Source organism: Candidatus Villigracilis vicinus (genome assembly GCF_016702885.1).
Taxonomy (GTDB): domain Bacteria; phylum Chloroflexota; class Anaerolineae; order Anaerolineales; family Villigracilaceae; genus Villigracilis; species Villigracilis vicinus.
This window is the reverse complement of the sequence record NZ_JADJDD010000008.1, coordinates 1-54,773: the sequence shown is the minus strand read 5'-3', so window position 1 is coordinate 54,773 and position 54,773 is coordinate 1. Positions and strand designations below refer to the sequence as shown.

The 54,773-nt window shown below is 51.5% G+C and carries 65 protein-coding genes and 4 tRNA genes; 34 read left to right on the top strand and 35 right to left on the bottom strand.

What is annotated here, in order from left to right; translation table 11 throughout:
- Nucleotides 1-98: 98 nt before the first annotated feature.
- The 7 genes from IPG80_RS08545 to IPG80_RS08515 all read left to right on the top strand — a co-directional run bounded on the left by IPG80_RS08545 (nt 99) and on the right by IPG80_RS08515 (nt 5,147).
- Nucleotides 99-443, top strand: coding sequence for a DUF1579 family protein (locus IPG80_RS08545; RefSeq protein ID WP_345105204.1), 345 nt, complete (start codon nt 99-101; stop codon nt 441-443).
- Nucleotides 385-585 (top strand): DUF1579 family protein, encoded by a 201-nt coding sequence (locus IPG80_RS08540; RefSeq protein ID WP_345105201.1) that lies wholly within the window; start codon nt 385-387, stop codon nt 583-585. The genes IPG80_RS08545 and IPG80_RS08540 overlap by 59 nt, the downstream gene beginning before the upstream one ends.
- Entirely contained in the window at nt 582-1,568 is a 987-nt protein-coding gene (locus IPG80_RS08535; RefSeq protein WP_345105198.1) for an SDR family oxidoreductase, read from the top strand. Before IPG80_RS08540 ends, IPG80_RS08535 begins: the two co-directional genes overlap by 4 nt.
- Complete coding sequence (accC, locus tag IPG80_RS08530) at nt 1,558-3,045, top strand: acetyl-CoA carboxylase biotin carboxylase subunit (protein ID WP_345105195.1); 1,488 nt, start codon at nt 1,558-1,560, stop codon at nt 3,043-3,045. Before IPG80_RS08535 ends, accC begins: the two co-directional genes overlap by 11 nt.
- Before the next feature lie 143 nt (nt 3,046-3,188).
- Nucleotides 3,189-3,656 (top strand): biotin/lipoyl-containing protein, encoded by a 468-nt coding sequence (locus tag IPG80_RS08525; RefSeq protein ID WP_345105192.1) that lies wholly within the window; start codon nt 3,189-3,191, stop codon nt 3,654-3,656.
- A 58-nt stretch (nt 3,657-3,714) separates the two neighbouring features.
- On the top strand, nt 3,715-4,164 hold the full coding sequence (locus IPG80_RS08520) for a MaoC family dehydratase (RefSeq protein WP_345105189.1): 450 nt from the start codon (nt 3,715-3,717) through the stop codon (nt 4,162-4,164).
- Nucleotides 4,165-4,280: 116 nt separating this feature from the next.
- Nucleotides 4,281-5,147, top strand: a complete 867-nt coding sequence (locus IPG80_RS08515; RefSeq protein ID WP_345105186.1) for a CoA ester lyase — start codon at nt 4,281-4,283, stop codon at nt 5,145-5,147.
- Nucleotides 5,148-5,184: 37 nt separating this feature from the next.
- On the opposite strand, the gene IPG80_RS08510 is transcribed toward IPG80_RS08515, so the two are convergent.
- The 4 genes from IPG80_RS08510 to IPG80_RS08495 form a co-directional block, all read right to left on the bottom strand.
- Nucleotides 5,185-5,712 (bottom strand): metallophosphoesterase family protein, encoded by a 528-nt coding sequence (locus IPG80_RS08510; RefSeq protein ID WP_345105183.1) that lies wholly within the window; start codon nt 5,710-5,712, stop codon nt 5,185-5,187.
- Nucleotides 5,709-6,092 (bottom strand): DUF1801 domain-containing protein, encoded by a 384-nt coding sequence (locus IPG80_RS08505; RefSeq protein ID WP_345105180.1) that lies wholly within the window; start codon nt 6,090-6,092, stop codon nt 5,709-5,711. The genes IPG80_RS08510 and IPG80_RS08505 overlap by 4 nt, the downstream gene beginning before the upstream one ends.
- A gap of 122 nt (nt 6,093-6,214) precedes the next feature.
- Entirely contained in the window at nt 6,215-6,688 is a 474-nt protein-coding gene (locus IPG80_RS08500; protein WP_345105177.1) for a sporulation protein, read from the bottom strand.
- 152 nt (nt 6,689-6,840) lie between these two features.
- On the bottom strand, nt 6,841-7,854 hold the full coding sequence (locus IPG80_RS08495; protein WP_345105175.1) for an NAD-dependent epimerase/dehydratase family protein: 1,014 nt from the start codon (nt 7,852-7,854) through the stop codon (nt 6,841-6,843).
- Between the two features lie 30 nt (nt 7,855-7,884).
- Between IPG80_RS08495 and IPG80_RS08490 the strand changes: the two genes are divergently transcribed.
- From IPG80_RS08490 to IPG80_RS08450, 9 genes are all read left to right on the top strand, one after another.
- A complete protein-coding gene (locus IPG80_RS08490; RefSeq protein WP_345105172.1) occupies nt 7,885-8,838 on the top strand; it encodes a hypothetical protein in 954 nt (317 codons plus the stop codon).
- A gap of 111 nt (nt 8,839-8,949) precedes the next feature.
- The gene (locus IPG80_RS08485; RefSeq protein WP_345105170.1) at nt 8,950-9,921 is read left to right on the top strand and encodes a hypothetical protein; all 972 of its coding nucleotides are present in this window, start codon (nt 8,950-8,952) and stop codon (nt 9,919-9,921) included.
- A gap of 65 nt (nt 9,922-9,986) precedes the next feature.
- Nucleotides 9,987-10,808 carry an N-acetylmuramoyl-L-alanine amidase gene (locus IPG80_RS08480; protein WP_345105168.1) on the top strand — a complete coding sequence of 274 codons (822 nt, stop codon included), beginning with the start codon at nt 9,987-9,989 and terminating at the stop codon, nt 10,806-10,808.
- Nucleotides 10,805-11,485, top strand: coding sequence for a L,D-transpeptidase (locus tag IPG80_RS08475; protein WP_345105165.1), 681 nt, complete (start codon nt 10,805-10,807; stop codon nt 11,483-11,485). The genes IPG80_RS08480 and IPG80_RS08475 overlap by 4 nt, the downstream gene beginning before the upstream one ends.
- An 82-nt stretch (nt 11,486-11,567) precedes the next feature.
- Nucleotides 11,568-12,476 carry a L,D-transpeptidase family protein gene (locus tag IPG80_RS08470; RefSeq protein ID WP_345105163.1) on the top strand — a complete coding sequence of 303 codons (909 nt, stop codon included), beginning with the start codon at nt 11,568-11,570 and terminating at the stop codon, nt 12,474-12,476.
- Nucleotides 12,477-12,534: 58 nt separating this feature from the next.
- Nucleotides 12,535-13,560, top strand: coding sequence for a L,D-transpeptidase (locus tag IPG80_RS08465; protein WP_345105161.1), 1,026 nt, complete (start codon nt 12,535-12,537; stop codon nt 13,558-13,560).
- Nucleotides 13,561-13,618: 58 nt separating this feature from the next.
- Nucleotides 13,619-14,641 carry a L,D-transpeptidase family protein gene (locus IPG80_RS08460; RefSeq protein ID WP_345105159.1) on the top strand — a complete coding sequence of 341 codons (1,023 nt, stop codon included), beginning with the start codon at nt 13,619-13,621 and terminating at the stop codon, nt 14,639-14,641.
- 52 nt (nt 14,642-14,693) lie between these two features.
- Complete coding sequence (locus tag IPG80_RS08455) at nt 14,694-15,269, top strand: hypothetical protein (RefSeq protein ID WP_345105155.1); 576 nt, start codon at nt 14,694-14,696, stop codon at nt 15,267-15,269.
- A 46-nt stretch (nt 15,270-15,315) separates the two neighbouring features.
- Nucleotides 15,316-15,741 carry a hypothetical protein gene (locus tag IPG80_RS08450; RefSeq protein WP_345105152.1) on the top strand — a complete coding sequence of 142 codons (426 nt, stop codon included), beginning with the start codon at nt 15,316-15,318 and terminating at the stop codon, nt 15,739-15,741.
- 37 nt (nt 15,742-15,778) lie between these two features.
- On the opposite strand, the gene IPG80_RS08445 is transcribed toward IPG80_RS08450, so the two are convergent.
- Nucleotides 15,779-16,513, bottom strand: coding sequence for a class I SAM-dependent methyltransferase (locus IPG80_RS08445; RefSeq protein ID WP_345105150.1), 735 nt, complete (start codon nt 16,511-16,513; stop codon nt 15,779-15,781).
- Nucleotides 16,514-16,746: 233 nt separating this feature from the next.
- Between IPG80_RS08445 and nusA the strand changes: the two genes are divergently transcribed.
- The 9 genes from nusA to IPG80_RS08400 all read left to right on the top strand — a co-directional run bounded on the left by nusA (nt 16,747) and on the right by IPG80_RS08400 (nt 26,463).
- Nucleotides 16,747-18,618, top strand: coding sequence for a transcription termination factor NusA (nusA, locus tag IPG80_RS08440; protein WP_345105148.1), 1,872 nt, complete (start codon nt 16,747-16,749; stop codon nt 18,616-18,618).
- Nucleotides 18,619-18,655: 37 nt separating this feature from the next.
- Nucleotides 18,656-18,964, top strand: coding sequence for a YlxR family protein (locus IPG80_RS08435; protein ID WP_345105145.1), 309 nt, complete (start codon nt 18,656-18,658; stop codon nt 18,962-18,964).
- 89 nt (nt 18,965-19,053) lie between these two features.
- On the top strand, nt 19,054-20,823 hold the full coding sequence (infB, locus tag IPG80_RS08430) for a translation initiation factor IF-2 (protein WP_345105142.1): 1,770 nt from the start codon (nt 19,054-19,056) through the stop codon (nt 20,821-20,823).
- Between the two features lie 64 nt (nt 20,824-20,887).
- Entirely contained in the window at nt 20,888-21,238 is a 351-nt protein-coding gene (gene rbfA, locus IPG80_RS08425) for a 30S ribosome-binding factor RbfA (protein ID WP_345105140.1), read from the top strand.
- Between the two features lie 42 nt (nt 21,239-21,280).
- Nucleotides 21,281-22,237, top strand: a complete 957-nt coding sequence (locus IPG80_RS08420; protein ID WP_345105137.1) for a DHH family phosphoesterase — start codon at nt 21,281-21,283, stop codon at nt 22,235-22,237.
- A gap of 94 nt (nt 22,238-22,331) precedes the next feature.
- Complete coding sequence (truB, locus tag IPG80_RS08415) at nt 22,332-23,261, top strand: tRNA pseudouridine(55) synthase TruB (protein WP_345105134.1); 930 nt, start codon at nt 22,332-22,334, stop codon at nt 23,259-23,261.
- A gap of 90 nt (nt 23,262-23,351) precedes the next feature.
- Complete coding sequence (locus IPG80_RS08410; RefSeq protein WP_345105131.1) at nt 23,352-24,278, top strand: bifunctional riboflavin kinase/FAD synthetase; 927 nt, start codon at nt 23,352-23,354, stop codon at nt 24,276-24,278.
- A 34-nt stretch (nt 24,279-24,312) separates the two neighbouring features.
- Nucleotides 24,313-24,762, top strand: a complete 450-nt coding sequence (locus IPG80_RS08405; protein WP_345105128.1) for an NUDIX domain-containing protein — start codon at nt 24,313-24,315, stop codon at nt 24,760-24,762.
- A gap of 12 nt (nt 24,763-24,774) precedes the next feature.
- Entirely contained in the window at nt 24,775-26,463 is a 1,689-nt protein-coding gene (locus IPG80_RS08400) for a M14 family metallopeptidase (protein WP_345105126.1), read from the top strand.
- Nucleotides 26,464-26,658: 195 nt separating this feature from the next.
- On the opposite strand, the gene IPG80_RS08395 is transcribed toward IPG80_RS08400, so the two are convergent.
- The 4 genes from IPG80_RS08395 to IPG80_RS08380 form a co-directional block, all read right to left on the bottom strand.
- Nucleotides 26,659-28,452, bottom strand: a complete 1,794-nt coding sequence (locus IPG80_RS08395) for a DUF5939 domain-containing protein (protein ID WP_345105124.1) — start codon at nt 28,450-28,452, stop codon at nt 26,659-26,661.
- Between the two features lie 76 nt (nt 28,453-28,528).
- Nucleotides 28,529-29,134: a response regulator transcription factor gene (locus IPG80_RS08390; RefSeq protein WP_345105122.1), complete on the bottom strand. Its 606-nt coding sequence runs from the start codon at nt 29,132-29,134 to the stop codon at nt 28,529-28,531.
- 86 nt (nt 29,135-29,220) lie between these two features.
- A complete protein-coding gene (locus tag IPG80_RS08385) occupies nt 29,221-30,123 on the bottom strand; it encodes a trypsin-like peptidase domain-containing protein (RefSeq protein WP_345105120.1) in 903 nt (300 codons plus the stop codon).
- Between the two features lie 96 nt (nt 30,124-30,219).
- A complete protein-coding gene (locus IPG80_RS08380; protein WP_345105118.1) occupies nt 30,220-31,149 on the bottom strand; it encodes a 2-dehydropantoate 2-reductase in 930 nt (309 codons plus the stop codon).
- A 79-nt stretch (nt 31,150-31,228) separates the two neighbouring features.
- Here IPG80_RS08380 and IPG80_RS08375 point away from each other — a divergent pair, with 79 nt between their 5' ends.
- Nucleotides 31,229-31,741, top strand: a complete 513-nt coding sequence (locus IPG80_RS08375) for a GNAT family N-acetyltransferase (protein WP_345105116.1) — start codon at nt 31,229-31,231, stop codon at nt 31,739-31,741.
- A gap of 67 nt (nt 31,742-31,808) precedes the next feature.
- Here the strand turns inward: IPG80_RS08375 and IPG80_RS08370 are convergent, their stop codons facing one another.
- The 6 genes from IPG80_RS08370 to IPG80_RS08345 form a co-directional block, all read right to left on the bottom strand.
- Nucleotides 31,809-33,158, bottom strand: coding sequence for an MFS transporter (locus tag IPG80_RS08370; protein WP_345105114.1), 1,350 nt, complete (start codon nt 33,156-33,158; stop codon nt 31,809-31,811).
- A gap of 281 nt (nt 33,159-33,439) precedes the next feature.
- Nucleotides 33,440-33,823 (bottom strand): hypothetical protein, encoded by a 384-nt coding sequence (locus IPG80_RS08365; RefSeq protein WP_345105112.1) that lies wholly within the window; start codon nt 33,821-33,823, stop codon nt 33,440-33,442.
- A gap of 40 nt (nt 33,824-33,863) precedes the next feature.
- Nucleotides 33,864-35,147, bottom strand: a complete 1,284-nt coding sequence (locus IPG80_RS08360) for an MFS transporter (protein WP_345105110.1) — start codon at nt 35,145-35,147, stop codon at nt 33,864-33,866.
- A 2-nt stretch (nt 35,148-35,149) separates the two neighbouring features.
- Nucleotides 35,150-35,776 (bottom strand): hypothetical protein, encoded by a 627-nt coding sequence (locus tag IPG80_RS08355; RefSeq protein WP_345105107.1) that lies wholly within the window; start codon nt 35,774-35,776, stop codon nt 35,150-35,152.
- A complete protein-coding gene (locus tag IPG80_RS08350; RefSeq protein WP_345105105.1) occupies nt 35,776-36,876 on the bottom strand; it encodes a DUF4097 family beta strand repeat-containing protein in 1,101 nt (366 codons plus the stop codon). The genes IPG80_RS08355 and IPG80_RS08350 overlap by 1 nt, the downstream gene beginning before the upstream one ends.
- Nucleotides 36,877-36,879: 3 nt before the next feature.
- On the bottom strand, nt 36,880-37,263 hold the full coding sequence (locus IPG80_RS08345) for a DUF2089 domain-containing protein (protein WP_345105102.1): 384 nt from the start codon (nt 37,261-37,263) through the stop codon (nt 36,880-36,882).
- Nucleotides 37,264-37,488: 225 nt separating this feature from the next.
- On the opposite strand from IPG80_RS08345, the gene corA reads away from it, so the two are divergent.
- The 3 genes from corA to IPG80_RS08330 all read left to right on the top strand — a co-directional run bounded on the left by corA (nt 37,489) and on the right by IPG80_RS08330 (nt 39,683).
- Entirely contained in the window at nt 37,489-38,475 is a 987-nt protein-coding gene (corA, locus tag IPG80_RS08340) for a magnesium/cobalt transporter CorA (RefSeq protein WP_345105100.1), read from the top strand.
- 116 nt (nt 38,476-38,591) lie between these two features.
- A complete protein-coding gene (gene lexA / locus IPG80_RS08335) occupies nt 38,592-39,269 on the top strand; it encodes a transcriptional repressor LexA (RefSeq protein WP_345105098.1) in 678 nt (225 codons plus the stop codon).
- Nucleotides 39,270-39,377: 108 nt separating this feature from the next.
- Complete coding sequence (locus IPG80_RS08330; RefSeq protein ID WP_345105095.1) at nt 39,378-39,683, top strand: antibiotic biosynthesis monooxygenase; 306 nt, start codon at nt 39,378-39,380, stop codon at nt 39,681-39,683.
- Nucleotides 39,684-39,750: 67 nt separating this feature from the next.
- Here the strand turns inward: IPG80_RS08330 and rplL are convergent, their stop codons facing one another.
- The 12 genes from rplL to IPG80_RS08270 form a co-directional block, all read right to left on the bottom strand.
- Nucleotides 39,751-40,128, bottom strand: coding sequence for a 50S ribosomal protein L7/L12 (gene rplL, locus IPG80_RS08325; RefSeq protein ID WP_345105092.1), 378 nt, complete (start codon nt 40,126-40,128; stop codon nt 39,751-39,753).
- Between the two features lie 71 nt (nt 40,129-40,199).
- Nucleotides 40,200-40,730 (bottom strand): 50S ribosomal protein L10, encoded by a 531-nt coding sequence (gene rplJ, locus IPG80_RS08320; RefSeq protein ID WP_345105089.1) that lies wholly within the window; start codon nt 40,728-40,730, stop codon nt 40,200-40,202.
- A 225-nt stretch (nt 40,731-40,955) separates the two neighbouring features.
- A complete protein-coding gene (gene rplA, locus IPG80_RS08315) occupies nt 40,956-41,669 on the bottom strand; it encodes a 50S ribosomal protein L1 (RefSeq protein WP_345105086.1) in 714 nt (237 codons plus the stop codon).
- A 50-nt stretch (nt 41,670-41,719) separates the two neighbouring features.
- Nucleotides 41,720-42,145, bottom strand: a complete 426-nt coding sequence (gene rplK, locus IPG80_RS08310) for a 50S ribosomal protein L11 (protein ID WP_345105083.1) — start codon at nt 42,143-42,145, stop codon at nt 41,720-41,722.
- Between the two features lie 102 nt (nt 42,146-42,247).
- Nucleotides 42,248-42,940, bottom strand: a complete 693-nt coding sequence (gene nusG / locus IPG80_RS08305) for a transcription termination/antitermination protein NusG (RefSeq protein ID WP_345105081.1) — start codon at nt 42,938-42,940, stop codon at nt 42,248-42,250.
- 23 nt (nt 42,941-42,963) lie between these two features.
- Nucleotides 42,964-43,182, bottom strand: a complete 219-nt coding sequence (secE, locus tag IPG80_RS08300; RefSeq protein ID WP_345105078.1) for a preprotein translocase subunit SecE — start codon at nt 43,180-43,182, stop codon at nt 42,964-42,966.
- A gap of 59 nt (nt 43,183-43,241) precedes the next feature.
- A tRNA-Trp gene (locus IPG80_RS08295) sits at nt 43,242-43,314 on the bottom strand.
- A 36-nt stretch (nt 43,315-43,350) separates the two neighbouring features.
- Nucleotides 43,351-43,521, bottom strand: a complete 171-nt coding sequence (gene rpmG, locus IPG80_RS08290; RefSeq protein ID WP_345105076.1) for a 50S ribosomal protein L33 — start codon at nt 43,519-43,521, stop codon at nt 43,351-43,353.
- Nucleotides 43,522-43,544: 23 nt separating this feature from the next.
- The gene (gene tuf, locus IPG80_RS08285; RefSeq protein WP_345105073.1) at nt 43,545-44,744 is read right to left on the bottom strand and encodes an elongation factor Tu; all 1,200 of its coding nucleotides are present in this window, start codon (nt 44,742-44,744) and stop codon (nt 43,545-43,547) included.
- Between the two features lie 46 nt (nt 44,745-44,790).
- Nucleotides 44,791-44,863 (bottom strand) — tRNA-Thr (locus IPG80_RS08280).
- 47 nt (nt 44,864-44,910) lie between these two features.
- A tRNA-Tyr gene (locus IPG80_RS08275) sits at nt 44,911-44,993 on the bottom strand.
- Between the two features lie 49 nt (nt 44,994-45,042).
- A tRNA-Thr gene (locus IPG80_RS08270) sits at nt 45,043-45,115 on the bottom strand.
- Between the two features lie 141 nt (nt 45,116-45,256).
- Here IPG80_RS08270 and IPG80_RS08265 point away from each other — a divergent pair.
- The 3 genes from IPG80_RS08265 (at nt 45,257) to IPG80_RS08255 (ending at nt 46,848) form a co-directional block, all read left to right on the top strand.
- On the top strand, nt 45,257-46,048 hold the full coding sequence (locus tag IPG80_RS08265; RefSeq protein ID WP_345105070.1) for a hypothetical protein: 792 nt from the start codon (nt 45,257-45,259) through the stop codon (nt 46,046-46,048).
- Nucleotides 46,049-46,063: 15 nt separating this feature from the next.
- Entirely contained in the window at nt 46,064-46,315 is a 252-nt protein-coding gene (locus IPG80_RS08260) for a hypothetical protein (RefSeq protein WP_345105066.1), read from the top strand.
- 101 nt (nt 46,316-46,416) lie between these two features.
- The gene (locus tag IPG80_RS08255; protein ID WP_345105063.1) at nt 46,417-46,848 is read left to right on the top strand and encodes an SgcJ/EcaC family oxidoreductase; all 432 of its coding nucleotides are present in this window, start codon (nt 46,417-46,419) and stop codon (nt 46,846-46,848) included.
- A 36-nt stretch (nt 46,849-46,884) separates the two neighbouring features.
- Here IPG80_RS08255 and acpS read toward each other — a convergent pair whose 3' ends face one another.
- The 5 genes from acpS to IPG80_RS08230 are packed head-to-tail and all read right to left on the bottom strand — an operon-like array spanning nt 46,885 to nt 50,772.
- Nucleotides 46,885-47,250: a holo-ACP synthase gene (acpS, locus tag IPG80_RS08250; RefSeq protein ID WP_345105060.1), complete on the bottom strand. Its 366-nt coding sequence runs from the start codon at nt 47,248-47,250 to the stop codon at nt 46,885-46,887.
- An 11-nt stretch (nt 47,251-47,261) separates the two neighbouring features.
- Nucleotides 47,262-48,224, bottom strand: a complete 963-nt coding sequence (locus IPG80_RS08245; protein WP_345105626.1) for a pitrilysin family protein — start codon at nt 48,222-48,224, stop codon at nt 47,262-47,264.
- The gene (locus IPG80_RS08240; RefSeq protein WP_345105057.1) at nt 48,187-48,537 is read right to left on the bottom strand and encodes an insulinase family protein; all 351 of its coding nucleotides are present in this window, start codon (nt 48,535-48,537) and stop codon (nt 48,187-48,189) included. The genes IPG80_RS08245 and IPG80_RS08240 overlap by 38 nt, the downstream gene beginning before the upstream one ends.
- Nucleotides 48,538-49,797 (bottom strand): pitrilysin family protein, encoded by a 1,260-nt coding sequence (locus tag IPG80_RS08235; protein ID WP_345105054.1) that lies wholly within the window; start codon nt 49,795-49,797, stop codon nt 48,538-48,540.
- A 60-nt stretch (nt 49,798-49,857) separates the two neighbouring features.
- Nucleotides 49,858-50,772 carry a hypothetical protein gene (locus tag IPG80_RS08230; protein WP_345105051.1) on the bottom strand — a complete coding sequence of 305 codons (915 nt, stop codon included), beginning with the start codon at nt 50,770-50,772 and terminating at the stop codon, nt 49,858-49,860.
- 155 nt (nt 50,773-50,927) lie between these two features.
- On the opposite strand from IPG80_RS08230, the gene IPG80_RS08225 reads away from it, so the two are divergent.
- Nucleotides 50,928-52,238 (top strand): FAD-dependent oxidoreductase, encoded by a 1,311-nt coding sequence (locus IPG80_RS08225; protein ID WP_345105048.1) that lies wholly within the window; start codon nt 50,928-50,930, stop codon nt 52,236-52,238.
- Nucleotides 52,239-52,312: 74 nt separating this feature from the next.
- Here the strand turns inward: IPG80_RS08225 and IPG80_RS08220 are convergent, their stop codons facing one another.
- From IPG80_RS08220 to IPG80_RS08210, 3 genes are all read right to left on the bottom strand, one after another.
- Nucleotides 52,313-52,498 carry a hypothetical protein gene (locus IPG80_RS08220; protein WP_345105045.1) on the bottom strand — a complete coding sequence of 62 codons (186 nt, stop codon included), beginning with the start codon at nt 52,496-52,498 and terminating at the stop codon, nt 52,313-52,315.
- A gap of 141 nt (nt 52,499-52,639) precedes the next feature.
- Nucleotides 52,640-53,182 (bottom strand): hypothetical protein, encoded by a 543-nt coding sequence (locus tag IPG80_RS08215; RefSeq protein WP_345105042.1) that lies wholly within the window; start codon nt 53,180-53,182, stop codon nt 52,640-52,642.
- A gap of 246 nt (nt 53,183-53,428) precedes the next feature.
- Nucleotides 53,429-54,580, bottom strand: coding sequence for a hypothetical protein (locus IPG80_RS08210; RefSeq protein ID WP_345105039.1), 1,152 nt, complete (start codon nt 54,578-54,580; stop codon nt 53,429-53,431).
- A gap of 3 nt (nt 54,581-54,583) precedes the next feature.
- Here IPG80_RS08210 and IPG80_RS08205 point away from each other — a divergent pair.
- On the top strand, nt 54,584-54,773 hold a 190-nt coding region (locus IPG80_RS08205; protein ID WP_345105036.1), incomplete at its 3' end, for a hypothetical protein.

The following is a 54,773-nucleotide window of genomic DNA, read 5'->3' as shown; positions in this document are numbered from 1 at the left end:
AGCTCTGACACCCCTTCGGGGTTAAAAATAAATAATCTGAAATTCTACAATCATTTCACTCCTTCGGAGTTGCATAAATCAACAAAAGGATCGTAACTATGACATTCGAAAAATCGAACGAAAGCCCGCATCACTTTTTTGCCCAACTTGCCGGGAACTGGCGCGGAACGAGTAAACTGTGGCTCGAACCAGATACCCTGGCAGGCGAAACTCCCATTGTTGGAACCATTCAACTTATCCTTGAAGGACGCTTTGCGCTCTTCCTTTACCAATCATCCATCGAAGGTGAAGCCCAACACGGCATGTTCACCTTTGGGTACAACACCCTGCTTGACCGTTACGAAACCAGTTGGGTCGACTCCTTTTCACAACAACACCGGCATCATGTTCTGCACAGGCAGCGAGATCGAGAACGGCTTCTCGGTCCTCGGCTCTTACCCTGACCCCAACGGCGGACCGGACTGGGGCTGGCGTACCGAAGTAGAACTGCGCGAGGATAAGCTCATCATCACTGCCTATAACATCATGCCTGAAGGCGAAGAAGCCAAAGCCACCGAATCCATACTGACAAAGGTCAACACATGAAAATCCTCATCATTGGCGGCACTCGCTTCGTTGGACGTCATCTCGTCACCTCTGCCCGCGCCCGTGGACACGAGATCACCCTCTTCAACCGCGGTAAGACCAACCCCGATCTTTTTCGAAGGGTGAAAAATATTCGGGGAGATAGAGAAACGGACCTGGATCAGGTAGCGGGTCAGTGGGATGCGGTTATCGATACATGCGGCTATCTACCGCGCATCGTCCGCAAATCTGCCGAAGCGTTAAAAGATAAAGTTGGGCGTTATATTTTTATATCCAGCGTATCGGTGTACTCCAACTTCAGCAAGGTCGGCATCAACGAAAGCGACTCTGTCGCCATGTTGACGCATGAAGATACCGAAGAGATCACCGGTGAAACCTATGGGGCGCTGAAAGCACTTTGTGAGAAAGCCGTGCAGGATGTATATGGTCCGCGTTCTCTCATCATCCGCCCCGGTTTGATTGTCGGTCCGCATGACCCGACCGACCGTTTCACCTACTGGCCCCTGCGCATTGCCAAAGGCGGCGATGTCCTTGCACCTGACCGACCGGATGCCATGACACAGTTCATCGACGCGCGCGACCTTGCCGACTTCATCATCAAACTCATCGATCAGAATGTTTCAGGCACTTTCAATGCCATCGGCAATCCAGTAACCCTTAACACGGTCTTTGAAACCTGCAAACGCATCAGCAAAAGTAATGCAAACTTTAAATGGGCACCCGTTGAATTTCTGGAAAAAAATACTGTAGCCCCATGGAGTGATATGCCCGCATGGGTTCCAGAAACCGGTGAGAACGCCGGAGTTTCACATGTGGATATCTCCAAAGCAATCCATGCTGGGCTGACATTTACCTCCCTCACCGATACGGTCAAAGCCATTTACGATTGGGAGTTCGAAAGACCAGAAGGGCACGAGCTCAAAGCAGGCTTAAAGCCCGAACGTGAAAAAGAACTCTTAACTCTGCTCAACCATGCTCACTAAAATCCTTATCGCCAATCGCGGCGAGATCGCCATTCGCATTATGCGCGCCTGCCGCGAGCTGGGCATCAAAACGATCGCCGTCTATTCCGAAGCGGATCACAACGCACAACACGTTCAATTCGCCGATGAAGCCGTCTTGCTTGGCGGTGCAGCGCCCAAAGAATCCTATTTGAATGTGGAAGCCTTGCTGCGAGCCGCACGCGACTCTCAAGCCGATGCCATCCACCCGGGCTATGGCTTCCTCTCAGAGAACGCCTCTTTCGCCGCCGCAGTGGAATCAGCGAACCTGACCTTTATCGGTCCCTCAGCCGATTCGATCCGCGCGATGGGCGACAAAGCTGAATCAAAGATATTGATGAAGAAAGCAGGCGTGCCCACTGTCCCTGGCTACGAAGGCTTGGAAACGTACGAAGAATTCCTAAAAGCCGCGAATGAAATCGGCTACCCCGTCCTAGTCAAAGCCGCAGCGGGTGGAGGCGGCAAAGGCATGCGTGTGGTCAATGCCGAAAGCGAGTTGAAAGAAGCCATCGAGCTCGCCAGAAGCGAAGCTCGCAACGCATTCGGAGATGAACGCCTGCTGATCGAAAAATATCTCGCCGAAGCACATCACATCGAAATTCAAGTCTTCGGCGACAAACACGGCAATCTTGTCCATCTCTTCGAGCGCGAATGCTCCGTGCAGAGACGTCACCAAAAGATCATCGAAGAATCCCCCTCTCCCCTACTTACACCTGAACTTCGCGCAAAAATGGGCGAAGCCGCAGTTAATGCCGCAAAGACTGTTGGCTACTACAACGCTGGTACTGTCGAATTCATCTTCGACCCGAAGACCCAGCAATATTATTTCCTCGAAATGAACACCCGCTTGCAAGTGGAGCATCCCGTCACCGAACTCGTCACCGGGCTCGATCTCGTCCACTGGCAGATCCGCATCGCGGCGGGACAAAAATTCCCCTTCAGCCAAAGCGACCTGCACCAACATGGTCACGCCATTGAGTGCCGCGTCTATGCTGAAGACCCAACGACTGGATTTTTGCCCAGCACCGGCAAACTACTGCAATTCATCCAACCGCAAGGACCCGGCATCCGCGTGGACTCTGGCTTTGCCGCTGGCGATGAAGTCACCCACTTTTATGATCCGCTGTTGGCAAAGCTCATCGTCCATGCTGGCAATCGCGAAGATGCTATCCAACGCATGCAGAACGCGCTCAACGATTTCATCGTCCACGGCGTGGTGACGAATATGGACTACATGCATGCTGTTTTGGAGACAGATGATTTCAAACAAGGCAAAGTCACCACTCGTTGGGTCGAGACAAAATTCGGCGAGTGGTCCATCCCTCAACCTGAACTTAATGCTCTCATCGCCGCCGCCCTTGCAGATGTGGTTTTTATTGGTGGCAAAGCACAACCTGCCGTTTCAAATGAGACCGATCCATTCAACCCGTGGAAGCAGACGGGGAATTACCGGAATTAATGTCATTGCGAGGAGCCATCCTTAGCAGAGTGAGGCGATAGCCGAACGCAGTCGAAGGACGAGCGACGAAGCAATCTTATGGCATGTGGGGATTGCTTCGCCGCAAAACAAGAGCGCGGCTCGCAATGACGAAATGAGATGCTATGAAAACAACCTTCGACACGCAAAGCATTGAACTCAATCCATCCGGCAATCAGTACATCGCCACTGTAAACGGCAAGACCGTTACCGTGCAGGTTATCCGCGCATCGAACGGGCGCATGGATTTGCTCGTGGATGGTCAACGAGTCACGGCGCATGTCTCGTCGGATATGGCGAAGCGCTGGGTCACTATCAACGGGCAGACGCTGATGCTCACGAAAACGTCGGGCGCCAAACAAGGCGTCAGGCACGATCATGCCGGGGGACTCATTGCTCCAATGCCGGGACAGATTCGAAGCGTGGCTGTCAGCGTGGGCGATGCCGTGAAGAAAGGTCAAACCCTGCTCACGATGGAAGCCATGAAGATGGAAATCCGTATTCAGGCGTTGAAGGATGGAGTAGTCAAATCCGTTTCGGTAGTGCAGGGGCAGACGGTGGAACGCGAACAGATTTTGGTGGAAGTGGAATAGTGAGAGCCTCCGAATGGAGGCTCTTTTTTCGGCTAAAATTCAGTGACAAGGAGTCACAATGACCGGAAAATATTTCGACGAACTCGAAGTGGGTATGACCTTCAAACACGGCGGGCGGACGGTGACCGAGATGGATAATGTGCTCTTCTCCGCGCTGACGATGAACACCCAGCCGCTGCACGTCAATGAAGATTTTGCAGCCAAGACCGAGTTTGGTCAGCGGCTGGTGAATGGAGTTTTCACCTTCGGTTTGGTCGTCGGTTTGACCGTGGCAGATTTGACCGAAGGAACCATCGTTGCAAATTTGGGCTACGACAAGTTGAATCATCCAAGTCCCGTTTTTCATGGCGATACCATTTATGCTGAAAGCGAGATTATTGAGAAACGCGAATCGAAATCACGACCGAATGCCGGGCTTGTAAAAATTAAATGTATTGGCAGAAAGCCGGATGGAACGATCGTGGTTGAGTTTGAACGGACAGCGATGTTCCTCAAAAAGGAAAGATGAAAGGCACTTGCACCGCACACAAGTGCGGGTGAGAAAGAAAACGATTCCTCACTTCTTTCCTCTTTTTTCTTTCTTCACGAATCACCAATCTCTATTTACCAATTACGAGGTCTTAAATGCACTCACGACGCGCACTACTCTACATGCCCGGTGACAATTGGAAGATGATCACCAAGTCTGTGACCTTGGGCGTGGATTCCATTTGCATGGACATGGAAGACGGCACCGCCGTCAACAAAAAAGGCGAAGCCCGCACCACCATTGCCAAGGCACTGCAAGAACTAGACTTCGGCACGAGCGAAAAACTGGCGCGCATCAACTCGGTCGGTTCGGGCTGGGAGAAAGACGATATTGAAGCCGTCCTCCCCCATCATCCAGATGGCATCGTGATTCCGAAGGTCGAGTCATTCGAGCAGGTGGAATGGGCGAGCCGTATCATCGAAGATGCTGAGTTGAAGCACGGCTGGAAACTAAACTCGATTCGAATTTTGATCGGGGTGGAAACCGCGAAAGGGATATTGAATCTCAAAGAGATCGCGGCGCATCCGCGTTTGGATGCGATCATCTTCGGCGGCGAAGATTTCGCGGCGTCGATTGGTGCGACACGGACACAAGATGCCATTGAGTTATTGTATGCGCGGCAGGCGGTCATTGTCGCTTGCGCGGCGTATGATTTGCAAGCCCTTGATATCGTCACCATCGATTACAAAAACTTGGAAGCGCTCAAAGTCGAATCAGAGTTTGGGGCAAGACTCGGCTTCAGCGGGAAACAGGTCATTCACCCGAATCAGGTTCCGGTGGTGCAAGAGGCGTTCACTCCATCCGCTGAAGCGATCGCATACGCAAGACGAATCGTCGAGACCTTTGAAGCCAGTCAAAAAGAAGGCAAAGGCGCCTATGCGCTGGATGGCAAGATGATCGACATGCCGTTGTTGAAGAACGCACAAAAAGTGCTGGCACGCGCGAACGCCGCAGGGAAGTAAAGCAAAACTCCGAGGTCTTAAAGACCTCGGAGTTTTTTTACCCAAGCTTTTCCATAAAGACATTATCGTCATAATGATTGTAGATCGCGTTCTGATAGAACAAGACCACCTCCAGCGGAATCGGACGGAAGAAGTGGCAATCTGTGCCAACATTCAATCCATTACGTTTGACCATCTGCAATTGGTGGACGTGCCCAAAAAGATAGAACTCCCCGCCCAATGCCTCGTCTGGTTCGTGGACAAGCTGCAAGCGCTGACCTTCCACCTCGATCACCGTATTAGGTTCGATGATTTCACAAGTCTGCGCAAGGACTTCCAGCATTTCTGGCGTATCATAATTTCCCGGCAGAAGAATGATTTTCCCGTTGAGTCTGCTGACATACTCCAGACATTCCAGCGCCCCAAAATCACCGAGGTGATAGACAGTATCTCCCGGCTTGACAGCTGAATTCCAATTGGCGATCAATGCCGCATCCATCGAAGCCACATCCGCAAAGGGACGGCGGGAGAATTCCAGCGTGCGTTGATGACCAAAATGCGTATCGGCAGTAAAAAATGTGCTCATGACTTGGCTTTAGTACTCTTCTTTGGCGTTGTTTGGGCAGAGACTTCCTTGACGCGGAACTGAACGATCTTCGTGATCAAGGCGTACGGGATCGGTTTATCCAATGGAAACTTGACCGAGCCTTTCGCTCCTTCATACACAGCCAATTCTTTCTTGAACTTTTCAATACCAGATGGCGTGGGGTAAAAGCCGATGTGTTCCTTGAATGCTGAAAAATGCACGAGATTCTTGCCATTGAGTTTGAAGGTGGGAATCCCGTAACTCATCGCCTCCTCTGCCCTCGGTGCGGACTTGTGAATGACCGCCCGGATCTTTTGCAAAATGACTTGCACAGTAGCGGGGTACCTGGCAATAAATTCTTCCATTGGGCTTGCAGACATGGTTGATCTCCTTTTCCAAAGCATCGACACCCCCATTGTAAACGACAAGACTTCGGCATACGAAAAAAAATCCCTCTTTAAGATCAAGAGGGATTTGGGGTAAAAAAATTTAAAGTATGGTTCTATAAAATCGCAAGCGGTTTGGCGTCCGTCGGGTCAATGGCAACACCTTCACAGTCTGCCACCGCAACGATCTGGTATTTGATCGGCGAGAAGACAGAGTTGGAGCTGGAGAGGTTTGTCCCGCCCGAGATCGAGAGCGTGCCGCCAAAAAGTTCCACAGACACTTTCCCGCCGCTAACCATAGCAATGCTGAAGGGCAGAGTACGTGTCTCGTTTTCCTTCAGCTCGAAACCATCCAATTTAACAAATGCAAGGTCTTTCTTCATCTCGCGCTGTTGACCGTTGAATTCACTGGTTGATAATTCCACCACCGCAACACGTACAGACAAAACTTTCTGGTCGCTTTTGGCTGTGATGGTCACCTTTCCCGAGACTTCCTCCGTGTTCCTGTTGATCTGAGAAGGAACTTCCACCAATTCGACCTTTGCGGTGCCGATCCCCAAACCTTTCTTTAACTTGCTGAAAAGACCCATTGCATTTCTCCTTTGGAATATATGTACGAACGTTTCAACAACGGCGCATCATATATCACCAAATGGAAAGAAGCAAGAAAAAACCTGTTTGCAATTTGCAAACAAAAACCGCACTACTTGTGCGGCTTTTTACAAACGATCTACACGATCCCCTATTTTCCATACCTCTTCCTTATCTCCGGCAGGAAGTATTCTTCGAAGAAACGGTCCACGTCATAATCGGGCTTCCAATTCCAATCATTGCGAGCGCGTGAATCATCCACATCTTCGGGCCACGAATCAACGATGCCCTGGCGGCGCGGGTTAGGCTCATAGGTCACCATTGCATTCGGGAAAGCTTTCAACGCTCGTTTGCGGAAATCTTCGGCAGTGATGGCAAAAGCAGCCACGTTATATACATTCGTCGTCAGGCTCTCACGCGGAGCATCCAGCATCATCATCAACGACTTGATCGCATCCGGCATCGCCATGAACGAGATCTTGGTATCGGGGCGCACAAAACAGGAATACGCCTTCCCCTGCGCCGCTGCATGCAGCATCTCGGGACCATAGTCACTCGTCCCGCCGCTGGGAAGGGTAAAGGCGCTGATCAAGCCCGGGAAACGGATCGCTCGAAAGTCCAGCATGACCGGGGGCTTTTCATCCAAATGTTTTTGTCCGTGAAACTTGCTGTAATACATCCCCAGCTTTTCGCAATATAACTTATTGCAGCCGTACATGGTGTGCGGAAAATCCCAATCCTCTTCCACTACTGTTCCTGCGCCGCGCTTGGCTTCGAGGGTTGGCATTCCATACGCCGCAATGGAGCTTGGGAATAGGAACTTGACCGACTTGCCGTACTTCTCAGAACGATACGCCGCCAGCATCAACAGTTGCATCGTCCCTTCCACGTTAATGCGATGCGCCTCCTCCGTGGCGATCTCTGCTTTTGATGAAAGCGAAGCCGCCAAATGAAAGATCACATCAAAATCATAATCATAAAAAACTTTTACTTTATATACAAGATCGCCTTGCACATGTTCTGCCACTAAACTCTTGATCGATTCTGGCAAAGGCGCAATATCCGATGTTACAACACGGTAGCCGCCCTTCTTTGCCAATTCCTGCACCAGCGCCTGACCGATCTCGCCGCATGCACCTGTTATCAGCACTTGCTTCACAGTCATCTTCATCTCCTGATATGCTAGAATCATGCTATGTGTCACTCTGAGGGAGCGATAGCGACCGAAGAGTCTCTGGTAATTGACGTAGAGATCCTCACCGCACTGCATCCGCAGAGCGGTGCATGTGTCGCTACCGCTCAGGATGACATCAATGTAATTTTACGACATATTGAAATAAATCTTTGTCATAAAAACCCGATGACTTTCCAACGATTTTTAATTTCAGGTTTCCTCGCCGTATTCCTCACATCCTGCTCCGCTATGGATGCATTGCTCGCCACGTCCACACCCATGCCGGCGACGGAAACCCCGCCTCCCACTGCGACCATTCTCTGGTTCCCGCCATCTGCTACATCCACGCCCCAACTTTTATCCACCAAGGCTCCCACCCCAGAGATGCGCCCCGGTCTCGGCACAGACCTGCTCACCGATGATTTCTCCGATCGGTTCAACTGGGATACCGCCACGTCAAATGAAGCCAGTGCTGAAATCAACGATAACCGCCTGACGCTCGCCGTGCAGAGTCAGGTCTATATGACCAGCCTGCGCCGCGATACCCTGCTCAGCGACTATTACGCCGAGATCACCGCCCAGCCCAGCCTGTGCCGCGGTGAAGACAGCTACGGCATCCTTATCCGCGCTAATGGCGGTTCCTATTACCGCTTCGCCCTCGCCTGCGACGGAACTGTGCGCGCAGAACGGGTGAACAACAGCGTTCGTCTTGTTTTACAGCAACCGCTCCCCAGCGGAGATGTGCCCCCCGGCGCACCGGGCAATGTGCGCATTGGGGTTTGGGTGGTCGGCGGAGAAATGCGTCTCTTTCTAAACGGAAGGTTTCAGTTCAATATCTACGACCCTTCCTTCCCCATTGGTTCCATTGGAGTCTTCGTTCGTTCGGCTGGGGAGACCGCCGCGGTAGTTTCATTCTCCGATCTGGTCATCCAGGAAGTGAATTACACCCCGCCAGCCGTAACCGCTACGCCGTAAAACATTTACGTTTGACGATTTTTGATTTACGATTGGCAAGATGTGGGGGATACAACGAACAAGCCTTACCCCACAAACCTTATCCAATCGTTTTGCATTTCACACAGCGGCATGATTCACGCATCCGATTTTCTACACCTCCCCTACACTCCCGACCTGACAGAGGCAGGTATTGCATACGCATTGCGTTCGCTGGCATATTCCTACGAACGCGAGGGCAGGTCACCCTATGGACGTCTGCGCCGTTTGGTTGCAAATGTATCCGTGGAACTGGCCTTCCGGCGCCACCTTAGTCAGGAAAATACTCCTTTTGATATCAAAGCCTCCACTCCATTTACAGATCACGAACGGTTCGATGTGGTTTTGAATGGGCATCGCTGCGATATCAAGACATTTCTTATTTCACACCGTGAGCAGATCAAAGGCATTCGCCAAAACCCAGCCATATTGATGGACGCCCCCGCGCTGGTGCCATCCGATTCACACGCAGGTGATGGACACTCCTATGACGATATCTACCTCTTTGCCTTCATGACCGGGCTGGTCGCCGCCTCGCAAGCCGATCTGCAAAAAGCGCTCGCAAAGAGGCAACCGCACTACCTCGTTCACGTCATGCCAATGCAATGGCGCAAACCATTGCACTGGAAACCGCTTGGAACATTGGTCTTAAAATCAGAATCAGCGGAGGAACTGATCGTCGAAGTGAACGGTCAGGATGAGGCGCGGGAAATGAAGCGCAAGGTTGTCAGCCTCGCGCCGGGGGTGAAGGCAAAGGTCAACGAGTCGTTCTATTCCATTACTTCGCTGCATGTCCAACGGATGCCTGAAGCACGCGTAGGCATTCATGGTGAAGGCATCAGTCAAACACACGTGATCACCCCGCACGATTGGGCGAATATCTGGGTCTACGGCATGGACATATTTATGACAGGGTATGCCAGCTACGAAGAAATGAGTCAACGAGCAACCCTGCTCCAGCCAGGTTCAAAGACATTCCAATACGAACGCACTCATGTAAAGAACCTCGCCCTGCCGGTTTCCAAATTGAAGTCAATAAAAAAATTACTGACTTCAATCAAGTAAGTCACGCTTGCGCGTATCTCCTTTTCATGTACCTCATAGCAAAGTAGGGTAAGATTATCTTGAATATGGAATCCGCAAACGAACCTACTGCCACCAAAGAACCGACGATCGCCCGCAGACAAAAACCGCGCGGCACGAACCCGTTCTTATCCACGCTCGGCATCGCTCTCTTGATCGCAACGCTCTTCACCGCATGGACTCCAACCAGCTTTTTCGCCAGCAATCTGGAAGAGCAACTTCGCACCCTGCTCACGCCTCAAGCCAACGCGCAGAACGGACCCCTGACCCCAATACCGCAAGTTCGCATTGGGATCGTGGCTGGGCACATGGGCAACGACTCCGGTGCGGTCTGCCTCGACGAGAACGGACTGCCGACACTGACCGAAGCGGATGTCAACCTTTCGATCGCAACGCTGGTGCAGCGCAGCCTCACCGAACGCGGCTATCAAGTGGACTTGCTCAATGAGTTCGATACCCGCCTGAATGGGTATCGCGCGGCAGCGGTCGTTTCCATACATAATGACTCATGCGATTACATCAACGATGAAGCGACCGGCTTCAAAGTGGCGGCATCGCTCGAAACGCGGGATGTCAATCGCGCCCAACGCCTGACCGCCTGCCTGACTGACCGTTATCAACATATGACCGGGCTTGATTTCCATGCCAACAGCATCACGCCTGATATGACCCAATACCATGCCTTCTCTGAAATCGACCCGAACACCATCACAGCCATCATCGAAACCGGTTTTCTATATCTCGACCAGAACATTCTCACCAAACAGACCGATGTTGTGGCAGAAGGCGTGACACAGGGCATTCTTTGCTTTATTAACAACGAGAGCGTCCTACCGACCTCCCTTCCCCTGCCGACGATCCAGCCATGAGTCCGCGCGTTATCGGCTTCCTCCTCGCAGTGACCATCATGCTGCTCGGTGCAGTCGCATGGACGGTCACCTCGTCGCAAGCGCTTGGTTCGGTTACACCCGTTACGCCTACATACGCCAAAGCATTCGCCGTTGCCGAGCTTGCAAAGCCAACATACACCCCATCCCCTACTGCCACAATCGCCCCTACAGAAACTCCAACGAATACGCCAGAAGCAGTTGCAGAAGCCGTGATCGTAGATTCGCCGATTCGAGCCATGGCAGCCGAGTCACAGGCAGAGGTGCCGGTCAACTATAGTGGCGGGAAATATATCCTCGTGGATATTTCTGAACAACATATGTATGTATATGAAGGCGATCTATTGGTGTATAGCTTTATCGCTTCAACAGGCATGAATAATGCCACCCGCACCGGTACATTCAGTGTGCTGGATAAAATTCCCAACGCCTATGGTGCCACCTGGGATCTTTGGATGCCCAACTGGTTGGGCATCTATTGGGCAGGCAGCCTGGAAAACGGGATCCACGCCTTGCCGATCCTTTCGAACGGCGCCACGCTTTGGTCGGGCTTTTTAGGCAGCCCGATCTCGTACGGGTGTGTTGTGTTGGACACCTTCGATGCGCAAGTATTGTATGAGTGGGCAGAGGTGGGTGTTCCTGTGGAAATTCAATGGTGAAAACAAGGGCTTTTTGTTTATAATCCTATTAGACGTGTTCGCTTGAAATTATTTATTCGTTGATGCTGTAAAAGGTGCCTCCATGAACAATCGCTCCACAACCTCACAATCACCAGCGCAATCCGGTGGAAAACCAGCCAAAGGTCCGGCACAGAAGCGAAATCTTCTCCTCCCCATTTTATTGATCATTACCGGATGCGCCGTTTTCATGTTCGCAGCATGGTCGGCGGTCCGTTCTCCTGTATTGGCATCGATTCTTAATCGCGGGTCAAGCAGTACACAGCTTCAGCAAGTGGCGCCGGGACAATCATACGCGCAGGTATATATCGCCAAGCCAACTTACACCCCTATTGCCGCTGAACCAGTGGCACAACAAGTTCAACCGGTGCAACCCGTTGCCACGGTCACACCCATCACTCAAGCGGAAGCGGTTATTGCACCTCAGACTGATGCTCCTGCAACGGAAGCTGCCGCGGCGGTTTTACCAGCTGCCACAGAAGTGGTTGCAAATGCTGAAGTTGGCGCAGTGGTCGTGGAAGCAGCCATCATCCCAGATACGCCCACGGCTGAGTATGTCGCTCCGCCTACAGCGGTTGCGTATGTTCCGCCCGTAAGCGCAAGCACAGGCGGCAGCGGAGGCGTGCATTGGTTCGATGTTGACCTTTCTGACCAGCGTATGTATGCCTATGAAGGTGATACTCTGGTCAATTCTTTCGTCGTCTCCACCGGCACATGGCAAACCCCCACAGTGACGGGCAAGTTCAAAGTATGGGTCAAGCTTCGCTCCGCACCCATGTCTGGACCCGGTTATTATCTGCCTGATGTTCCCTATGTGATGTACTTCTACGGCGATTACGGTATTCACGGAACCTACTGGCATAACAATTTTGGCGTGCCTATGAGTCATGGCTGTGTCAACTTGAGCATCCCAGATGCCGAGTGGGCGTACAACTTCGCCTCCGTCGGCACAGTGGTGAACGTACACGATTAAGAGAGTCCCCATCCACAGTTCTATCGGCAAAGATGGACGTCTGATCTATTGTTCTGAAATGAAAAATTTATCACGAAGAGACTTTATAAAATTGAGCGGGCTGGGTCTGGCAAGTCTTATGGCGCCCTCGCTCAATTTTGATATAGATGACCCGTTCGACCTGCAGCAAGGGCGTGTCACCGTCCGCACGGTTTGGGTGCATGAAACCCCAACCACCGAAGCCCCAAAGACAAAACTACTGCAACGCGACTCGGTCTTCGACATCACCAACACTGCCATCAGTGAAGAGACCATCACAGACAACCGCATCTGGTATCAGGTCGGGAACGAAGGCTACGTTCATTCAAGCAACATCCAGCCGGTGCGCACCTTGTTGAGTCAACCGTATGTAGATAACATTCCACGCGAAGGCTTGCTCGCTGAGGTCAGCGTCCCCTATAGCGATGCCTTCACAGAACCCGGCACAGAATCTGAAGTGGGCTACCGTATCTATTATGAAACGACCCATTGGGTCAAAGCTTTGGTGGCAGGCACAACCGATGGGCAACCCTGGTATCAGATCCGCGACGACAAATGGGACAAGCTCTACTACGTCCGCGCCGAGCACTTGCGCATTCTTACTCCTGACGAACTAATGCCTATTTCACCTGAAGTTCCCGCAGAAAATAAAAAGATCATTGTGCGCCTTGAGCAGCAGCTTGTCACCGCCTACGAAATGGATATTCCCGTGTTCAGTGTGCCAGTTTCTACAGGCGCCAGACTCCGCAGTGGAACCTATACCACCCCCAAGGGCAAGTTCATCACATCCTACAAACGCCCATCCCGCCACATGGCAGCCGGAGATATCGCCGCCAGCGGTTTCGACCTGCCCGGAGTGCCGTGGGTGCAATACATCACCAAGAGCGGCATCTCCTTCCACGGCACGTTCTGGCACAACGATTATGGGCGTCCGCGCTCACACGGCTGCATCAATATGAACTGCGCCGCCGCAAAATGGCTTTACCTTTGGTCTTCACCCGATGTTCCGCTCAATAAGGAATTTTCCTACGGGCACACAGGCACCAAGGTCGAGATCATTGCATAGTAGTACCAAAGAGATATTTTCTTATCCCCCTCTCAACCTTTATATTTACAATCGAATTATGAGCATCTTCCAACTTTCCCGCCGCGACTTCCTCAAGCTCACCGCCTCTGGCGCGCTCGGGCTTGTTCTCTCCGAATTAGGCGTCGACCGCGCCTTCGCCGCCCCTCCCACCTCAAAAGGACTCGCCCTGTTCAGCGGCGTCGCCATTATGGACGCACCCTTTGCAAACGCGAATCAGGTTGAAGCCATCGGCAAAGACCAGGTATTCGACCTGCTCGGCGAAGTGCAGGGCGATTACCTCAGCAACGTCAACAACGCCACATGGTATGTTGTCAATGGCGGTTATGTGCATTCCGGTCCCGTTCTGCCTGTGGAAACGAACTATCAAAAACCCGTCTACACGCTCGCAGCTGAAGGACAGCTGGCGGAAGTCTGCGCGCCATACAGCCTGACCTATCGCTCCCCATTCTCAAACTCAAACAACGCTCACCGCCTGTACTACGAATCGACCCATTGGGTAAAAAAGGTGATCGTAGACCGAGACGAGAAAAGTGTCTGGTACGAGATCTTTGACAAGGAATTAAAAAAATCCTTCTACGTCCCATCTTATAACCTGCGCCTCATCCCGAACGATGAACTGACCCAGCTCTCTCCAGAAGTGCCCAACGAAGAAAAACTCCTTCACGTAGACCTTGTCTCGCAAGTTGTAACCGCCTTCGAGGGGCAAAAAATGGTGCTCTCGGTGCGCTGCGCCAGCGGTCAACGTGGAACGGACACGCCCAAGGGACAATGGCGTACCTATCATAAGGGTCCCTCCATTCACATGACCAACCGGGGCGATGCTGTGGCAAATATCTATAATCTGGCTGGCGTTCCATGGACTTCATTCTTCACGGGGTCTGGGCATGCCTTTCATGGCACCTACTGGCATAACGACTACGGACGCCGTCGCAGCAACGGCTGTATTAACCTGCCATCCAGCGTCGCTAAATGGGTCTACCGTTGGACGAGCCCGGTCGTCCCTGCCAATGTGGATTATCTACACCAACCCGATCAGGGCACAAATGTGATCATCGAGTGATCGAGCACTCGCCGCTTAATCTTTTCCACACTTTAATACAAAAGGAAACCAAATGAACCCTATCTTTCAGTCCAACCAGTATTTGCTCAAACGCCAGGTCTTCGCCTTGGCTGGAAAATTCCGTGTCTTCGACACCAGCGGGAAACTGCTGCTCTTCAGCGAACAGAAAATGTTCAAACTGCGTGAAGATATCCGCGTCTATGCCGATGAAACCAAAACACAGGAAGTGCTGGCGATCAAAGCCCGCCAGATCGTGGATTTCTCCGCTGCTTACGATGTGGTCGACAGTGCCACCGGTCAGAAAATCGGCGCCATGCGCCGCAAAGGACTTGCTTCCATCTTGAGAGATGAGTGGGAAGTGCTTGATGTGAATGATGCCGTGCTTGGAAAACTATTTGAAGACAGCATGGGGCTGGCTCTCTTGCGCCGCTTCCTGACCAACCTCGTACCTCAAAACTATGACATGTTCTTTGGCGAAACCCGCGTGGCGGATTACAAGCAAAATTTCAATCCCTTTACCTATGAATTGAACATCGACTTCAACATGGACACTGCCCGTCAGCTCGACCGTCGCCTGGGCATCGCAGCTGGTATTCTGCTCGCCGCGGTCGAAGGCAGACAACAGTAATAAATCGTAGGGGCGACTCGCGAGTCGCCCCTACAGGAATTAAATCATGCCCAACACTCCCCTTTTCACTGGTCTTATTGTGGATGAAAATGAAAAACCTGTTGCTTCGGGTTTTATCGGCAGTGAACCTGCCTACGTGGTGGATGATGACGGCTTCAAACGCCACATCCCATCTGAACAGGTGGATCGCGCAGTACTAAACCAGATGGCAGAGTTGATGAAGGGCAGCGAAGATCTGCTCTCTGAACAAACCGCCAAAATGCTTGGGCAGGATGACCCCTTCTCGAAAGCGATGATCGAACAACAGTTGAAGAACATCGACAAGCAATTCGACGCCGTCATGCAAACTGGCTTCCCTGAAGAGATGCGAACCTACTTGGGGATGATGGGATTCAAAGTGGTCATCAACTATCACGGCGAAGTGATCCGGGTGGAACAACCAGGAAGCGCAAGTAACGATAATGACGAATAAAAAGAGGCGGTCACCATGAAGGTGACCGCCTCTTTATTTAAGTCTTTTCCACAACCCAAAAATGAGACAAGCCCAATATCTTCAGTGGTGTCGCTTCTGCAAATTGCAGCACGGCACGGATGATCTTCCCGAAGGCACCAGTTCTGGCAATGATGTTATCGTACGCACCAAAGATGATCGTCCGTTCGATGAATTTGACGGGCAGCCCCGTAAATAAATTTTGCATATCGCGGCGGGAATAGACACGTACATGCGGGGCGAGTTTATCTCTCCAAACACGCGGCAGATAATTTACCAAAGGTTTATTCCCAAAATAATACTTCCCATTCCAAAAAATACCGTGCGTCTCCACCGGGTAGCCTCGGTTCGGACAAAAGATGACAGCCCGTCCACCCACTTTCATCACGCGTACCATTTCGCGGACAGCCAAACGATCATCCTGAACGTGTTCGATCACTTCGTGGCTGAGGATCAGGTCAAACGTCGCAGAAGGAAGTGGCAGGAATTCACCAGCCGCATTGATAATTTTTTCGGAATTGACTTTGGCATCGCGGGCGCGCTCAAAATCAAATTCCAATCCGGTGACCGTTGCTCCAAGTTCAGCCATCTTTTCAACGTACATGCCCACGCCGCAGCCATTCTCCAGTACGTTGCCTTGCATGCGTTCCCCGGCAAATTTTGCGATCATGTTCAAACGGCGTTTTTGTCCATCACGCCATACATACGAAGGTTCTCCGCGCAGGGCGGCTTTTTGCATGTCTCTTTCAGTCATGGCGGCGATTATACCTTGCGATTGTAGGTCATGCTTGCTTGCCCGCGAAGGGGCTGCGTGACAGTCTCATTAGAAACATGACCTACAAGTCCCTTCAAGACTCCTCCTTGCACACGCAAGACCTTTATGCTAGAATTCAAAACGTAAGGACAACCCCATAAAGACGAAGTCACCGAGAAGTGGGTAGCCCCCACTTCTTCGCTTTATATTAAAGGAGCTTTGGAGCAGGTACGATGGCTAAGAATGATTTTGCGTTGGCATTCAACGAAGTGCTGGAAGAAAAACAACTCGCCAAGGATGTTGTCATCTCGGCAATTGAGTCGGCGATGGTTTCCGCCTATCGGCGCGCTGTGGGCGCCTCCACGGCTCAGCACGTGGAATCCAAACTGGACCCCGAAACGGGGATCGTTACCGTCTACGCCGAGAAGGAAGTGGTGGAAGACAGCGTTGTAGATGAACGCACCGAGGTGCTGATCGAAGAAGCACGCAAGGTGAACCCCGATTGCCAGCCCGGCGACATGGTGGTTGTGGAAAGCACCCCGGCAGATTTCGGGCGTGTGGCTGCTCAAACGGCACGCCAGGTCATCCAACAGCGCATCCGTGAGGCAGAACGCTCGAACCAGATGGAGTATTACCAGCGCCAGGAAGGCGAAATCGTCTCCGGCTTGGTACAGGCGATCAACGCGCAGGGCATCACCATCGGCTTGGAAATGAAAGCCGAAGGTACCATGCCGAACAACCAGCGCATCCCCGGCGAAAAACTGAAGCTGCACGACCGCGTCCGTGCGGTGGTGATCGAAGTGAAGGACGGCACCCGCGGTCCGCAGATCATCCTCTCGCGCGCGCATCGTAACTTCCTGCGCCGTTTAATGGAAAACGAAGTGCCTGAGATCTATCACGGCATTGTCGAGATCCGCGCGATCGCGCGTGAGCCAGGTGCCCGCGCCAAGGTGGCAGTCTCTGCCACACAAGCAGGGATCGACCCCGTCGGCGCTTGCGTAGGCATGAAGGGTGTCCGTATTCAAGCCATCGTCAAAGAATTGCATGACGAGAAGATCGACATCATTTTATGGGATGCCGACCCGGTCGCTTATATTTCCAAAGCCATCAGCCCGGCGCGTGTCACCGGCGTGTATCTCACTGAAGAAGAACGCACCGCCACAGTCGTTGTAGGTGAAGATCAGTTGAGCCTTGCCATTGGGCGCGATGGGCAGAACGCCCGCCTCGCCGCAAAACTGACGGGCTGGCGCATCGACATCAAGTCACTGTCTGAGGCTGCAGGTGACGCCCTCTCCAAATTGAACGGCGATCCTGAATTGCAGAACATGCTCAAACCTGCCGTGGAAGTTGCCCCGCAGGTGGAGGAAATTCTCGCCAAGAAAGCCGAGAACCGCCCCATCACGCCGGAAGAGTTCCATGTACTCGAAGGCTTTGTGGATCGTGTTGAACGCCGCATGATCCTTGCCAAGGAAGAAGCTACGCGCGAAGAGGATGAACGCATTGCCGCCGCGCGCGCCGACATCCCTGTGGCTGCGTTCAGCACACCTCTCGATCAGATCACCGATCTCAAGGAACATATTTTCAACATCCTCACCGAAGCTGGGTATGAAACTGCAGGTCAGTTAATGTTCGATATGAAGACCGATGCAAACAAAGTGCTCGGACTGGCAGGAATCGGCGGCAAAGCCCTTACCAATATCGAAGAAAGTCTTGCGGCTCTGACCTTCCCCGAACCTGTTGCTGAACCCAAGGCTGAAGAAGCCCCTGCGGCTGTTGTCGCAGAGGTGGCAGAGTCGGCTCCAGTGATCGAAGTGCCTGCCGTGGAAAAAGCAGCCGAAAAGAAGAAAGAATCGAAGCGCGCCGCTGAAGAACAGGAAGAGGATGGCGAAGTCTCCAAGGACGGCGTCTCACTCGATGAGTTGTTCTCGATCAAGCCCGAAATGTTCCAGGCTCCTGAAGGTACCGAAGACGAGTCTGACGACAAGAAGAAGGGCAAGAAGGTCAAGAAAAAAGGCGTGGCGCTCGAGTTCGATGAAAGTCTGGGCGAAGTTGTCTCCCGCAAGAAGCACAAACGCGGCGAGGGCGGCGACGACGAAGCGTGGTAGTTAATGAATCCCTCCTCCTTGTGAGGAGGGGAGTTGAATGGACGTGGTAAAGAAACCTGTACAACGCGTGAAGCATATCCCTCAACGTACCTGCGTCGGTTGCCGGGAAGTCCTGTCGAAACGACAGCTGTTGAGAATCGTCCGCACTGCTGAAGGCGTGCGGGTGGATCCCACCGGCAAACTGGCAGGGCGCGGCGCCTACTTGCACGATAAACGATCTTGCTGGGTGCGCGGGTTGAAAGGCGCACTGGCTCACGCGTTGAAAGCAGAATTTACAAATGAAGACCGCGTCCGGTTGGAAGAATTTATGAACTCTCTGCCCCTCGAAGCAGAGACCAACGGTTAAGTCATGTGAACGAATAAGCCACTCGCCCACAGGCTACCCCGTGACATCAAGCGAACCAAGACATGTTTTGAGATTTAAGGAGGTGGCTTATGAGCAACAATGGAAATAAGATCGAATTACCCGCCAGTATCGTGGTACGTGACCTGGCTCAAAAGATCGAAAAAAGCCCGATCGACCTGATCAAAAAATTAATGACCAATGGTGTCATGGCGACCATTAACCAATCGGTGGATTACGACACTGCCGCGATCGTGGTTGCCGAGTACGGATTCGAAGCCGTACAAGAAGTTACGGAAGACGAATCGAAGGAAGATGCTGGCGAAGTGCCCATGTGGCGCCAGATGATCGCCGGTGAAGACAAGTCGCAATTAAAAGGACGCCCGCCGGTCGTTACCATCCTTGGTCACGTTGATCATGGCAAGACCAGTTTATTGGATGCCATTCGTTCTACAGACGTCGCTGCGGGGGAGGCAGGCGGCATTACCCAGCACATCGGTGCATATCAAGTTGAAATGAAGGGACGCCTCATCACCTTCCTCGATACTCCAGGACATGCCGCGTTCACACAAATGCGCGCTCGCGGCGCCCAGGGTGCAGACATCGTCATTCTCGTGGTCGCTGCTGATGACGGCGTGATGCCCCAAACCCGTGAAGCGATCGCACATGCCAAGGCAGCCCGTGTGCCGATCGTCGTGGCATTGAACAAGATCGATAAACCCAACGCCAACCCAGACCTTGTCAAACAGCAGCTTGCCGAACTCGAACTCGTTCCCGATGAATGGGGTGGGAATACGATGGTCGTGCCTGTTTCTGCCAAACAGAAAAAAGGCATCGACGACCTACTCGAAGGCGTGTTGCTCGTGGCAGATAGCAATGAAATCAAAGCCAACCCCAACGGCAAAGTGATCGGAACCGTCATCGAAGCCGAATTGGATAAATCGAAGGGTGTGCTGGCGACCTTGCTCGTTCAGAACGGCACGCTCGAATCAGGCGATGTGGTCGTGGCAGGAACTGCTCACGGTAAATTACGCGCCATCAACGATTACAAGGGCAAGCCTGTCAAGAAGGCGGGGCCTTCCACACCGGTAGCTGTCATGGGGCTTAGCGATGTCCCTGCCGCTGGAGATTTGTTCGAAGTCGTCCCGTCTGAAAAAGAAGCGCGCGTTATTGTTGGTGAACGCCTCGAAGTTTTGAAAACACAAGCCCAATCGCGCAAGAAGCTTTCACTCGAAGATATGTTCAGCAGAGTGCAGGCAGGTGAAGTCAAAGAACTTAATCTCATTGTCAAAGCCGATGTTCAGGGTTCGCTCGACCCGATCGTCACTGAATTGAATAAACTGGGTCAGGGCGAGATCGGTCTGAAGATCCTGCATGCTGAAACCGGTAATATCGGCAACAACGACGTAATGCTTGCCGCCGCCTCAAAAGCGATCATGATCGGCTTCAACGTTCAGGCTGATGTGGATGCCCGCCGCATGGCAGAAAAAGAAGGCGTGGATATCCGCTTATACGAGATCATTTATCGCATGACCGAGGATATCGAGAAGGCTCTCAACGGCATGCTCGAACCCGATTATGTGGAAAAGACTCTTGGAAAAGCCACTGTCTTGCAAGTTTTCACCGCCTCCAAGTTCGGACGCGTGGCGGGCTGCCGTGTGATCGAAGGCGAATTAAAACGCGGTGCGAAGGTTCGTCTATATCGCAACTCGGATATCATTTATGAAGGTGACCTTTCCTCCCTGCGTCACGAAAAAGATGATGTAAAAGAGATCCGTCAGGGGTATGAGTGCGGTGTCGGCTTCAAGAACTTTAGCGATATTCAATCCGGCGACACACTCGTCTGCTATATTTTGGAATAAGGGTAATCACGCATACCGTACCGCAAAACCTTATGGTACGGTATGCGTAATTTTTTGAGAAATCATGCCATCTGGAACAAGACTAAAACGAATTGAAGACCGCGTTCAGCAGGAGCTTTCTGCCATGCTGATCCGCGAGGTGAACGACCCGCGCCTGAAACAGATCTTTGTCACCGGCGTTAAGATCGACCGTGAACTCACCCATGCCAACGTGTACGTTTCTGCCATTGAAGGCACAGCCCGCTCAGCAGAAGTTCTGGCGGGGCTTGAATCTGCATCCGGTTTTTTGCGCCGGGAACTCTCTGCCCGCGTGGAAGTACGCGCCTTTCCAAAATTGCGCTTCCATTGGGATCCCACCCCGGAAAATGCAGACCACATCGAAAAACTTCTGGCTGGGTTAAGAAACAAAAAATGACCTTCCCAATCCTTTAGAATGGGAATACGTGGAGAAAACATAGTGAATAATTCGATCTCAGGGGAGATAAAAATCAGACTAGCCGATGCAAAAAAGGTGGTGATCGCATCGCACGTACGACCCGATGGCGATGCCATTGGTTCCCTGCTCGGGCTGGGACTGGCATTACAAGATGCGGGTAAATCCGTCGAAATGGTGCTGGCAGACGGAGCCCCCTCTTCGTTCAAGTTCCTGGAAGGCAGCAATCTGGTTCATAAAGAACCGTCCGGCGGGCATGATACTTTCATCACCGTTGACTGCGCCGATTTCAAACGCACGGGGAAGACCTTTGAAAATTTCGGTCAGCCAGACATCAACATAGACCATCACAAAACCAACGAAAAATTTGGAAAGCTAAATCTCATCGAAGCGGATGAAGTTGCCACTGCGGCGATCCTCACCAAGTATTTACCCGAGTGGGGACTTAGCATCACCAAGCCCGTTGCCGCCGCTTTACTGACCGGCATCCTGACCGATACGCTCGGCTTCCGTACTTCGAACGTCACACCGGATGCGCTGCGTCAGGCGGCGGAATTGATGGAATCAGGCGTGGACTTGCCTGAAATTTATATGCAGTCCTTGGTGCGAAAATCCTTCCCGGCTGCCAAGTATTGGGGGGCAGGGCTTTCCAGCCTCGAAACCAAGAATGGCATTGTCTGGGGAACTCTCAAACTTGAAGATCGAAAGTCTGCCGGCTACGGTGGGAACGATGATGCAGACCTGATCAACATGATCTCTGCCATTGATGGAAATAAAGTTGGAATGGTCTTCGTAGAACAATCCGACAAACACGTAAAGATCTCCTGGCGCGCTTTGCAGCCAGGTATCGATGTATCACCCATAGCCAAACATTTCAATGGCGGAGGACACGCAGCCGCCGCAGGAGCAGATATTGAAGGAACTTTAGCCGATATCCAAAGGGAAGTTTTAAAAATTACGCGTGAGCTTTTAGCTTTGTAAGGATAATAGTTAGTTAAGTAGTACTGCCGAACCACTGTGAATTCAGACATTTATGTCATAATTAAACTGGATATCAACTCAGGAGGAATCCATAATGAATAGTCAGGATGTTAAGAACGCCATATCCGGCGCGCTTGTTATCGATAAACCCGTAGGCATGACGTCTCACGATGTCGTCCAAGCCATACGAAATGGAACCAATTTACGCCGGGCTGGGCACACCGGTACGCTCGACCCGCGAGCCTCTGGCGTGCTTGTCATTTTAGTGGGACCCGCCGTGCGTTTGAGCGAATATGTTTCCGCATCAGACAAACGCTATCAAGCCATTATCCGTTTAGGCGGCACCACCGATACCTATGACGCCGAAGGGAAATTCACCCCCACCAAAGATCCTTCCAATATCACTGAAGCTGAATTTGAAGAAGCACTTAATACATTCGTTGGTGAAATAGAACAGACTCCCCCGCCGTATTCCGCCGTAAAGGTTCAGGGGCGCAAAGCCTACGAAATCGCCCGCAAAGGCGAAGAGGTCGAGTTGGAACCGCGCACCATCACCGTCCACCACCTCGAAGTCCTCGAATGGACCCCGCCCGAAGTGGTCATTGATGTACATTGTTCATCGGGCACCTATGTGCGTTCATTGGCAAACGATCTTGGAAAAAAATTAGGCTGTGGCGCATATCTGGTTGGCTTGCGCCGCACCAAGAGCGGCAAGTTCACCCTGCGTGATGCCGTGCCTCTGCGCAAATTGCAAGAAGCCTTTACCGCGGGCAACTGGTATCAATACCTCATTCCCGCCGCTGAGGCACTCGGTGACTGGTATGCCATTGAACTCAGCCCCGATGAAGTGGAAGCTGTGCGGCACGGTCATCGTGTGAAGGCAAAGCCCGCCGATGCCGCCCAGGAAAAAGTACGCGGTGTCAGTACTCAGGGTGAGTTGGTCGCGCTGATGACCCGCATGGAAAACGCAGAAGACGGCTCCATTGAATGGCAGCCAAAGAAAGTTTTCTTCACGTCTGATTAAAATTTTTCTCTCGTAAATGTGACCCGCAAAAGAGCATTTACCACACAGGATGATAAAATAAAGCCGCCGTCAAAGGCGGCTTTATTTTTTATGCAACATTACCATTCCCTCGAAGAAGTCTCTCTCAAAGATTCATGGCTAACGATCGGCGTGTTCGACGGTGTACACCGTGGACATTGTGAGATCATCCAAAAGCTGGTGCAAGAGGCACATGCCAAAAATGCGCCTGCCGCAGTGCTGACCTTTCATCCCCACCCTGCCACGGTTTTAACCGGCAAGGAGATGCGCTGCCTGACCACTCCCGATGAACGTGCCGAGCTGCTCGCCTCACTCGGCGTGGATGCGGTCATCACTCAGCGCTTCACCCGGGACCTGTCCACTATGCCTGCCCATGAATATATGTCTCAACTGAAAACGCATCTTGGGCTCTCGCACCTGCTCATTGGCTATGATTTCGCCCTGGGCAAGGGACGCGAAGGCAACGCGCCGCGTTTGGCTGAGATCGGTTCAGAGCTGGGTTACAGTGTCGAGGTCGTGCCAGCCCTGGGCGATGAAAGCGGCGTGATCTCATCCACTGAGATTCGCAAGCTGGTCTCCACCGGAAACATGACCGAAGCCGCGAAGCTTCTCGGCTATCCTTACTCCATGAGTGGAGAGGTTATTCACGGTGCGGGGCGCGGCAAAACCATCAACTTCCCCACCGCGAACGTGGATTATCCCAAAGAGAAAGCCGCTCCGCCAAATGGCATCTACGCCTGCTGGGCAAAACTTGGCAATGAACGCTTTATGGCTGCGACCAATATCGGTTTAAACCCAACCTTTACTCCGGAACGACAGATTCCCAGCCTCGAAGCGTATCTGCTGGATTTTGACCGCGATATTTACGGTGAAGTGATGACGTTGGAATTTGTTACACGGCTGAGGGAGGAGATCCGCTATACAACCGTGGAGGCGCTCATTACCCAGATCCATGACGATGTGCGTCAGACCCGCTTGATCTTGAGCAGGCCCCGCTAAGTTACACCGCACCCAAAGAGGAGGGTACTTTTTAATGAGAAACCGCGCAGGTATTATCTTGATCCATGAAGGCAGGCTCGCGCTGATCGAACGGCACCGGCAGGGACGGCATTATTTTGCCTTTCCCGGCGGCGGCGTAGACCAAGGCGAAACGGATGAGCAAGCCGCCGTCCGTGAGGCGGAGGAAGAACTTGGCATTCGCGTGGAGATCGTGCAAAAAGCAGCCACCATTTTGCGCGAAGGCAAGCGCGATCAAGTCTATTTTGTTGTTAACTGGATGAGTGGGGATTTCGGCACTGGCACTGGCGAGGAATATGGGGAATACAACCCCATGCATGGAACGTACAACCCCGTTTGGATGCCCTTGGATGAAATTTTGAAGAAGAACGTAGTGCCGAAAGCACTCGCCGAGTTGACGTTCAAATCACAACATGAAGGCTGGGGAAAAAGCGCGGTCATTCATGAAGAAGTTAATCGAAAGTAAAAGGAGAGCCCCATGCCAAATGTAAAATTTGACCGTTTCTATCGTTATGCAGATATGACCCGCATTCTCAAAGCATATGCAAAGGAATACCCGAACCTTATCCGCTTGGAATCGATCGGCAAAAGCCACGAAGGCAGGGATGTCTGGTTGTTACGAATGACCAACTTCAAAAACGGGAGCGATACAGAGAAGCCCGCGCTCTGGGTGGATGCAAACCTGCACGCCTCCGAAGTGACCGGCTCCACAGCGGCACTGTATCTCATTCATGACCTGGTGACACGCTATGGCAATGATGAACAAGTTACACGCGCGCTCAATAGCCGTACCTTTTACATCGTGCCATGCGTCAACCCTGATGGCGCCGAATGGGCGCTGGCAGATCGCCCCAAAGAAATTCGCTCAAGTACACGTCCTTACCCTTATGTTGAAAATGCCATCGAAGGCATGGAGGCAGGGGAAGATGTAGACGGTGACGGACGTATTTTACAGATGCGCATCAAAGACCCGAACGGCGCTTGGAAGGTCCACCCCGACCATCCGCGTTTGATGATACGACGTGACCCGGTGGAAGTGGGCGGCGAATATTACCGCGTGCTCACCGAAGGGTTCATGAAAAATTACGATGGCATCACCATCAAAGTCAACCCGCCGAGGGAAGGGCTCGACTTGAACCGCAACTTCCCGGCAAATTGGCGTACTGAGTCAGAACAGTACGGCGCGGGTGACTTCCCCACCAGTGAGCCGGAGGCGCTCAACCTTGTGCGCTTCATCTTTGAGAACCGCAACATCACCGGCACTATTTCATATCACACCTTCAGTGGTGTGCTCTTGCGCGGTATGCCAGAAAAACCCGATGATGAGCAGATCCCTGAAGATATCTGGACACTCCAAAAGATCGGCTCAAAAGGACGAGAGATCACCGGCTACCCGGATATTTCCATGTTCCATGAATTTCGTTATCACCCCAAACAGGTCACCACGGGTGCATTCGATGAGTGGGCATACGAACATCGCGGCATCTACGCATGGACGGTTGAGTTCTGGAACCCGGTTAAAGAGGCGGGCATCGAAGACGCGAAATATATCGATTGGTATCGTGAACACCCGCTCGAAGACGATCTCAAAATGTTGCGCTGGAATGACACCATCCTGGATGGCAAAGGCTATGTGGATTGGTATGAGTTCAACCATCCGCAACTGGGCAAACTGGAAATGGGAGGCTGGGACTTCCTGCATGTGTGGTCGAATGTGCCGTCGGAATTTTTGGAAAGAGAGATCAGCCGCTTTCCCGATTGGATCGTCTGGCACGCTCTGATCGCGCCTGAGCTTGGTCTGCGCGACGTGAGCGTCACCCCGCTGGGAGCGGATACGTATAACATTCGCCTTGTAGTAGAAAACCGCGGCTGGCTGCCCACATACGTTTCAAAAAAGGCATTGGAACGCAAGGTCTCACGCGGTGTGATGTGTGAAATTCAACTGCCCAAAGGCGCAAAGCTGATCGCGGGCAAAGAACGCGAAGAACCTGGTGAGCTCGAAGGCAGAGCGCAAATCCCTGCTTCTTTTATTTTTGATCCAGGGTATGGCACATCAGACCGGGCAAAAGTGGAATGGATCGTGAAAGCAAAAAAGGGGACAAAGGTTAAACTTTCTGCAAAGCATGAACGCGCTGGCGTGGTTCGAGCTCAGGTGGAATTAAAATAACTTCTGCTGCCTCCCCTCCAAAAGACTTTATCTAATTCAAAAGCCCCTCTCCAAAAAGAGAGGGGCTTTTGCGTTAATAGCAGCAAGAATTTATTAGATTTCTTGTAAAAGTCTATTTTTCATCCTGCTCAAGGCGGCGTCCTCGCCGCCGGGGACTGCGGCGAGAGCACTTATGCAAGAGGTCTATTACATTACCTATATCTTCACCCGCCACATTTCCATTGCCGCATCATAACCGCGAATCTCGCCATTAAAACGGGAAACAGAATTTGGCATAGCATTCTTCTCAAGGAATTCGATCACTTCCGGGTCGTTGCGGATATCACCAGAAAGGATCAGTTCTCCGCCTGCCGAAAAGTGCGGCAAACGCGCCGCAATATTCACTGTGGAGCCAAAGTAATCCAGCCGATCATTTAGATTCACCACAATGCATGGACCATGATGTACGCCCACTTTGATCGTCAATGGAGGGATGCCGCGTGCAGATAGCTCCCGCTGCACATTCCAGATCGCCCGCACCGCCGAAACAGGCTTACGGAAAGCCGCCATGACCGCATCGCCCATTGTTTTGACGATGGCACCTTCTTCATTGGCGACTGCCTGTTCCACAATATCAAAATGTTCGCGCACTTTCCCAAAAGCAGTTGCATCACCGATCTCACGATACATCTTGGTGGAATTTCTCAGGTCGGTAAACATCAACGTCATCGAACCGACGGAGACCTCCTCCCCCACCCGCAAGACTTCGCTGGAAAAGAGATCGCGGAACACTTGCAGCGTGGTCACATCCGCCGCAGTCGCCGCCTGGTCAGACCAGGTCACTCGTTCCAATTGAAAGTTCTGAGTAAAGTCTGTATCGTTAAGCAAACGGATCGTTGGAGTCAACCCAATGGACAGGAAATCGCTTGTCCAGCCGACCGCATCGGCATGAAAATCCATTTGAGCAGGACCGGTTGATGCGGCGGTCAGAACTTGCGAACCCTCCAAAGAAGAAGCAGAAAGACGATAACGCCCTTCACTAAGGATCGTCTTGAACGGTAATTCTTCGCGTGGCGGCACGACCAGGGAGAAAACGATATGCGGCTGGCGCTGCGGACTGCCCACGCAGAATTCCACCGAAGCATCCACCTGCCGAATGGATGAATTAGGGCGGAAGATCACTTCCACATTATGGTCAAAGTTCACATCGAAATTGATCTGACAGGTATCGCAGTGTGATTGCCCGCGAACATCGCCAAGTCGTTTATGATCTTCTGCCACGCCGCGGCATTCGGGGCAAAGCAGATCCCAATACATGTCCAAGATACCTTCACGTGTCGCATGCAGGAACGTTTCGAGCACGGCACGGCGCGGCAAATTCCAGCCATCTGCCAGCGCATACGGACGCATGCGCTGAATGGAAAGGTCATCGGCTTGCTGAAAGTATTCATATAATCGCTCAAGTGTCTGGCGGTCGCCGCCTTTTAGGCGTTCTTTGAGGCTGCGATAGCGCAGGCTTCCGTTCGAGTTGAGATTCCGCCCGGGCGCAGCGGCAAGCCTCATGTCGGGGTTTGAGGCGAGACGATCATAAGATTGAAAAGCAGCACCGAATTGTCTTGCGCTGAAGATCCCAATTCCCAACGGAATGGCAATATCTCCGAGGATGTTACGAGCCGTTGCCCAAACCTCATAGACAAGATGCGTACCCGAAGGATCGCGCCGTTCGAGGCGGCAATCCACACGCATCTCCAAAAGTGGACCCGTTTGATAGCGGCGCAAAATTCCAAAACGATAGGGATACGTCCACTCGAAGGGTTCTTCATCCCAAATGATATTGATCAGCGGTAATTGGAACTTAACGCGTTTGACGCGGTTCTGTATCCCCAACAATTGCATCGGCGGCAAGCCGGTATCACGATTAAAGCGGTTTGTATCGGAAACAAGGTTCCACAGGGCTTCAGGTGAAGCGTTTAGATCCCATTCCCAAGTATAGTGATATTGGTTCGTCATTTTTATTAGACCAGTAAATTGGGCTAATTTTACCTTTCAATCCTCCCTAAAGCATTACAGACGAATAAGAATTCTGCTACAGCGAGATCAACCCCAACTCAATTCCGCGCTTCACGGCTTCGGTGCGCCCCGCTGCTCCCAACTTGGCATACAACGCCGAAAGATGGAACTTGACCGTATGCTCGCTGATCCCCAATGCCAGCGCGATCTGTTTATTGGCAAGCCCTTCTGCCATTTGCTGGAGGACTTCCTTCTCCCGCGCCGTTAGCGGTTCTGGCAGTGACTCTTCTCCCAAACTTTCTCCGCCCTTTGGCAACCGCATCAATCCCTCAACCAGACCGGGCACGCCCACCCATAGCCCTTCTGCCACTGCAGCAATACCTGCCGCCAATTCATCTCCGCTTGCATCGGTTGAAAGCACACCCCATGCACGAATGCCGAATGAAAGCGCCTGTCGTACAGGCTCAATATCCTCCGTTAAAAAGAGGATGCCGAAATTCGTATCTTGCATGCCATGCACAGAAGAAACCGAGGCGAGCACTGCCACCTCGGTTTCACGTTCATTCACATCGGAAAGGCGAGACGCCTCCCCCACCACCTGGATATTTGGATGCGCAGTTAGCATTTCGCGCAAACCCATCCGCAACGCATGGCTGGGTGAGACAATGGTTACACGGATCAAAAATTTTCCTTTCCAGCGCAATTCATTTTCACGGAGAACACAAAACTCTGTGTTCTCCGTGATCTCTTTGGTGAACTCTTTTCGTTCTAACGTTCTCCAACCACCACACTGATGGACTGTAAGGTACCGCCGCGTAAAACGTCCATGGGCGTGGGCTTGCCAACTACATCACCACTCAGCCGTGTGAATAGTTCATCGTGATGTTCCACTGCAACGCCTGCCACACCAACCAGAATGTCGCCAATGATCAATCCAGCTTTTTCAGCGGGGCTGTCTTTTTCGATGCCGACGATCAGCAAGCCGGTCTCCTGCTCGCGTTTCAGCTGGCTGCGTCCTTCGACCGGCAGGTTCACAGTCTGGCTGCGAACCCCGATGAAGCCGCGTTTGATCTTGCCATGTTTAATAAGGGTTTCTGCAATGCTCCAGGCAGCGTCTGCCGGAATGGTAATGGCTTCGCCACCCATGCCAAAGCCGGAGGTGTTAATGCCGTAGGCTTCTCCATCTCCATTAACGAGCGGTCCACCGGAAAAGCCCGGATAGGAAACCACATCGGTCTTGATGAATTTCTCCAACATGCCGCCGCGTCCGGTGCGGACGGGTCCGCCAATCTTGTTGATCGTGCCAAAGCTGGATTCAATTCCATCTGCTGAAGGACGCCCAAGCGCCAACACGAACTGCCCCACTCGTGCAGGGGTCCTGGCGATCTGTGCTGGTGTGGCAGCGGCGGAGTCCAATTTTAAAACCGCCAGATCCGTTCCCGGGTCCCGGCCAGCGAGGCGTGCTGTTACTTCACTTCCGTCCCCAAGCAAGATCTTGATATTCTCTTCACGCTCCACGACATGCCCCGCAGTGAGGACAGTATCCTTTGCAAAAGCAATGCCGCTGGCGGGCATACGGCGGCGCGCATCCACCAACACGGTGTAACTGCCAGCCTTTTCGGCAGCATTCGCCATGGCTTCAGAAAGTTCGGTGAACATATTTTTACTCATCGGTTATAACTCCTTTACACATCATTCTAGCGTCCGTAGACCGGGAGTGTATCGGTAATTCGAGCGGTTCGGTACTGGACATTCGGGTAGGTCTGACTAGCGGCTTCTTGCCTTCTGTTCGAGCGGCAAGAGGGCGGCAAATATTTTTTCCTGCGTGGGGGTCGGTACGCCAAGGGCTTTGCCCATGCGGATCACCGCTCCAGTCTGTTCGTTCAATTCGGAGGGGCGCCCTGCCATAACATCCTTTTGCATGGATGCGGTCATTTGCGCGGGCAGGTTGTCAATGCGCTGCATGGTCGCTTCTACAAAATTTTCAGCAATGGCTGCCCCACGCGCACGGGCAACAGCGGATGTTTCGTTCATGGCATTAATAAGCATGGCACGCGCTTGCGGGTCGCTGCGATATTCACCAGTGGTCAGGCGTGTAAAAGACCCAACCCCGCTCGTACCAGAGATGAAGATGAATTTTTCCCACATGGCGGTTTGAATATCGTTTGGAATTTCAGCCGTAATACCGCTGACCGAACTAAAGATGTGGTGAAGGGTTTGGATACGTTCACTTTCAGAGTTATCCCATTCACCATAGGCAATATAAGGCTGGATGCCTACATGACCGATCCGCCCTGGAGCGGCGATCACAGCACTGATGCGGCATAACCCGCCCAAGACATGCTTTGAGCCAAACATATCCAGCAGGGTATCCATGTGTTCCATGCCGTTCAATAATGGGAGGATCATGGTATGTTCTGCCATCATCGCTCTCAACTGCGGAATCACCTCTGTCAACTGCCAGGCTTTAACGGCAAGTACGATCAAGTCTGCAATGCCAATGGATGACGGAGAATCAGTAGCTTTTACAGGGTGGACTATAAAATCTCCATTGATGGATTCCACATATAAACCAGAGTCTCGCAGCGCCGCCAGATGTTCTCCGCGGGCAATGAAGGTTACATCTTCCCCATTATTTGCAAGGCGTCCGCCAAAATACCCGCCAACGCCGCCGGTTCCAAAGATCACTATTTTCATAAATGATTCCAGTTTCTATTTAAAGGATTTACAATATCGGTTGTCTATTTAAGTATATCCTACCCACAGGAACATCCAAATGAGCCCATCCAACAAGATCATCACCACTGAGCGGTTGCTCTTGCGTCTTTTCACCACGGCTGACCGTGAGGCTCTCTTTCAAGTCACTCAAGAACCCAATATTCTGCAATACTTTCCTACGAAAACCGCATGGAGCATGGAAAAAGTGGACCGGAGCATCCAATATCAAACCGAACATTGGGATAAACACAGCTACGGTCAGATGGCAGTAACCCTGCGTGAGACAGGTCAACTCATGGGTTGGTGCGGGTTGGAATTTCTGCCGGATACCAATGAAACCGAAGTCGGGTATTTGTTAAGTGGTATCTTTTGGGGCAAGGGCTATGCCACTGAAGCAGCAAAAGCGTCGGTACAGTTTGGCATAAGTGAGATCAAGCTGTCTGAGATCATTGGGCTAACCGATCCATTAAATATTGCATCTCAGCGCGTATTAGAAAAATGCGGGTTAACCTTCACCCGCAGACAAGCCTATTTCGGGATGGAAATGTTCCGGTTTGCCCTGCAGGCTTGAGCGGAGAAAGAAGCGAAATAAAAAAGGTCGGATGAGTAATCTCATCCGACCTTTAGTTTAAATTCGATCAAGCAGGGATAGGTTCAGCTTTTTTCAGTTCATCGTGGTCAGGCAACAAAGTCTCCGCGTTATGAATAGCTGGCACAAAATACCCAAGCAAACCAACCAGTACACAGGCAAGTCCGCTGAAAAAAATGATCAAGCCCATCCCTGCACCAGGTCCCGTGCCGACCAACCCACCGAACATTTGAGAAAGAGATGTCGTTGTGCGCATCTGCGGTTCAATGAGGTAATCAGCCAGTGTTCCGGCAATGATGGGGGCAATAGGCTGGGCAAGCCAGGCGATCAAACGCCGTGCCGAGAAAACTCGCCCCTGCACATCCGGCGCAACCTTCGCCTGCCAAATGGACTGATTGGATGTATTGATCAGAGCTCCGATCACCGAAAGAATGACCATGCCGCTGATCCAGATGGGCAAGCCTCCTGCCAAGCCAAGAACGGCCGCCCCCACCCCAGAGATCGCCCAGCCTGCAAGCACACCGTGTACGCGGCGCTTGAAGCCGCCCCACGCGCTCATGATAACGCCGCCGACCACACCTGCAATTGCTCCTGCCGTCTGTACCGAACCCAGCATCAAACTGTTATTATCCGAACGGGAAAGTACCATTGGCGCAACCAACGTGAACATGATTCCTGAAAAAAGGTTTCCAGCAAAAAAGATCAATTGCAACCCCAACAAACTGGGGCGTGCAAATATATATTTGAAACCATACGCGGCTTCCTTCAACATACTGCCTTCACCTTGGGCGCCTTCTTCAGTCCGCACTGGTTGTGGGATATGCACCATCATCAACGCGCCAACGGCAAGAATGAATGTTGCAACATCAATGGCAAGGATGCCGGTCAACCCGATGAATGGCAGCAGCGCTCCCGCCAGCATGGGAGCCAGCACGCCGGGTCCCGCCTCGATCAGCGACATCATGCCATTGGCACGCCCATACTGTTCCTTCGGCACCATCGTGGAAATGGCGGCAGAGTACGCGGGCCACTGAAAGGACATGCCCAACCCATAAATGACACTGGCAACATACATATGCCAGAATTCAAGGATACCCATCCATTGAAAGATGAGGATCAACACCGTGGCAAAGCCTGCTGCGAGATCGCTGACCATCATCATCAATTTCCGGTTGTGACGATCCACCATCACACCGGCAATGGGCGAGATCAAAAGGAATGGGGTAATGAAAAAGACTTGCATCAAACCGAGCGCAGTGGCACTTTGGGTTTGCTCGAACATCCAAATGGTGAGCGCAAATTGACTCATCGAGCTAGCCAGCACAGAAACGATCTGCCCAAGCCATACAACTGTAAAGCCGAACATTCCACTTGGGCGATTTGTATTTGCTTCCTGCATGAATACTCCTTGAGGTGGTTATTTAAAGCTGCCGCCTTTCGTTCATCAACCTCTTTGAATCGAAATTCATTAATGCAAAGCGCGCAAAGGCGCAAAAAAACATTATGGTTCCTTTGCGACTCCGCGCCTTTGCGTTAAAACATAGGGCAGCTTTGATTAGTTAATAGTGCGGAGCGCAAGATCACGATCTCGCGCTCCAGTAAGCTATAGCATCAATTTATGGACTAAATTTAAGGCTGGGAACATCTCTCACTCTCCTTTTGTTCAGTGAAACCATGAACTTACTCAACAAAGATCTCAACGTGTTCGCCATCTTCTTCATCGGTCACGTCAATGATCTTTCCGGTCACACCCATACGCAGAGCTTCCATCACATTGCTCATATCCACGCCCTGCACTTCAGGGGCAAAGTGCGCACCGATCTTGAGACCGGCATCCACCAGCGCAAGCGGAATTTGAACGGAGGCTTTGGAGCGCCCGGTACGCGTATCCGTTACGCGGACTCTCAGCATGCGCGCTCCGCCAGCCGAGGGCGGGCGCGGCGGCGAGGGAAGTCCTCTGCGCGAATCGCTCAGCGCAGAAAGCAGCTTCGCGCCTTCCTCCGCGCTGATCTTGCCCTCTTCGATCAATTTTAGGATCTTCATTCTTTCTTCGGCATTTGCCATGTTCCATTTCTCCTTTCGCCGTTGGATTCAATTACTTATTTTATCCCGCCGCGATGGGAACGCTCTCATCAATCGGCTTATCCGCATCGACTGGCTCGGCGGAATCAGGAAGTTTGAATTTTAACCATATCGGGATCACCGATAACAAGATCACGATCGCTGTGATCGTAAACGGAGCCTTGGGTCCGATTCGATCCCACAATTGTGCGCCGATCCACGGGGCAGGCAAAGAAAAAACGCCCAAACTCGTGCTGAACAAACCGAATGCCAACCCGCGCAGCTTCTGAGGAACCGCCTTGCTAATTAACGACTGATACGCCGGACCCGAGATTCCCGCCCCCAACCCAGCCACAGCCCAGCCAACAAAGAACAACCACTGGTATTCAACACCCTGCGGAATATTGACCAGGATGAATAAAGCCAAAGAGAGCAGCACCATGCCCAACGCAATGCTAACGCGCTCCCCTGCCTTATCAGAAAGCCAGCCGCCAGGAATGGTACTCAGCATCATAAAAACGCCAAACATCGAAGTCACCCACCCGATCTGTTGGTAATTCAGCCCGCCAGATTCCTGCATATACACCGGGAAAAGATTCCCCGAAAATTGAAAAGAAACATCGCGCAATCCATCGGTGATCAACATCCAGGTGATCAAGCCGCCAGACAAAAGCAGACCGATCATTGAACCAAGATTGCTCTTCAAATCATTGAATGACAGTTTCTTGTGCTCACCGTTCGCTTTCTCACCTTTAACAGCCTCACGCGCCATACTTAAACGCATAACCGTAGCAATAAAGTAGAACGCGCCCGCCACAAGCAACATCAATTTAAATCCATATGCGCCCGTCAGCCAGCCGCCCAGGGGAGGTCCCACGACCATCACGATCATAAAGATCGCCTGAGAAATTCCATAAACTCTCCCCCGATTCTGCTCACTGGAATGTTCGGCTATGAACGCGTCAAAACTGGGTCCTACAAGTGAACGCGCGATCGCGCCAATGGCTGTTGCCAAAAGAAGCCACTGCCATTTATCCGCAAGCACAAGTGGAATGTACCCTAAAACACCAAATACACTTCCGATCGCAATGGCGCGCAAACGCCCAAGAGAGTCTGAAACCCAACCGCCCAGGATCTGCAAAAATAAAGGGACGATCTGAGCCAGCGTAAAGAACAGTCCGATCTGTGTAATATCTGCGTCCAGATCCTTCAGATAAAGCGGCAACAAACCGTCATACATACTCCCGCCAACGTTCGCAAATACCATCGCCGCCAGGAACAGGATCAACACACCACTCAATAAAGGTTGTTTCTTAATGGTTTCCATTCTCATCCTATAAAGACTTGCACCCGTTCGCCGTCATCGCCATCGTCCACATGCACGATCAACGGGTCTTTAATATCCTTCGCCATCGCGATCACCTGCACCACATCGTCTACATTCGTATTCTTCAACCCGTCAATGTAGCCGCCAAAAGTCCGAATGAACCATGCCGCAAACCCAAGCGGAAGCGGGAATGCCAGAGAGATATTGCGCGGTCCATCCTGATCCCTTGAGCGCGTTCGATCCACATTCACATACAACCAACGCGATGTACTGCTGCCCGCCCCCAATGCGATCAACAAAATACCGAAGGTCAGCGGCATTCCCATGCAATAAAACCAAAAATTCAAACCCGAATTTTGTTGAATGCCAAACATGCCCCATGCAGTCAGAACCGTGACCAGAATACCGATCCACAGGAAAGCGCCGGAAAAACGTCGTGCTCTGCGACGGACTTCATCAATCTCCGGCGCATCGCTTCTCTCCCCGCTCATGGCTGGTCCAGCATCAATAACCTCCGACTCCGCTGCAGCCGATTCTTCCAGCGCGCGCATCAACGCCGCCGCACCTTCTGCATCGACCTTTCCATCTGCCACCATTTGCAGGATCTTCCTGCGTTCTTCAGAAGACATTATGAGCCTCCTTCCAATGCTGATAAAAGTTTTTCTGCATCTTCTGCACTGATCTTCTTTTCTTGAAGCATCTTCAAGATCGCCAGACGCTCTTCATCTGAAACCGCTGATCTTGGCGTAACAGGCACACCCTTGGGTGCAAAATCCCAACTCCAACGCCCGATCTCAAGCCCTCCTTTGAACTTTCCAGAACGACGCCCGGCATCACGGACTTTATTCTCTGCGCGGCGGATCACTTCATCTGCTTTGCGTTGCGCACGCGAGGCAGCCTGCTCCACACGCCGCGAGATACGCTCGTCAAACCCAGACCAATCCATTCCCATACCGGCAAAGTTACCGAAATCTTCAGCTGAATCGCCCGCATCAGACCGGTTGGAAATGCGGATATCTCCGCCCGCGCTCAACGTCACTGGGGCCGCACCGTTCCCCAAAGTCAATACGCGATTGGTGGCATCTTCATCGTTCTCCACCTCAGCCCAATCGACATCGATCTCATCGGCACTAAGGGTCAGGGTCGCATTTGCCTTGGGAGGCATCACTAATAGAATGTCATCACCTGCATGCACAGTGTAGCTATTACCCGGCTGCGGATTAAGATACATCACCACATCTTCCCCTACATTGGCGCTTACACTTCCACGCACATCACGCAGGGCAAGGTCATCGGAAACAGACTCGATCAGAACACTGCCATCCACATCGCGAATGGACACGTCCGCTTTTGCCTGGCGGATGGACAAGTTCCCTTTCGCACCGCGCAGGCTAAAGTCCGCGTGAACCGCTTCGATCGCCACGGAATTTACATCGCGCATTGAAAGGTCACCGCCCACATCCTTTAGGTCGATCTGCCCCATCACCCCGCGGATCGAGGCATCGCCGCCAATGCTCGCGAGTAGCACATTTGCGCCTTTCGGCACACGAATAGACAGGTCATCATCGCAGGAAATACGAACCCTGTCACCGTCTTGTTGAACATGCAATTCATCTTCATCGGTCTTAAGAAGAATGTCGTCACCTTCCCAACCGACGAGGCTAAGGTCACCGCCAACAGAGTCGATCTCGATCGTTGGGGTTCGCCCTGCAGAAATAGTTTTCGACATGACTTATTCCTCCTCACCGCGTAAAATACGCATAGCTTGATCAACAGTGATCTTTCCAGCATGAAGGTCATCCAAAGCATTACTGCGGGCGGCTTCATCAACTTCCGGCGCTTCATCTCTGCCGGGCTCGAACCCAAGTTTGCGGATCACTTCATGCAAGCGATTACGAATGGTCGGGTAGGAAAGCCCCAACTCCTGCTCCATGCGATTGATCTTGCCTTCGCAGCGGACAAAGGTAAAAACGAATTCCATTTGTTCGGGAGAGAGATTAGAAAACTGCCCCAGAGCAAAGCGACCCTCAAGTGAGGTATCACAACTGGAGCAGTGCAAACGGATGACTTCCAATTCAGATTGACAGATCGGGCAACGGGTTGGTGCAGGTCGCATAATAGACATCTCCGATTTATAATGGGATGGATTTGATTTTTTAAGTAAGAAATTGATATATTCAAGACCATACTTCAGAAAATCAATAAGTTTTTCTCTATTTCTAATAAAATTATACTCATTAAATAAGTTTTGTCAATAACTATTTCAATAAAATTGAGGCGCAAATAAAGATTATTGATTTTCGCTTCAAAATTTCACAAAAATACCTATTGGAGGCACACTTTGATTCGCACTCTATATTACAAACCCGGAAAGCCCATCCGTACCGACATCTCCCCCACTGAATTCTCTAAACTCATCCGCGACCGAAAAGGCGTGTTATGGGTAGATTTCATCGGCGAGCCGGAAGAAAAAGCCGAACCCATTTTGCGCAGCTTTGGCTTCCACCCCCTGGCTATTGATGATGCCTTGCAAGAAACCCACACCGCCAAAATAGACGATTGGGGAGACCATCTTTACATGGTATTTAATATCCTGAATTACAAACATGAACATGGTGTCTTTGAGTCAGAGATCGACGAGCTAGATATTTTCCTTGGGCAAAATTACATCATCACCTTTCATGATCAATTGCTCACCGCCGTGGAAGATGCCTGGGTCGCCTGCCAGCGCGATATACGCCACATACAAGACGGCGCCGATCACCTGCTTTATCGCATCGTCGACTCCCTGGTCATGAGCTACATGCCCCTTGTTGAACAGATCGACACTCAAATCGACCAAATTGAAGACCAAATCTTCGATCGCCCCAAACGGGAAATCCTGGAACAGATATTCACGCTCAAACGCATCCTTCTTACCATGAGGCGGATCCTGCTCCCGCAGCGTGAAGTGCTAAATAAACTGGCACGAGACGATTACCGCGTCATCGATCCGAAAGACCGCATTTTCTTCCGCGATATTTACGACCATCTCGTCCGCCTGCATGACCTCAACGAAAGCCTGCGCGACCTTGTCAGCGGCGCGATGGAGACGTATCTCTCCGTGACCAACAACCGCATGAACGAGATCATGAAGGTACTAACCATTATTACCACCTTCTTTATGCCTATTACCTTCATTACCGGCTTTTTCGGCATGAATTTCTTCGAACCCGTCGCCCACCTGGTCGGCTGGACCAGCCAACAAGTTTTCACTGCCACAATGGCAAGCATACTGGGGCTGCCACTTCTCATGTATTTTTGGATGCGTGGGCGCACCTGGGTCTAACCCGGGTTTCTACCTCGAAAATCCTTGACACAGAACAGGCGTTCGGTTATCATTCCTAGCACAAATGAGCGAATAATGCTCAGTACCTACGCCAGACCACTGGCAGGAGGCTTGAAATGATGATGGTCCGAAAAAGCAAGGGAATTGGCGAGCGCCACCAGAAAATTCTGGATTTTATCGCGTCCTATCAACGCGAGCATAAGCACCCCCCTTCAATCCGTGAGATCGGAGAACATTGCGATATCTCCTCCACCTCGGTGGTGAATTACTATCTTGACCAGTTGGAAAAAGAAGGCTTGCTTGAGCGTGACCGCAAGATTTCACGCGGCATGCGCTTGGTGAACAACAGCCCGCTTGGCGACATGCTCCGTGTCCCAGTGTTGGGCGTCATTCAAGCCGGTGAGCCCATTCCGATCCCCGCCTCTGACTTTAACCCCTTCACCGCAGAAGACACAGTGGACATTGCCACTTCTCTGATGCCCGCCAAAGAAAAGGGCAAGGATCTGTTCGCCTTGAACGTTCAGGGAGACTCCATGATCGACGCCATGATCAACGACGGCGACATTGTAGTTCTCAAACCTACCCAGGAAGCTCGTAACGGTGAAATGGTGGCAGTCTGGCTTTCCGACAAGAACGAAACCACCCTTAAATATTTCTACAAAGAAAAGGATGGGTATCGTCTCCAACCCGCCAACCCCACCATGAAGCCGATCATGATCAAAAAGAACGAACCACTGGAGATCAAAGGGAAAGTGGTAATGGTCATTCGCAAAATGGAACGCATGGCTGCGTAAGCGGTCTAGATTAAAACAAAAAAGAAGCGGTGTACACCGCTTCTTTTTTGTTTTAATGGTGTATTATATTTAATAAGTCTTTATTGGTACAAAGAAAAGAGGTAAACCATGTACGGAACTATAGCTCGATTTCGTGTCAAAAAAGATGTGAACAAGGATCATTTCAAGAAAAGAATGGATGAATTCGACTCATCTCAGATTCCAGGGTGGATAGCAGATTACATTTTTCAAACAAATGCAGACTCCAACGAATACTTTCTAGTTGCGATCTTTACTGACAAGGAGTCCTATCAGGCAAATGCCAACTCCCCATCACAACACGAGCGCTACCTGATCTTCCGCTCCTTCCTCGAAGAAGACCCGGAATGGAACGACGGAACCATTGTCTCTGCCACCGGACCTGGAAAAATTTAAATAGGTGTTAAGAACAAAAAGGACCACCCGAATTCGGGTGGTCCTTTTTGTTTGTTCCTGAAAAAAATTACTCGACGACGACGGCAGCGCCAGCTTCTTCGAGCTTCTTCTTGGCATCCATCGCGGCATCCTTGCCAACGCCGGTGAGCACCTTGGAACCGGCAGCTTCGGCAAGAGCCTTGGCTTCACCGAGACCGAGGGAGGTCAACTGGCGAATGACTTTGATGACATCGATCTTCTTGGCGCCTGCATCCTTGATCACCACATCGAACTCAGTCTTCTCTTCAACAGGTTCAGCGGCAGCGGCAGGACCAGCGGCAGCGACAGCCACCGGAGCGGCGGCGGAAACGCCCCACTTCTCTTCGAGCATTTTCACGAGGTCAGCAGCCTCAAGAACAGAAAGGGTGGAAAGTTCATCCACGAGTTTAGCGAGCTTGTCAGACATTGTTTAGCACTCCTTGCTAAGTAATTAGAAAATTTGAATTTAATGGTGCGAGTTGAACTCGCGACGATAAACTAGGCAGCAGCCTGTGCGCTCTCGGAGCGCGCTTTGATGACAGCAGCCAAACCGCGGGCGGGTTCTGCGAGCGTGCGGACGAGTTTGCCAGCCGGGGCTTGCAAAACGCCGAGCAATGTTGCGCGCATAACGGGCAGCGGGGGCAGGTCAGACAAGGCCTTCACCTGAGCAGCACTCAATGACTTGCCAGCCATGAAACCGCCTTTAACCTTGACGAACTCACTGCCTTTTGTGGCATCGGTCAGGGCTTTTGCAGTAGAGGCAGGGTCTGAGAATGCAAACGAAACAGCCGTAGACTTGACGAGCATGTCACCAGGGACTTCCATGCCATTGTCTGCAAAAACGCGACGAACAAGCGTATTCTTGACCACATGGAATTCACCACCAGCCTCACGGATCTTCGCGCGGAGACTATCGAGCGACTTCATATTCGCGCCGGTATACTCCACGAGAATGACCGCTTCGCTGCGCTTGATCCAGTCGTTATACTGAGCCAGCACTTCTTCCTTGCGTTGCTTTGAAATTGCCAAAGGGTATTCACCTCCTTTCAAATAAAAAGTCTTTGCCACTCACGCAGGCAAAGACTTTTTCGCACTCCCAAAGGGAGACAGCGCGGAGGCGCTGAAATATGCTACTGGGTCTCCACCTGAGCAGGATATTAAGTTCCAGAGTTGGTCTCGAACACCGCACGACCTCTTCAGGAACACCCGCCTTCATCGGCGAAGTGGTTTATTAGGAATTATCGGATGTCTTGCTTATCCGGCTCCATCAATGTGTTCATTGGGATCGACCTTCACGCCGGGTCCCATGGTGGAGGCAACTGTAATGCGCTTGACAAAGTTGCCCTTCGCGCCAGACGGGCGGGATTTGTTGATCGCGTCCATCAGCGCCACATAGTTATCATACAACTTGTCTGCATCGAAAGAAACCTTGCCGATGGAGACATGAATGTTATTGCTCTTATCAAGACGGTATTCCACACGACCAGCCTTCGCTTCCTTGATGGCGCGTTCCATATCCTGCGCCGAAACGACGGTGCCAGCCTTGGGGTTCGGCATCAAGCCGCGCGGACCAAGCACACGGCCCAAACGACCCACCTTACCCATCGCATCAGGGGTGGCGATGGCAACATCGAAATCGAGCATGCCGCCTTCGATCTTCTTCAGAGATTCATCGTCATCTGCAACGAAATCTGCCCCACCTGCGCGGGCAGCCGCAGCGCCATCTGCCTGAGCGAACACCAACACGCGAACCTTCTTGCCCAAGCCGTGCGGAAGCACGACTACATCACGCAACTGCTGGTCAGACTGGCGCGAATCGAGCGTGGTGCGCATGTGAACTTCGATGGTGGAATCGAACTTTGTAATGCTGGTCTCTTTCGCCAGGGCAACCGCTTCCTTCGCGGAGTAGATCTTATCGATATCAACTTTAGCGAGAGCCGCCGTATATTTTTTTCCGTGTTTAGCCATTTTATCCTCCGTGGTACTAGCGGACAGCCCGAAGCCATCCTCCCACAAAATTATTCAACGATCGTAATGCCCATCGAACGGGCGGTGCCTTCGATCTGCAACATGGCGCCTTCAAGGCTGATGGCGTTAAGATCCTTCATCTTCAATTCCGCGATCTCGCGGACCTGGGCACGGGTCACCTTGCCGACCTTTTCCTTGTTCGGCACACCAGAGCCCTTTTCGACCTTCGCGGCTTTACGTAGCAACACCGCAGCGGGTGATGTACGCAGTACAAAGGTGAAAGAACCATCAGTGAAGATTGTAATTTCAGCGGGGAGAACTTCGCCCGGGCGGTTGGAAGTACGTGCGTTGTATTCCTTACAAAACGCCATGATGTTGATACCATGGCTCGCCAACGCAGGACCAACTGGAGGCGCGGGGTTTGCCTTTCCAGCTTCAAGCTGGAGACGTACGATTGCTTTTAGTTTCTTTGCCATTTCTTGACTCCTTGTGGTTTTAGCGGGTCATTCTGGGAGACCCTCCCACTGCATCAGGCTTTGTTTCAGCCTGCTACTGTCTATTTAGTTTTACCTACACTGTTACGACTTCTCAACCTGCAGGAAGTCCAGTTCCACTGGCGTTTCGCGCCCAAAGAAGCTGACCATCACGCGAACTTTGGTGCGTTCCATATCGATCTCGGAAACCACACCGCGGAAGTCGTTGAAAGGTCCATCGATAATACGGACACGCTCACCCTGCTTGAACGTAACCTTGACCGTGGGCGACTCAGCTTCCATACGCTTGACGATCTGAGCTACTTCCTCAGGGCGCAAAGGCGTGGGCGAATTGCCCATCCCCACAAACCCTGTCACACCAGGCGTGTTGCGAACCACATACCAGGACTCTTCCGTAAGAACCAAGTTCACCAGTACATAACCGGGGAAGATATGGCGCTCCACCGTACGGCGCTTGCCATCCTTCACCTCAATTTCTTCCTGTGTCGGAATGACCACATCGAAGATCATGTCTTTCATGCCCATCGTCTCGATACGCTGTTCAAGATTGTGACGCACCTTGTTCTCATACCCTGAGTAACAATGGATCACGAACCAGGCAGGTCCTTCAACGATTGTTTCAACGGGAGGCAGGTCCGAGGGGATCTTCTTTTCGGGTGCAGAAGCAGGCACAGGCTTCGAAGTGGAAACAGAACTCTCCTCAGAAGCAGATTGCGCTTCAGGCTGTTCTTCCATCGGTTCCTGTTCAGACTGCTCTTGCGGTTCCGGTAAATCCATCACGGGTTCCTCAATTCAAAAAACTATAAGCCAAGGATCAGGTCGAGAAGTTCTGCGGCAAGGTAATCAACACCCGCAAGAAATAACCCAACAACAACCATCACCAAGAGAACGAGAGATGTGAGACGGCGCGCTTCAGGCCAAGTAGGCCAGCTAACTTTGCGCAGTTCACCAGTCGTCTCGCGGAAATAACGCTGAATGGCGTTTTCCTGTTTCTTGACTTTCTTTGCTTTCTCAGCCAAGGTTTTGCTCCTTCAGTATTTTACGGCTAAAACGCCGCGAGGCGCGGCGTTGCCTAAGGCAGGCCAGGTAGGACTTGAACCCACAACCGCTCGTTTTGGAGACGAGAGCTCTGCCAATTGAGCCACTGGCCTAGGATGTAGGGGCGAGGTGACCTCGCCCCTACTGAATTACTTGGTTTCACGATGTACTGTGTGCTTCTTGCAGCGGTCACAGTACTTCTTCAATTCCATGCGATTCGGATCGTTACGACGATTCTTCTCGGTGGTATAGTTGCGTTCCTTGCAATCATTACATTGCAGGGTAATCACCGGGCGAACGTCTTTCTTCTTGGAAGCCATTTTACTACCTTACTTTCAACTAACTACGAGATGATCTTGGTGACGACACCCGCGCCGACGGTGAGACCGCCTTCACGAATGGCGAACTTGGAGCCCTGCTCCAACGCCACCGGCACGATGAGTTCCACCGTCAGGTTCACGTTGTCACCAGGCATAACCATTTCAACACCTTCAGGAAGGGCAATGTCACCCGTTACATCCATTGTGCGGATGTAGAACTGAGGACGATAGCCGCTGAAGAACGCCTTGTGACGGCCGCCTTCTTCCTTCTTCAATACGTACACTTCCGCCAGGAACTTCTTGTGAGGGGTCACAGAACCCGGCTTCGCAAGCACCTGTCCGCGCTCCACATCGTCGCGCTCGATACCGCGCAGCAATACGCCCGCGTTATCGCCTGCCACCGCTTCGTCCAGTTCCTTGTGGAACATTTCGATACCGGTGATCACGGATGCCTTGGTTTCGCGCAGACCGATGATCTCGATCGGCTCACCCTTCTTGGCTACACCGCGGTCCACACGTCCAGTCACCACGGTTCCGCGTCCCTTGATCGAGAACACGTCTTCAACCGCCATCATGAACGGCTTGTCGGTCTCGCGCTTCGGTTCGGGGATGTATTCATCCACCACACGCAGCAATTCTTTGATCGGTGCGTATTCAGGGGCATTCGGGTCGGTCGAGGTGCTCTCCAACGCTTGCTTGGCGGAGCCGCGCACGATCGGGGTGGTATCGCCGGGGAAGCCGTAGCTGCTGAGCAGTTCGCGGAGTTCCAATTCGACGAGTTCGAGCAATTCGGGGTCATCCATCATGTCGACCTTGTTCAGGAAGACTACGATGGAGGGCACTTCCACCTGGCGAGCCAGGAGGACGTGTTCGCGGGTCTGAGGCATCGGACCATCGGGGGCGGCCACCACGAGGATAGCACCATCCACCTGAGCCGCACCGGTGATCATGTTCTTAATATAGTCACGGTGACCCGGCATATCGACGTGCGCGTAGTGGCGCTTGTCGGTCTGGTATTCTACGTGCGCGATGTTGATCGTGATACCGCGCGCTTTTTCTTCCGGTGCGTTGTCGATCTGATCGTAGGCTTTGAAATCTGCCTGTCCCGACAGCCCCGCCACCTTCGTGATCGCCGCTGTCAATGTCGTCTTGCCGTGGTCGATGTGTCCCATCGTTCCCACGTTCAAATGCGGCTTGCTTCTGTCAAACTTCCCTTTCGCCATGTTTCGCTCTCCTTAGTTATTTTCAAGAATGCTTGTGCAGCAACTGAGCCCTCAACGAGATTTGAACCCGTGACCTCACCCTTACCAAGGGTGTGCTCTGCCAGCTGAGCTATGAGGGCATTACGTGCTGTTTCCCCAAACGGGGAAGCACCAGGTATTGGTGCTGTGGGCAGTGAAGGATTCGAACCTCCGAAGTCGTCTGACAACTGATTTACAGTCAGTCCCCTTTGGCCACTTGGGTAACTGCCCATGATAAATTGTTAATTGATCACCGACTTTTGCTCTTCCGGTAATCCAGAGCCGACGACGAGAATTGAACTCGTAACCTTCCGCTTACAAGGCGGATGCTCTGCCGATTGAGCTACGTCGGCAAGTCAATAAGCGGACAGATTATACCAAAACAATTCATTGCGTCAAGCAATTTGAGCGACAACGAACTTAATATGTAAAGCCCAAATTTACCCCTTGACAGAGGAAAAGGCTTGGTATATTATTAGAACAGTTGTTCTAATATGAATGAAACCAACCACTTCGATCTCATGCTAAATGCATTGACGGAAATAATGCAGGAAGAAAAGGCGACACAAACAACGCCTCTCTCTCAACCTGCACCTGCCCTGCCAAACCTGAGATCTCTCCTAACCCGTCTCTCTCCCCTGCCGCAGGAAGCGCTCTTCCTTGGCATGGCAATGGATGGATTGCCAGTTCTGCTCAATTTGTACGATCCGGTTCCCGGTCCGATCTTGATCGCAGGGGATGCATCCAGCGGGAAGACCCGTCTCTTGCAGACCGTTGCCCGTGCGGCAGAAATGCTACATTCATCCGCTTCCGTGCAATATGGCATTGTAACAACCAAGCCCGATGAATGGGAAAGTTTATACGACAGCGAGAACAATGCTGGAATATACCAGACTGACGAAGAGAATACCAGTGAACTTCTTCAATCACTGGTAACCTGGGCACACAATAACAGAGGTGAAGGGCAATCCATTCTCCTATTGATCGATGGTCTTGAGTCTGCTACAAAACTGGATGAACAAACAAGGCAAAATCTACGCTGGCTGCTCTTACGCGGACCCAGCCGCCGTATATGGACATTCGTAACACTGGATGCAGACCGCGCAGAAGAACAAAAAGAATGGCTAGAATTCTTCAGGACGCGTTTATTTGGTTGTGTGGAAAATTCAGAACATGCAATATTGCTGACGGGTAGTTCGCCGCTCAACCATCTCTCCAAAGGTGATGAGTTCGCCATGCGGGAAGGCAGCAAGTTACTTAAGTTCTGGCTCCCTGCTATCGAGTAAAGAAAGAGGAACCCAATGCATACCGGACTTTTATGGTTTGATAATGACCCACGCACAACTCTGAGCGTGAAGATCCAAAAAGCAATGGATTATTACAGTAAAAAATTCGGGCGCAGACCTGACTTGTGCCTCGTCCACCCGAGCATGATGGACGCCGGGCAGATCCATATTGAACTTGGAAAACTTGTCGTCCGCGCATACCGCCCTGTGATGCCCGGTCACTTCTGGATCGGAACCGAAGACCAGGGCAAATCCCCCGTCAAGTAGAGATATGGTCTTTCCTTTCGCCAACCTATATCTCCTTGGAACCCTCCCGTAACTGGCATACGGGAGGGTCTTTCTTATAAAATAAACACTGGAGGCATATTATGAACGAACTCAAGAAACAGATACAAGAAGTATTCGACGGATATAAAAGCGCGGTCTTTGAAAAAGATGCAGAAGCATTCCTTAGCCATTACACTGAAGATATTCACATCTTTGATCTGTGGGAAAAATGGTCGTACGAAGGCATTGACGCCTGGCGCGGAATGGTGACAGGTTGGTTCGGTTCACTAGGCGATGAGAAAGTAATCGTGGACTTTGACGATATACAAGTGAATGCTTCGGATGATATAGCAATTGCACACGCCTACATCACCTACAAAGCTTTATCCGTTGACGGACAAGAATTGCGCTCCATGAACAATCGCTTGACCCTGGCTCTCAAACGCACCAAAAGCGGCTGGAAGATCTTTCACCAACATTCTTCAGCACCCATTGACGGAGACACACTAAAAGTAATGTTCAAACGAGCATAAAAGAAAACCTTCCACTCAAAAGTGGAAGGTTTTCTTTTAACCAGTCGCAACTACAAATGCGACTGCATGACTCTCGGTATGACTCAAACTTACCGACCAGGTGGTTAAACCCAGCAGCTTTGCTAACCGTTCCCCTTCCCCAGATAAAAGCAAATAGGGTGCTTTGCGCTCATCCGAACGGACTTCGATCTCTAGCCAGCTTACATCACCGATGCCGCAGCCCAAGGCTTTTGCTGCAGCCTCTTTAGCGGCGAAGCGAACTGCAAGAGAAGGAACGCGCCCATTACATTCTTTCTGTTCATACTCCGTGAAAACTCGATTCAAAAATCGTTCGCCGTGTCGCTCAATTGCCTCAGCGACACGGGTTGTTTCTATTAAGTCCACACCGGTACGGAGAATCACAGAAGCACCAATTACGGTCCCGCCGTAGCGATCACCAAACGGCTTGGGTCGATATATTTGCGGGCAGCCTCAAGCACATCTGCACGCGTCACCTTGCGGACAAGGCTTTCGTAACGTTGGTAATAATCCATACCCAGATCATACCGATGGATATTGAGGATCGCACTGGCCATGCCGCCATTCGACTCCAGCGACAAGGGCAGCCGCCCCACATAATTCGCCTGACTGTCGGCAAGTTCCTCTTTCGTTACGCCGCTCTTCACAAAACGCTGCAATTCTTTTTCTACCAAATCCAGCGCCTTCTTTAAGTTCTTCGGGTTCACCCCGGCATTCACTTCCCAACTGCCTGGTCCGACCCCGGCATGCAAACTCGAATAGGCATAATATGCCAAACCTGATTTTTCGCGCACCACATTGCCAATGCGCCCCATCATGCCAAATTGACCCAGCACCGAATTTCCGAGCGAAGCCGCCATGTAATCGGGACTTTTGCGATTCGGTCCGAGCGTACCAACGACCAGGTCAGATTGCGACTTGCCGGGAATCGAGTGGTGACGTTTGATGGTTTTTGTGACAGGCTTGAGCGGAGGAAGAACCGGCGCTTCTTTCTGACCCGGAACAGACCAGCCGCCCAGGAATTTTTCCACTGCTTCAACCGCTTTCTTCGGCTGGATGGCGCCAACGATGGCAATGACCATACCGCGAGGTCCAAAATGAAGGCGATGGAACGTTTCCAGATCTTTGCGGGTAATCGCCTGGATCGTTTCCACATAGCCATCTGACGGTTTGCCATAAGGATGATCGGCATACAGGAATTTTTCAAAAAGCATATCCGCCATATCAGATGTATCTTGTGCGCGCAATGCCAGCCCCGTAAGAAGCTGTGTGCGCAGACGCTCGAATTCATCTTCAGGGAAGGTCGGGGTTTGCAATGATTCAGCGAGAAGGGTGAGGACAAGTGGAAGTTCTTCCACCAAGGCGCGCCCGCCAAAGTTCGTGTTGTGAACGCCCGAGGTCGAACCCCAGGCTGGCGCCGACGGTTTCAAGCTCGTTATAAATGGCGTCGAAGGTGCGGGTTTGCGTGCCGCGCATCAACATACTGGAGACAAAGTCGGCGAGCCCCAACTTCTCGTCCGTTTCAAAGAGGGCACCCGCAGGGAGATACCCGCCGAAGTTGACCGCCGGGCTGTTGAAGTTGGAACGCGCCAGAACCGTAATGCCGTTCGGAAGCGTGGTCTGATAGACATCTTCCGGGCTGGGCATGGATGATCTATTTTTCGCTGCCATTTACGCCCCCTTGCCTTGTGGGATATATGTCCCCACCACCCGTTTGCTGGGCTGAAAATATTTCTGTGCCACACGTTGAACATCCTGCGGGGTGACTTTGGCAAGTTTGTTCAAATACGTGGTGTACCAAGTGTAATCCGAGAACATGGCAGTGTAACCCATCCAAAAAGCCTGATTGGTGATGTTCTCGCTGCCGTACGCAAAAACGGCACGCGCCTGTTTGACTGCGCGTTGGATCTCGGCAGCAGGCACGGGTTCGTTCTGTATCCGCTTAATTTCATCGTCCAGAACAGACAATGCCTCTTCGGGCTTTTTATCCGGTCGGTGTACGATGGTAAAGCGATATAAAAACGGGTCAATGGTCGACTCTGACCAGCCGGAAATATCCACAGCATGTCCTTTATCGACGAGGGCGCGATAGAGACGGCAGGTTTTATAGGACAGTCCGCTGGCGCCGTTGAGCAGGCTTTCGAGCACCTGCAAGGCGAAGTAATCTGCATCCAAAGCATTTGGGAAGGGATAAGCGACTTGAGTGAATGCCGTCTCACCGGGACCTTCCACAGTCAACTGAAGCTCACCTTTGCGTTCCGGTTCAGGGCGGGCAAGGCGCGGCGGGATGTTGCCTTTCGGGATGGGCTCGAACAATTCCTTGATGCGCTTCAGCATGGACTTGGTATCGAAATCACCTGCCAGTGAGAGGGTGGCATTGTTCGGCACATAATATGAACGATAGTGGTTATACAAGTCGTCACGGGTGATGGTGTGCAGGTCTGCCATATCGCCAATGATCTCGTGGTGATATGGATGCACACGGAAGGACGCATGCTGCACCGCTTCGCCCAGCAGGAACATCGGCTCATTCTCGGAGCCTTCCCGCTCTGAAATGATGACAGTACGCTCTGAAGCGACTTCTTTTGCATCAAAGATGCTTTTGGTCATACGGTCTGATTCGAGGCGCAAGGCAAGGTCGATCTTGGCGGCAGGCATGGTTTCATAATAGCGGGTGGAATCGCGTGAGGTGGATGCATTCCAGCGCCCGCCTTCACGCGAGATGGCTTTATCAAGCATGCTGCCGGGGAATTTCTTCGTTCCTTTGAACATCATGTGTTCGGTCCAGTGAGAGATGCCGGTCTTGCCGGTGGGTTCGTCGCGCGAGCCGACCTTGTACCAGATCCAGGAGGAAATGATCGGGGCGGTACGGATCTCTTTGAGCATGACTTTCATGCCGTTCTTCAACTGAACTTGTGTAACATTTTTCATAAAACTCCAAAGTTATTTCATCGGTTAGGCGCTCCAGCAAGGGTAAACCTGAAGCGAGAATTACTGGCAAATCGGATTTCCATCGATGTTGACAGCCTGGGGTTCGAGCAAACAGTAAAGAGGTTTAATGACATTCTGCAAGCCGACGAAGGGGTCGTTCAATTGCGTTTCTTTCAAGGGGATATCCACCGGGACGTTCAAGGTCACCGGCACTTGTTGATCTACCGGAACGGTCAATGCGAGGTTGACGGGCAACACCGTTCCTTTGGGGAGGACGATGGTGGTGTTTGCCTGGGAAATGTTCAAACCGCCGGTGTTGACCGTAACCAGCGCATTCGTAATGGTGACATCCTGACTGAGGACGACATTGGTCTGCTGGTTGAGCTGCAGGTCGAACTTTACAGGGATGGTGGTGTTAACCACCACGTTCGTTTGGATATTGGCGCGTTCCATTTTTTCAAAATTGGAATACAGACCGGCAGGCAAGTCCATCACGGCCACGCCTGCGTTCATGATCTTCGCCATATCCAATTTGAGGCGATAGACGCTGATGACAAGAACAATAAGGATGACCGCCAGCACAATGTTGATAGTAAGAGAGATTATGCTTGCAGTCGTCCATAAACGTGGACCCCAAAGGGGTGATGCGCTCGCCGGAGCAGGAGCAGGTTTCGAGATGGGTTTTGAAGCGGGGGCGGAAGCAGGCGGCACTACCGGCTTGGGATCGGCTTTTTGAGGGGCGGCATCCGCTTTTTTTGGAAGAGCCCCCAAGGCGTCATTTTTCTTTGCCGATTTTTGAGGCAGGGATGAAAGAGCGCTTTTACCGTCTTCTGTTTTTGCTTCTTTCGCCTCTGCTCCTCCCTCGCTTAAGACTTCCTTGATCTCTTTTTCGGAGCGCTTCGAGAGCGGATTGAAGCTCGTCATGAGCTTTTGAAATTTTTCTACAGGATCTTCTTTGATAGGTTCTTCGGTCATTGCCGTCTCCTGTGCAAATACGATACATAATATTAGCATAGTTATTTCGGGCTGTAAGATTTTGTTGAAAGTTAATAAAGGCATGAGAACAACTTGTAATGACTGGTGTTTTAAAATATAATGCGATAGTTTACGTCCAATTTAGGAGAGAGAAAGTGGAAAATCAATATTTCGTCGCCGTGATCGGCGCGGGACCCGCGGGGCTTTTTGGAGCAAGAGAACTGGCAAACAACGGCGTACGTGTTGCACTATTCAATCGCGATATTAAAGCTGGCGGTCTGGCAGAGTATGGAATTTATCTTGAAAAGCACACCATGAAGGAAGGGCTGCGCAAGCAGTTCCGACAGGCGCTCGATATGGCAAACGTTGACTATTACGGCAATGTTTCCATTGGCACAGGCGGCGATTTTACGCTGGATGAAATTCGCGCGCTCGGCTTTGACGCAGTCCTGGTCTCTGCCGGTGCGCAGGGGACGAAGTCTTTGGGCTTGCCCGGCGAAACCCTTGAAGGCGTGTACCATGCCAAGGATGTTGTTTATCACTACAACAAACTGCCCCCATTCAGCCAGCGCAAATTCCATTTTGGAAAGCGCGCCGCCATCATAGGCGCAGGCAACGTAATGGTGGATATTGCACGTTATCTGATCCATTACCAGGGCGTGGAAGAAGTAACTGCCGTGGTGCGCCGTGGTCCGGCAGAGGTGAATTTCACCAAGGAAGAGATGAAGCACTTGATCTCATACCTTGATATGGCAGAGTTCGAGAAGGAGTTGGCGCGTGTGCGCCCCGCATTGGATGCGGTCGGGCAAAGCCCGGAACTGGGACGCCAGAAAATTTTGGAGGCGCAAGCCAAGGCAGACCCGAAGACCCAGAATGCCAAGTTCCAATTCGCCTTCCTCGCCTCGCCCACCGGGATGATGGGCGAGAACGGGCAGGTAACCCAATTGGAAGTGGAAGATAACATTCTCACTGAGCGCGATGGCAAGACCAGCGCCAAGGGCACCGGTGCCAAACGCACCCTCGCGGTGGACACGGTCATTTTTGCGATTGGCGATCAGGTGGATGCGAATTTCGGTTTAGCGACCGAATGGGGTGAGTTTGCCAAGGACAAGGAACCCAAGTTCCCTGTGGAAAATACCTCCTACGAATCCACCACCGAGGGAATTTTCGTGGGCGGATGGTCGCGCAAGGCAAGTGAAGGTCTGGTTGGCTATGCCCGCCGCGACGGAACGAATGCCGCCAAGGCGGTCTTGCAATATTTGCAAACCAAATCGCCTGCCAACACCAACGCCGACACCGTGGCGGCAAAAATGAAAACACTGCAAAAGCCAGTTGTACACAAAGACGATATCAAGCGGCTGGAAGCTGCCGAAGCCGAGGAAGCGAAAAAGCACAGCATTGAAGGCTTCAAGTTCGCAAGCAACGAAGAAATGCTGCAAGCCATGGGCTTTCTGGAAACAGCCTAGGGTTCACAGAAAAAGGAGACAGCCGCTGTGCAAGGCGGCTGTCTCTTTTTAGTTCGGCTATACACCTTGCCAAATTATGTCCATTGGTAGTTCGCCAGCATGGACGCTATCCCACCGAGAAACAATACGATAACGAGCGTGAGCACCATCACGCCCACTTCTTTGAGGATTTTGGCGCGGGCGTGTTCGGTCCCTTTGTGTTTGGTGTAGATGGCGTAGGTGGAGAGGGCGAGGCTAAACAACAAGAACGCAATACCCAAAATTGCACCGACTGTAGGATAAAGCCATATGGAAAACAGGGAGACAGATAAAAATATGATTGAAATCGCAGAAATATATTTCTTCATTTCACAACTAATCTTCTTTCTTTGTCTTGCTCAATTTGCCACCTCAAATCATTATTATGGATAAGATAAACCCCATTTTTTCAAAATATCTTTAGCCGTGTTCACGCTACCATTTGTAAATGTTATTTCATGAGTGTAAACCTCTGCGCTACACGACAAATCCTTCACATCATCAATGTGATATATGCAGACAATGATTACTCGTTCAGGTATTGCCACATCTCCTTTAACCTCATAAATATCTGACCCAAGATATGCATCAGTCTCTTTCAGAGTGTTCTCGTCTACAATTACTACCTGCTTCTGATAGTATATTGGTGGTCTCGGGTCTTCTCTAGTACCCCAGTCTTCATCGAGTTTCCAATAAGAGTCTGGATCAGACCACTTAACTATATCGGCTGAGTAAAAATAGTCCCAGTTTTCAGGAATTACAGGGATTCCTCTTTTGCTTCGTTCAAGATTGAATTCTTTCCCATACTTCGGTACAGGTTGAGGAAAAAAATCTGTTGTCAGGAGAGCACAGCAGATTCCCAAAAATATTAAAATGATCCCTAATATAAGGGTGGATTTTTTACGAGGATTTGCAGAGGACTTCATTTTCCACCTCCATTAGGTATCTGTATCTCCTCAGACCATGTAAATACTTCTTCTAGTCTTCCACCAAGTTCAATGCCTTCGCCTCGTGGAGTCTCATCAGGAACTACTGAGTCATGTATATGATCATTATTCATATCATCTCTAAAGCGCGTTGCCGAAGCCCAGGTTGACGAGTTTTTGACTTCATAATTCAAAACATAGATCCCATTTCCTTAGGTTCTACAACTATCGAAACAGTATAACTACCTAAAACAAATCTCCTGATTTTCCCATCAAGGCGTCAATCAAACTATGTCCAAATTGATCTACACCATATTCAACAGGTTTTTGCGTGATGTCTTCAATTCTCCCATCTCTAAGATTACTAATCACTTCTTCACGGTAAGACTGCACTCCATCCAAAGCCATCACCTCTTTAGTGAGCGCCGCATCAGAATCGAATTTTATTGTATCCTTATCGCCGTATTCATATAGCCATACTTTCCCTAAATCTGTCCAAGTCATACTTTCTGGATTCGTATCTGTAAAGGGACGCATCTTTTCTTTTTCAGAATCGATGCCACGATTTAATATGTGTGTCATTACTTTTGTGGCAAGTGGGTGTTTTTCGGCAAAAGTTACGACTGGTATAGTTCTATTTTGGTAAAGCCATTCGGCTACTATCGGGATATTTTCTTTTGCGGCATCTTTTATGGCAAATGGAATTGAAGCAATATCATTTTTTATTCCGATAAATACATTTTTCGTATCATCCCAAGCAGACAAAAGTGCTTTTTGCGTGCTCACAAAAACAGAGTTTAGTTTCGGAACTACAGTCTGATTAAAAGAATACGCCAGGGATTTTCCAGTTTCTACAACCAGATTGCCAAAATCTGTCGCAATTGTTTTTGTCAAGTTCCATGCACTTATTGTTGTAGTTTTTGTAACATCCCATGCTTGTCCAACTGCATTTGTTATTTTCTCCTGCCAAGGTGGGTTATTTTCCTTCGCCTGCGCCACGGACGCCACCCCCGCCCACCGTGCCGCATCAACGGCATTCAGCCTGGCTTGTTCAGCAATGCTTACAGCTTCTCGTTCCCCTTCGCGGTGAGACAAATTAGCTTCCTCCCGTACCTGTGACTTGTATTCCTCCGCAATCGACACTGCGTTCCGCTCTCCCTCACGGTAGGCAGTCATTGCTTCTTCCCGCTCTTTATCTGTGACCCGATTCTCCACAGGCACCGGCATGGCAAGTGGTTTTCCACTGCCTGTATTCTGTGTGCTTGCCTGTGCGATGTCATACGCCTTTTCCCCTGCACGATAATCATCCTTCGCCCGTTGACTGGCTGCCTGCGTTTGTGCCGCTTTCGCATTCTGTTCTGCCTGCAAGGCTCCCACAATGCGCTTCTCCTGCATCATGGCTTGGTACGCTTTGCGTCCCGCATTCGTCCTGCCGCCGCCATCTCCTCCTTCATCCCCGCCCCCGCCGCTGTTTCGCAGGGCGGCGAGACGCGCCGCTTCCTCCTCCGCTCGCTTGCGCTGCCACTCCGCCAGGGTCGCTCCCAGCAGGGCGGTCGCTGCCCCACCCCACAGGATGTTCGCATTGGAGATG

What these genes read in the sequence shown, in the direction of transcription:
- IPG80_RS08395 (WP_345105124.1), bottom strand. Translation starts at nt 28,452, where the DNA reads ATGACGAACCAATATCACTATACTTGGGAATGGGATCTAAACGCTTCA.
- IPG80_RS08470 (WP_345105163.1), top strand. Translation starts at nt 11,568, where the DNA reads ATGAACAATCGCTCCACAACCTCACAATCACCAGCGCAATCCGGTGGA.
- IPG80_RS08265 (WP_345105070.1), top strand. Translation starts at nt 45,257, where the DNA reads ATGAATGAAACCAACCACTTCGATCTCATGCTAAATGCATTGACGGAA.
- rpmG (WP_345105076.1), bottom strand. Translation starts at nt 43,521, where the DNA reads ATGGCTTCCAAGAAGAAAGACGTTCGCCCGGTGATTACCCTGCAATGT.
- rplK (WP_345105083.1), bottom strand. Translation starts at nt 42,145, where the DNA reads ATGGCAAAGAAACTAAAAGCAATCGTACGTCTCCAGCTTGAAGCTGGA.
- IPG80_RS08540 (WP_345105201.1), top strand. Translation starts at nt 385, where the DNA reads ATGTTCTGCACAGGCAGCGAGATCGAGAACGGCTTCTCGGTCCTCGGC.
- nusA (WP_345105148.1), top strand. Translation starts at nt 16,747, where the DNA reads ATGGCTAAGAATGATTTTGCGTTGGCATTCAACGAAGTGCTGGAAGAA.
- IPG80_RS08235 (WP_345105054.1), bottom strand. Translation starts at nt 49,797, where the DNA reads ATGAAAAATGTTACACAAGTTCAGTTGAAGAACGGCATGAAAGTCATG.
- IPG80_RS08515 (WP_345105186.1), top strand. Translation starts at nt 4,281, where the DNA reads ATGCACTCACGACGCGCACTACTCTACATGCCCGGTGACAATTGGAAG.
- accC (WP_345105195.1), top strand. Translation starts at nt 1,558, where the DNA reads ATGCTCACTAAAATCCTTATCGCCAATCGCGGCGAGATCGCCATTCGC.
- rbfA (WP_345105140.1), top strand. Translation starts at nt 20,888, where the DNA reads ATGCCATCTGGAACAAGACTAAAACGAATTGAAGACCGCGTTCAGCAG.
- IPG80_RS08480 (WP_345105168.1), top strand. Translation starts at nt 9,987, where the DNA reads ATGGAATCCGCAAACGAACCTACTGCCACCAAAGAACCGACGATCGCC.
- IPG80_RS08210 (WP_345105039.1), bottom strand. Translation starts at nt 54,580, where the DNA reads ATGATGCAGGAGAAGCGCATTGTGGGAGCCTTGCAGGCAGAACAGAAT.
- IPG80_RS08405 (WP_345105128.1), top strand. Translation starts at nt 24,313, where the DNA reads ATGAGAAACCGCGCAGGTATTATCTTGATCCATGAAGGCAGGCTCGCG.
- IPG80_RS08255 (WP_345105063.1), top strand. Translation starts at nt 46,417, where the DNA reads ATGAACGAACTCAAGAAACAGATACAAGAAGTATTCGACGGATATAAA.
- IPG80_RS08535 (WP_345105198.1), top strand. Translation starts at nt 582, where the DNA reads ATGAAAATCCTCATCATTGGCGGCACTCGCTTCGTTGGACGTCATCTC.
- IPG80_RS08365 (WP_345105112.1), bottom strand. Translation starts at nt 33,823, where the DNA reads ATGGCAAATGCCGAAGAAAGAATGAAGATCCTAAAATTGATCGAAGAG.
- IPG80_RS08380 (WP_345105118.1), bottom strand. Translation starts at nt 31,149, where the DNA reads ATGAAAATAGTGATCTTTGGAACCGGCGGCGTTGGCGGGTATTTTGGC.
- IPG80_RS08240 (WP_345105057.1), bottom strand. Translation starts at nt 48,537, where the DNA reads ATGGCAGCGAAAAATAGATCATCCATGCCCAGCCCGGAAGATGTCTAT.
- IPG80_RS08485 (WP_345105170.1), top strand. Translation starts at nt 8,950, where the DNA reads ATGATTCACGCATCCGATTTTCTACACCTCCCCTACACTCCCGACCTG.
- IPG80_RS08500 (WP_345105177.1), bottom strand. Translation starts at nt 6,688, where the DNA reads ATGGGTCTTTTCAGCAAGTTAAAGAAAGGTTTGGGGATCGGCACCGCA.
- IPG80_RS08330 (WP_345105095.1), top strand. Translation starts at nt 39,378, where the DNA reads ATGTACGGAACTATAGCTCGATTTCGTGTCAAAAAAGATGTGAACAAG.
- IPG80_RS08435 (WP_345105145.1), top strand. Translation starts at nt 18,656, where the DNA reads ATGGACGTGGTAAAGAAACCTGTACAACGCGTGAAGCATATCCCTCAA.
- truB (WP_345105134.1), top strand. Translation starts at nt 22,332, where the DNA reads ATGAATAGTCAGGATGTTAAGAACGCCATATCCGGCGCGCTTGTTATC.
- IPG80_RS08230 (WP_345105051.1), bottom strand. Translation starts at nt 50,772, where the DNA reads ATGACCGAAGAACCTATCAAAGAAGATCCTGTAGAAAAATTTCAAAAG.
- IPG80_RS08495 (WP_345105175.1), bottom strand. Translation starts at nt 7,854, where the DNA reads ATGACTGTGAAGCAAGTGCTGATAACAGGTGCATGCGGCGAGATCGGT.
- rplL (WP_345105092.1), bottom strand. Translation starts at nt 40,128, where the DNA reads ATGTCTGACAAGCTCGCTAAACTCGTGGATGAACTTTCCACCCTTTCT.
- IPG80_RS08465 (WP_345105161.1), top strand. Translation starts at nt 12,535, where the DNA reads ATGAAAAATTTATCACGAAGAGACTTTATAAAATTGAGCGGGCTGGGT.
- IPG80_RS08460 (WP_345105159.1), top strand. Translation starts at nt 13,619, where the DNA reads ATGAGCATCTTCCAACTTTCCCGCCGCGACTTCCTCAAGCTCACCGCC.
- IPG80_RS08355 (WP_345105107.1), bottom strand. Translation starts at nt 35,776, where the DNA reads ATGTCTTCTGAAGAACGCAGGAAGATCCTGCAAATGGTGGCAGATGGA.
- IPG80_RS08450 (WP_345105152.1), top strand. Translation starts at nt 15,316, where the DNA reads ATGCCCAACACTCCCCTTTTCACTGGTCTTATTGTGGATGAAAATGAA.
- IPG80_RS08385 (WP_345105120.1), bottom strand. Translation starts at nt 30,123, where the DNA reads ATGAGTAAAAATATGTTCACCGAACTTTCTGAAGCCATGGCGAATGCT.
- infB (WP_345105142.1), top strand. Translation starts at nt 19,054, where the DNA reads ATGAGCAACAATGGAAATAAGATCGAATTACCCGCCAGTATCGTGGTA.
- IPG80_RS08520 (WP_345105189.1), top strand. Translation starts at nt 3,715, where the DNA reads ATGACCGGAAAATATTTCGACGAACTCGAAGTGGGTATGACCTTCAAA.
- rplA (WP_345105086.1), bottom strand. Translation starts at nt 41,669, where the DNA reads ATGGCTAAACACGGAAAAAAATATACGGCGGCTCTCGCTAAAGTTGAT.
- IPG80_RS08410 (WP_345105131.1), top strand. Translation starts at nt 23,352, where the DNA reads ATGCAACATTACCATTCCCTCGAAGAAGTCTCTCTCAAAGATTCATGG.
- tuf (WP_345105073.1), bottom strand. Translation starts at nt 44,744, where the DNA reads ATGGCGAAAGGGAAGTTTGACAGAAGCAAGCCGCATTTGAACGTGGGA.
- IPG80_RS08215 (WP_345105042.1), bottom strand. Translation starts at nt 53,182, where the DNA reads ATGAAGTCCTCTGCAAATCCTCGTAAAAAATCCACCCTTATATTAGGG.
- IPG80_RS08490 (WP_345105172.1), top strand. Translation starts at nt 7,885, where the DNA reads ATGTGTCACTCTGAGGGAGCGATAGCGACCGAAGAGTCTCTGGTAATT.
- IPG80_RS08260 (WP_345105066.1), top strand. Translation starts at nt 46,064, where the DNA reads ATGCATACCGGACTTTTATGGTTTGATAATGACCCACGCACAACTCTG.
- IPG80_RS08360 (WP_345105110.1), bottom strand. Translation starts at nt 35,147, where the DNA reads ATGGAAACCATTAAGAAACAACCTTTATTGAGTGGTGTGTTGATCCTG.
- IPG80_RS08475 (WP_345105165.1), top strand. Translation starts at nt 10,805, where the DNA reads ATGAGTCCGCGCGTTATCGGCTTCCTCCTCGCAGTGACCATCATGCTG.
- IPG80_RS08345 (WP_345105102.1), bottom strand. Translation starts at nt 37,263, where the DNA reads ATGCGACCTGCACCAACCCGTTGCCCGATCTGTCAATCTGAATTGGAA.
- IPG80_RS08505 (WP_345105180.1), bottom strand. Translation starts at nt 6,092, where the DNA reads ATGTCTGCAAGCCCAATGGAAGAATTTATTGCCAGGTACCCCGCTACT.
- IPG80_RS08545 (WP_345105204.1), top strand. Translation starts at nt 99, where the DNA reads ATGACATTCGAAAAATCGAACGAAAGCCCGCATCACTTTTTTGCCCAA.
- IPG80_RS08455 (WP_345105155.1), top strand. Translation starts at nt 14,694, where the DNA reads ATGAACCCTATCTTTCAGTCCAACCAGTATTTGCTCAAACGCCAGGTC.
- IPG80_RS08370 (WP_345105114.1), bottom strand. Translation starts at nt 33,158, where the DNA reads ATGCAGGAAGCAAATACAAATCGCCCAAGTGGAATGTTCGGCTTTACA.
- IPG80_RS08400 (WP_345105126.1), top strand. Translation starts at nt 24,775, where the DNA reads ATGCCAAATGTAAAATTTGACCGTTTCTATCGTTATGCAGATATGACC.
- IPG80_RS08445 (WP_345105150.1), bottom strand. Translation starts at nt 16,513, where the DNA reads ATGACTGAAAGAGACATGCAAAAAGCCGCCCTGCGCGGAGAACCTTCG.
- IPG80_RS08525 (WP_345105192.1), top strand. Translation starts at nt 3,189, where the DNA reads ATGAAAACAACCTTCGACACGCAAAGCATTGAACTCAATCCATCCGGC.
- nusG (WP_345105081.1), bottom strand. Translation starts at nt 42,940, where the DNA reads ATGGATTTACCGGAACCGCAAGAGCAGTCTGAACAGGAACCGATGGAA.
- IPG80_RS08375 (WP_345105116.1), top strand. Translation starts at nt 31,229, where the DNA reads ATGAGCCCATCCAACAAGATCATCACCACTGAGCGGTTGCTCTTGCGT.
- IPG80_RS08350 (WP_345105105.1), bottom strand. Translation starts at nt 36,876, where the DNA reads ATGTCGAAAACTATTTCTGCAGGGCGAACCCCAACGATCGAGATCGAC.
- IPG80_RS08510 (WP_345105183.1), bottom strand. Translation starts at nt 5,712, where the DNA reads ATGAGCACATTTTTTACTGCCGATACGCATTTTGGTCATCAACGCACG.
- lexA (WP_345105098.1), top strand. Translation starts at nt 38,592, where the DNA reads ATGATGATGGTCCGAAAAAGCAAGGGAATTGGCGAGCGCCACCAGAAA.